The sequence below is a fragment of the Sporichthyaceae bacterium genome (genome assembly GCA_036269075.1).
Taxonomy (GTDB): domain Bacteria; phylum Actinomycetota; class Actinomycetes; order Sporichthyales; family Sporichthyaceae; genus DASQPJ01.
Map to the genome: position 1 here is coordinate 1 of DATASX010000036.1, position 56,875 is coordinate 56,875.

Here is a 56,875-nt window from a genome sequence, read left to right on the forward strand (position 1 = left end):
TTGGCGGGCCACGGACCAGGCCCGTACTACCCCCGCCGTGGTCGGCTCAGGTGGGCTCCGCTGCGCCGTTATTTCGTTGCGCGTCCGATGGGGTTCCCGCTGTCGTTGCGGTGCTTATCCTCAGAAGGCTCAGGCCGAGGATGAATCCCCAGTCCCGGTTGATCTTCGCGCAATCGCACTGTTCCACCCCTCGGCTCCAGCGCCCCCTCAAACAGCATTGCCTCAATCCGCCGATGGTCGTGGAACCACTCGACGTGTCGAGCGTTCGGAAGGGCCGCCAGCAGCGGCGCATGCAGATTCGGCGCACAATGCCCGGACACGTCGAGTCCGTGCGCAGCGGCCACGGCCGCGGCGCGCAGGAACTCGGTGATCCCGCCGCACCGCGTCACGTCGATCTGCAAACACCCGACCGCCTGTGTGGTGCACAACCGCGCCAGGTCCGCCAGGCTGTGCCCGTACTCGCCGGCGGCCACCTCCGCCCGACTGCGTTCCCGTACGGCGCGCAGACCGTCGGTGTCCTCGCTGGAGACCGGCTCCTCGAACCACCGCACGTCATACCGTTCCATGGCCCTGGCCAGCCGGATCGCCTGCGCGGCCGAGTAGGCCCCGTTCGCGTCGACGAAAAGCTCGACGTCCGGCCCGATCCACTCCCGCACCTGCTCGACGCGGCGCAGGTCGCGCTCCTCGGCGGTCCCCCAGTTCTCCCCGATCTTGATCTTCACCCGGGTCATGCCCTCGTCCTGCCAGGACCGCACCTGCTCGCGCAATCGGGCGTCGTCGTAGGTGATGAACCCGCCGCTGCCGTAGACCGCGACGTCGCCGCGCACGGCGCCGAGCAGTCGGTGCAATGGGATCTCCAGCAGTCGGGCCTTCAGATCCCACAACGCGTAGTCCACGGCCGACAGCGCCATGCCGCCGATGCCCGGACGGCCGAGGTTGCGCAGCGCCCGGACCATCGCCGTCCACGCCGCCGTGGTGGCCATCGGGTCGTGGTCGACCAGCACCGGAGCCAGCGTCTGCTCGATCACCGCGGCGCAGGCAGGTGAGCCGTAGGTCCAGCCCAGGCCGACCTCGCTCCCGGCGATCACCTGGGCCAGCACCAGAGTTGTGCCGTCCCAGTCCGCCGTGCCATCGGCCTCCGGGAAGTCGGTCGGGACCGTCCAGACCGAGGTCATCACCCCGGCGATCGATGGGAACTGACGCACCGTCACCCGTGCTCATCCTGGTGTTTGTGCCCAGGACCGGGCAGGAAGTCCTGCACCTTGGTCTTGATCCCTTCCTTGACGACATCGAAGCGGTCGGAGTCGCCGCGGACCAGGGCCTCGACGGCGTTCTCGATCTGGGCCCAGGTGGCGTGCGGCGGGATCGGCGGCACGGCGGGGTCGGTCCGGAACTCGATCAGCGCGGGTCGATCGGCGGCCAGGACCGAGTCCCAGGCGTCGGCCACCTCGCTCGGCTTCTCCACCGAGATCCCGACCAGGCCGAGGCTGCGGGCGTAGCCGGCGTAGGGGAAGTCGGGCAACTGCTGCGAGGGCAGGAACTGCGGCGAGCCGCCCATCCCGCGAAGCTCCCAGGTGACCTGGTTCAGGTCGTCATTGTGCAGAACGGCGATCACCAGGCGCGGGTCGGCCCAGTTCCGCCAGTACTTCGCGATGGTGATCATCTCGTTGATGCCGTTCATCTGCATCGCGCCATCGCCGACCAAGGCGTAAACCGGTCGGTCCGGCATCGCGTACTTGGCACCGATCGCGTACGGCACGCCGCAGCCCATCGTGGCCAACGTGCCAGAGAGCGTGGCACGCATCGTGCCTCGCATCTTGACGTGGCGGGCGTACCAGTTCGTCGACGAACCGGAGTCGGCGGTGATCACGGCGTCGTCGGGCAGCCGCGGTGAGAGTTCGTGGAAGACGTACTCCGGGTTGATGGGGTCGGCCTCGACGTGGGCGCGACGGGCCATCACGTCCCACCACCGCGCGGTGTTGCTCTCGATCTGCTTGCGCCACGACCGGTCGGAGTTCGCGACCAGCCGGGGCAGCAGCGCGCGCAGCGTCGCCGCGGCGTCGCCGACCAGGTTGACCTCGAACGGGTAACGCAGCCCGATCATGGTCGGGTCGATGTCGATCTGGATGCCCCGGGCCTGCCCGTAGTCCGGCAGGAACTGGCTGTACGGGAAGTTCGACCCGACCACCAGCAGCGCATCGCACTTCGACATCAACTCGTACGACGGCCGGGTACCCAGCAGCCCGATCGAGCCGGTCACCCAGGCCGGCTCATCGGGCAGGACATCCTTGCCCAGCAGGGCTTTCGCGACCCCGGCGCCGAGCAGTTCGGCCAACTGCGTGACCTCGGCCGCGGCACCGCGGGCGCCCTGGCCGACCAGGATCGCGGGCCGCTTCGCCTGGTTGAGAATGGCCGCGGCTCGCTCCAGGTCGGCGTCCGAGGGCACCGGGACGGACCAGGTCAGGTCACGGCTGGAGGGCACCATCTTGAACTCGTGGCCCGGCGCGCTGTACCTCAGCTCCTGCACGTCCGACGGGATGATCACGGCTGTGACGGTGCGACGGGTGGCCGCGATGCGCATCGCGCGGTCCAGCACATTTGGCAACTGCTCGGGGACCGTGACCATCTGGCAGTAGGCGCCGGCGACGTCCTTGAACAAGGAGACCAGATCCACCTCCTGCTGGTAGGACCCGCCCATGGCCGAGCGGCTGGTCTGCCCGACGATCGCCACGACCGGCACGTGGTCGAGCAGCGCGTCGTAGAGCCCGTTGAGCAGGTGGATCGCGCCCGGGCCGCTGGTTGCTGTGCAGACCCCGACCTGGCCGGAGAACTTCGCGTAGGCACAGGCCGAGAACGCGGCCATCTCCTCGTGCCGGGCCTGGATGAACGTGGGCTTGTTGTCCGCCCGTTGCCACGCGGCGAGCAGCCCGTTGATGCCGTCGCCGGCGTAGCCGAACACCTGGTCGACGCCCCACTCGCGCAGGCGCTCCAGCACGTGATCGGCAACGGTCTGACTGCTCATCAGGTGATCCTCTCCTCGACGCCGGCCTCCGGCGTGCTGGTGGTGAGCTTCCGGCGGGACAGTCCGCGCGCCAGTAGTTGGGCCAGATGCATCGGCTCGTGCCCGGTGTCGGCCTGTTCGATCTGCGTCCGACAACTGAAGCCGTCGGCCAGGACCGCGGTGGCGAAACCTGCCGCGCGGACGCGCGGCAGCAGAACTCGCTCGGCCGCGGCCATCGAGACCTCGTGGTGGCCGGCCTCGAACCCGAAGTTCCCGGCCAGCCCGCAGCATCCGGAACCGAGCCGCTCGGCATCCACGCCTGCGGCTCTCAGCAGTTGGTCGTCGGCCTCGCTGCCGAGCACGGCGTGCTGGTGGCAGTGGGTCTGGACCAGCGCGTCGCCACCCACCTGTGGTGGTTCCCAGTCCGGGGCACGCTTGGTGAGCACCTCGGCGAGCGTGAACGTCTGCCGGGACAGCCGACGCATGTCCTCCCGGTGCGGCAACAGGTCCGGGCCGTCCGAGCGGAACACCGCGGCGCAGGACGGTTCCAGCACCACCATCGGGACCCCGGCACGGATCGGGCCGCGGAGCAGACCCAGCGTGCGCTCCAGGACCTGCTTGGCGATCCCCAGTTGGCCGGTGGAGATCCAGGTCAGTCCGCAGCACACGCTGCGAGTGGGCAGCCGGACGGTGAAGCCCGCGTCCTGGAGTACCTCGACCGCCGAGTGCATCACCTGCGGGTGGAAGGAATTGCTGAACGTATCCGGCCACAACAACACGGTCCCGCGCGCCCCGGTACGGACCGGCCGCGCTGCCCAGTCGTCGGTGAATCGACGAGGGGCGAACTTCGGCAGTTCGCGCTCCGGCGCGATTCCGCCGAGTCGTTTCAGGACGTCCTTCAGACCGGGAGCCTGGGTCGCGGCGTTGACGACACCCGCCGCGGGCGCGGCCAGCCGAGCCCACAGCGGGAGCCAGCCCATCGACAGGTGCGCCCGGGGCCGCGGCCGGTGCTTGTAGTGGTGGGAGAGGAACTCGGCCTTGTAGGTGGCCATGTCCACCCCGACCGGGCAGTCGGACTTGCAGCCCTTGCAGGCCAGGCAGAGGTCGAGAGCGTCGCGGACCTCGGTCGAGCGCCAGCCGTCGCTGATCGTCTCGCCGCGGACCATCTCGTACAGCAGCCGCGCCCGGCCCCGGGTGGAGTGCACTTCGTCGCGAGTCACCATGTACGACGGGCACATGACCTGGTCGCTGCTGTCGGAGTTGCGGCACGAGCCGATCCCGACGCACCGGCGGGCGACCTTGCTGAACTGATTGTCGTCGCCGGGGTAGGCGAAGACGGTCAGGAACTTCTTCGGCGCGAAGTCAGTGCCCAGTCGCAGGTGGGAGTCCAGCGGGTTCGCCGCCACCACCTTGCCGGGGTTCATCCGGTTGTCCGGGTCGAACAGGTTCTTGACCTGCCCGAAGGCGTGCACCAGGCGGCGGCCGAACATCTTGCCCAGCAACTCGCCGCGCGACTGCCCGTCGCCGTGCTCACCGGACAGTGATCCGCCGTAGGACACCACAAGATCCGCGGCGCGCTCGACGAAGCTGCGGTAGTGCTTGATGCCGTCGGCCGTACGCAACTCGAACGGGATCCGGGTGTGCACGCAGCCCTGGCCGAAATGGCCGTAGAGCGCAGTCTCCTCCCGGTCGAAGCCGAACTCGTCGAGCAACGAACGCAGGTCGCGCAGGTAGTCGCCCAGCTTGTCCGGCGGCACCGCCGAGTCCTCCCAGCCCTCCCAGGTCTCGTGCTTGCCAAGGGGATGGGCGGTCGCGCCGAGACCGGCCTCCCGGGCCTCTTGGAGACGCTCCTCCTTGGCTGGGTCGTCGATCTCCACCGTATGCGGGGCCTTTTCACCGGACAACGAACGCATCCGTTCCAGCAGCCCGTGCGCTTTCTGCTCGGCCGCTTCGGGATCGTTGCCGGTGAACTGCACGGTGAGCCAACCGCCGCCGGCCGGCAGGCCACGGATCGCACTCTCGGCCAGGCCCTGCTCCCGGTCGAGGTTGATCAGGACCTCGTCCATCCCCTCCAACTGCCACGGATCGTGCTCGAGCACCGTCGGCACCGCGTCCGCGGCGGCGGCGATGTCCGGGAATCCCAGCACCACAAGAGCTTTCGCCTTGGGCACCGGCACCAGCAGCAGTTCGGCCTGCAGCACGATCGCCAGCGTGCCTTCCGAGCCGACCAAGGCACGGCCCAAGTCGAAGTTGTTCTCCGGCAGCAACGAGTCGAGGTTGTAGCCGGAGACCCGCCGCGGGATCTGCGGGTAACGCTTCCGGATCTCGTCCGCCTCGTCCGTGGCCAGTTCCCGCAATGCGCGATGTATCTGCGCGATCCGGCCACCCTCGGTCAACACCTTCTGGTAGGCCTCGTCGTCGGTCGGGCCGGCCCAGAACCGCGCGCCGTCGTAGGTGAGCACTTCGAGGCGCGCGATGTTGTCGACGGTCTTTCCGTAGGCCTGGGCGGTCGCCCCACAGGAGTTGTTGCCGATCATCCCGCCGATCGTGCAACTGCGGTGGGTGGAGGGACGGGGACCGAACATCAGGCCGTGCTCGGCGAGTTGCCGGTTCAGGTCGTCCAGCGCGATGCCCGGTTCGACCACGCACGTGGCCGCCGCCGGGTCGACCGAGATCAACTTGTTCAAGTGGCGGGTGAAGTCGAGCACGACAGCGGTGTTGGTCGTCTGCCCGGCCAGGCTGGTCCCGCCGCCACGGGCCAGCAGCGGTGCGCCGTGCGAACGGCAGATCCCCACCACGACGACCACGGCTTCGACGGTTCGGGGTTCGACGACCGCCGTCGGGGTCTGGCGGTAGTTCGAGGAGTCCGTGCTGTAGGCCGCGCGTGCACCGGCGTCGGAGCGGACATCCTCGCCGAGGACGTCGCACAGGTCCCGTACCAGCGAATCCGCCTGTGCCGCGCGGGTTTTCATCGAACCCTCATCCCCCCGCGGCCGTGTCCGATGTCATCTACGACCTGCCCAGAGGCGGGACCGGCGAAACGGTGGGCCGGACGCCCCGTCGTGAGTTCGCTTCCGATTCGGGTATTCAGCAAAAAACCGGTCGTTCGATGGCAGAGGAGCAGCGCCGTGGGCTCGTGCACCGAGTCAGGCAGGACTGCGCGTCGCGACTCGGCGGCGGTGACCGAAGCGGCGGCCGAGCGCCATGAGAGTCCCGTCGGACAGCTGGACCGCAACTGGACCGAGCTGCTCCAGGAGGTCCGCGTCACCCAGACCGGCGTCCAACTGTTGACGGGATTCCTGCTCACCCTTCCGTTCCAACAGCGCTTCGCGCTTCTGGACGACGTCCAGCAGCGGGTCTACCTTGCCGATGTCGCGCTGGCGGTCTCGGCCACGACACTGCTGGTGGCGCCGGTGCTGACCCACCGTCTTCTCTTCCGGGAGCACCGGCGGGCCTGGATCGTGCGTTGGGCGCACCGGTGCGCGCTGGCCGGGGCCGGACTGTTCGGGACCGCGCTGGTGGGCGTGACCTTTCTGATCTTCGACATCGTCGCGGGCCCGGTGCCGGGTCTGGTGATCGGCATCTGCACCGCGCTGTGGGTCCTGTGCACCTGGGCGGTAGCGCCCTGGCGGATCCACCACAGTCCCCGTCGGGAAACGGACGGCTGAGGCACGGGCGGACGTCGAGATGCCCGCCCGAAACTGCTTTCCGGACGGGCATGCTCGAACTTCAGTCAGTGAATCACCGGTGACGCATCACTGGTGGCTGCGCTGCTGGGCCTCGTGGGCCTCGGCGCGGGACCGCGCCTGCTCGGCCTCGGCCTCCTTGCCGGCGACCTCACGCTCGGCCTTGGCCTTGTCCTGCTGAGCCTGACCCTCGCGCTTGAGGTCGTCGTTCCCGCTGACGCTGCCGAAGGCTTCCTTGGCCTTGCCCTTCAGGTCCTCCATGACACCGCCGGCCGCTGCCTCCGGGCCGCTCTTCTCCTGAACCATTTTTCCTCCCTGATGTCCTGTCGTGCTGGTCTCGTCGTCTCCCCCGCCGTCGGGCTCCGTAGGTTCGGTCTACCCGGGCACGACGAGGCGAAAATGTTTGCTGACCGGGTTTCAGGCAGCTTGCGCCTCGGCGGGCCCCGGCCAGGTGCCCGTGACCTTCTCGACGCCGGTCGCCCCGCCCCGTTTGACCGCCGCGCGAACGGTCGCGTAGATGACGCCCTCCAACGCCGCGCCCAGCAGCACCGTTCCCCAACCCACGTACTTCTCCTCCGGGTCCGGGGCGCTGTCACCCTCGCCGAGGCGCCTCCACAGCAGGTCGAACAGTCGACCGGCCAACACGCCCGCCAGGGCACCAGAAACCGCGGACAGCGGCTTGTACATGACCTTTCCCATGCCGGTGCTCCATTTCTGCCAGTCAGGCCCGGGCCGACAGGTCCGCGACCCGCTCCTCGATCGCGCTGATCACCGTGGAGCGTGCCTTGTTGTTGCGCTCATGGCGGGAGACCGCCTGAACATGCGCCAAGTCGGAAAGGGTGCGCACCGCGGTGACCGCGTCGCCGGCGGAGAGTTCGTCGTAGCGCGGGATCGGGAACACGCCCTCACCCGGTTGGTGCAGCTGCGACCCGGCCGCCGTCGCGGTGTCCTGCGGGGGCAGGACGACGTCCCGCGTCGCGCCGTCCCCCGAGGGCGTCCCGGCCTCGCCCCTAGCTGTGATCCACCGGAACCCGGCCCCGGCAAGGTGCACGACACCGCCGAGAACCCCGCGCAGAGATCGAGCCGCCACCTGCAGGAGCGAACCCTTCCGCGACTGCATCCGGGCCTCGTTCGGGAGCATCGAGGTGGCCTGCGCACCCTTCGGGGCCGTGGTCGTCGGTGCGTCGTTCGTCGTGCTCTCAGACACATTTCTCCCTTCGTTCATCGTCTCCTCCTGGCCTACCCGGGCGGGCCGGCCGAATCAGACCTCAGCGGTTCTGATGGCTGCGCCGACCACCTTCAGCCTTCGCCTCGGTGGGTTGCGCCTGGTTGCCCTTGCGCCCGGCCTCGCGGGCGCGCTGCGGGTCGTTGGCGAAGTTGCCGCCGCTGGCCTTGCCGCCCTGGCTGGCGATCCGGCGTTGCCGCTCGGCGTCCATGCTTGCGAATCCACGAGTTCCGTCGGCCATTGCCAAGTCCTCCCTTGTCGACTCCGAGCTGGTTCACACCCAGCCCTCGAGTGCGGGATACCCAGCTGGGGGGTCCGAATCGGAGGCCGAAAATCGTCGGCAACGGCAAAATCCCGAACTGCACCAGATCGAGGCGCCGCGGGCGGTTTGCCATCCCACGCGGCCGAACAAGCCGAATCAAGGGGGTGGCACCGACAACCTCGGTCGCCCGCCCGGTGGGTCACACAATCGGCCTGCAACAGTAAGGAAGACGGATGTTTGATGAAGCTCGCCAACCGCATCGGTCACTGGTCCGCCCACTCCGCTGCGGCGCAGCGTCTGAACGCGGACCTGCCCGCCCGCTCGGATGAGGAGTTGTTCCAGGACCTGCGGGAAGCGTCCGGGGCGCAGGCCGAAGCGATCCGCGAGGCGTTGGTGACCCGACACAGCGGCTTGGTCCGCTGGCTCGCCGGACAGTACGCCAACAACCCGGTCGACGTGGAGGATCTGCGGCAGGTCGGGTACCTGGGCCTGGTCACGGCCATCGACCGGTTCGACGTCGACCGCGGGTACGAATTCGTCTCGTTCGCCCGGCCGACCGTGCAGGGCGAGATCCGCCGATACTTCCGCGACGAGCGTCGGTGGGTACGGATGCCCCGGCGCATCCAGGAGAACAAGGCAGCGATTCGCGTCGCGGCCGAGACGTTGACGCACGACCTGCACCGCGTGCCGAATGACGCCGAACTGGCCGAGTACCTCGGCCTGCCCGAACCGCTGGTCCGTGAGGCTGCGGCGGCGCAGGACACCTTCGCCCCAGTCTCGTTGGACGCCCCCGCCGGCCACGACGGCGAGGAGACATTCACGATCGCCGACACTGTCGGTTTTCCGGACACTCGACTGGACTTCCTGGTCGACTGCGACGCACTCAAGCCCTTGGTCGAGGAACTGAGCGACCGCGACCGCCTGATCCTGCACCTGCGCTACTACCAGGAACGGACCCAGAGCCAGATCGGGCAGGAGCTCGGCTGTTCGCAGATGCAGATCTCCCGGGTGTTGGCAGGCATCCACGACCGGTTGCGCGCCGGGCTCACCGACGACGCCGCAGCCGCCTGAGCCGGCCCGGTCAGCACGTTGGTTCAGTAGGGCCGCGGCGCGTTCTCCACCGGGACCCGTTCGGCCGGTTCGGGAGGCGCGGGAGCGGTCCCGGAACCGAACGGTCGTCCCCCGAGGGAGTCCCGACCGTGGGGGTCCAGCCAGCCCGACAGTTGCGGCCCGGCGGGCACGATCCCGGTCGGGTTCACGTTCCGGTGCACCTGGTAGTAGTGCTGCTTGATCTGGACGAAGTCGACCGTGTCACCGATGCCCGGGGTTTGGTACAGGTCGCGTGCGTAGGCCCAAAGCACGGGGTCCTCGGTCAGCTTGTTGCGGTTGCACTTGAAGTGCCCGTGGTAGACCGCGTCGAGGCGGACCAGGGTCGGGAACAACCGGACGTCGGCCTCGGTGATCGTGTCGCCTACCAGGTACCGCTGGGTGCGCAGACGTTCGGACAGCCAGTCCAGGCGCGCGAACAAGCGGTCGTAGGCCTGCTCGTAGGATTTCTGCTCGGTCGCGAAACCGCACCGGTACACGCCGTTGTTCACGTCGGCGTAGACGACCTCGTTGACCTCGTCGATCTCGGCCCGCAGGTCTTGCGGCCACAGGTCCGGCGCGCCGGGGCGGTGCAGGGCGACCCACTCGTGGGCAAGGTCCTCGGTGATCGTGCCGATGTCGTTGGTGACCGCCTTGCCGCTGGGCACGTCGACGATCGTCGGCACTGTGATGCCCTTGGCGTAGCCGGGGTCGCGGGCCAGGAAAGCCTCCCGGAGACGGTGGATGCCGAGCACGGGATCACGGCCGTCGCGGTCCAGCGTGAAGGTCCAACTGCGTTCGTCGTGGGTCGGCCCGGCGATGCCCATCGACAGGGCGTCCTCCAGCCCGAGCAGTCGCCGCACGATCACCGCGCGGTGCGCCCAGGGGCAGGCCCGGGCGACGACCAACCGGTAGCGACCGGCTTCGACCGGCCAACCGTCGCGGCCGTCGGCGGTGACCCGGTCGCTCAGATAGCTGCTGTCGCGCTCGAACGATCCACCCACTGACTCTCCTGTCTCGCTGGCCGGGCCTGCCTCGCTGGTCCGGGCCTGGTGTGGGAACCGTCACAGAGCCTGCGCCCGGTTCCGGACGCTGCGGATTTCGGCCGCGCGATGTCGTTTGCCCTGCCCGCCGGCGACCTAGTGATCGATATGTCGGGGTACGAGATCGGTCTGCCCCGACGGGCCTCGGTCACACAGCCGGCCAAGGTCCGCAGTACGGAGGGAAACGCCCGTGATTACCAGCACCAAGACCGCTACCCGTTCGGCTGCCGCCGCGGAAGCCCGCGCATTCGGTCCGCCCGGTCGAACTCTGGCCGAACTCACCGACGGGGACCTGTTCCGAATGCTCCGCACGGCGCAACCCGCCGACCGCGACCGGATTCGCGAGACCCTGGTCAGTCGACACACCGGACTGGTCCGTTGGTTGGCCGCGCAGTACGCCAACCAGGCCGTCGACGTCGAGGAACTGCGCCAGGTCGGCTACCTGGGCCTGGTCCTCGCGGTCGACCGGTTCGACGTCGACCGGGGCAGCGACTTCGTCTCGTTCGCCCGCCCGACCGTCCAGGGCGAGATCCGCCGCTGGTTCCGCGACAAGCGCCGCTGGGTGCGGCTGCCGCGCCGACTGCAGGAGGCCAAGGCGGTGCTGCGCAGCTCCGCCGAGGAACTCACGCACAAGCTGAACCGGGCGCCCACGATGACCGAGTTGGCCGAGCACTGCGGCCTGCCCGAGTCCCTGGTCGCCGAGGCCGAGGCGGCCGACGACAACTTCACCACCGCGTCGCTGGACGCGCCGGTGGGGCATGACGGCGACGAGTCCTTCAGCCTGGCCGACATGCTCGGCTCGAAGGACCCCGTGATGGACCTGCTGGTGGACTGCAACGCGCTGCGGCCGCTGCTGGCCGAACTCGACGACCGCGACCGCCGACTGCTCGAGCTGCGCTTCTACCAGGACTGCACGCAGGTCGAGATCGGCCGACAACTCGGTTGCTCGCAGATGCACGTCTCGCGTCTGCTCAACCGGATCCTGACCCAACTGCGCGCCGGCCTGCTGGACGAGCCGACGGCGGGTGCCGCCTGAGTCGCGGAATCCGGCCCCTGGGTCCGCGTCGTTCTCTCCGGGTAGGGGTCGGGTATGGCTGATCGCACCGCTGTTCTGTTCGACGTCGACGGAACTCTCGTCGACACCAACTACCTGCATACCGTTGCCTGGTGGCGGGCGTTTCGAACCGAGGACATCACCATCCCGATGAGCTGGCTCCATGCCACCGTCGGCAAGGGCACGGACCAGTTCCTGCCCGCGATCCTCGGCGACGACCTCGATCCGGAGCTGGCCCGTCGGCTCGACGAGGCGCACACCCACTTCTACGCACCCGATCTGCACGGACTGGTCGCGCTGCCGGGTGCCGCCGACCTGCTGCGCGCGGTCGCGCAGGCCGGTCACCGCGTGGTGCTGGCCTCCAGCTGTTCCTCGGCCGAGGCGGTGCATCTGCGCGCCGCGATCGGCGCCGACGACGTGATCGACGCGATGACCGACTCCGGCGACGTGGACGCGACCAAGCCGAACCCGGACCTGGTGCACGCGGCCCTGGACGCGGCCGGAACCACCGCCGACCGGGCGCTGATGGTCGGAGACACCGTCTGGGACGTCCACGCCGCGAAACGGGCCGGTGTGGCCTGCGTCGCGGTGCTGTGCGGCGGGATCTCGGAGGCGGCTCTGCGGGAAGCGGGCGCATTGGCCATCTACGACGACCCAGCCGATCTGCTCGCGCGGCTGGCGGGTTCACCGATCGCTGAGTTGAGTCGGCTGCGGCGTAAGGACCTCGTTCGCGCAGCCGCTCGATCGGGGTAAGTCCGGCACGGGCAGAATCGGACCGCTCGTCACCCGTCGCGACGCGGAGGTGTGGACAGCTTGGCCGGTTCAGCTGCTGATGCGACTACCGAGGCCGTCCCTGCGCGAGTGCTGGTCCTGATGGGCGTCTCCGGGTCGGGCAAGTCGAGCGTGGCAGCCCTGCTGGCCGGGCGGCTCGGTTGGCCGTTCGCCGAGGGCGACGACCTGCACCCGCCGGCCAACATCGCCAAGATGGCCGCCGGCCACGCGTTGGACGACGCCGACCGGGCACCGTGGCTGGAGCGCATCGCCGCCTGGATCGCCGAACGCCGCGCCGCGGGTGAGCCAGGCATCGTGACCTGCTCAGCGTTGAAACGCCGCTACCGGGATGTGCTGCGCGGCCCCGGCGTCGTGTTCGTCCACCTGGCGGGCAGCAGGGAACGGATCGGCGACCGCCTGGTGGCGCGCACCGGTCACTTCATGCCGGCCGCCCTGCTGGACTCCCAGTTCGCCGACCTGGAGCCGCTCGGCCCCGACGAGGACGCGATCACCGTCGAGGTCACCGGCACCGCCGCGCAGACGGCAGACGAGATCATCGCCAGGCTGCGTCGGGCCGATGCCTGACCACGCTGTTCACTTCGCCGCCGTGATCGGTGGCGCGCCGTGGAACTCCCACGACACGCGCCTGATCGCGGTCACCCTCGGCGGCATCATCGTCATCGTCGCGGCGATCGTCGTGGGCAAGCTGCACCCGTTCCTGGCGCTGCTGGTCGGTTCGATGCTGGTCGGTTTCGCCGCGGGCGTTCCGGCGGACAAGGTCGTGAGCAACTTCGAGTCCGGGGTGGGTTCGACGCTTCAGGAGGTCGGCCTGCTGATCGCCCTGGGGGCGATGCTCGGCCGACTGCTGGCCGACTCCGGCGGTTCGGACCGGGTCGTCGAGACGTTGTTGTCGCGCACGCGGGAGGTCCTGCTGCCGTGGGCGCTGGCGCTGGTCGCGGTGATCATCGGGTTGCCGATGTTCTTCGAGATCGGGCTGGTCCTGCTGCTGCCGGTGATCGTCCTGGTCGCCGACCACTCCGGTGCTCGGCTGATGCGGGTGGCGATCCCGGCGCTGGCTGGGCTCTCGGTTCTGCACGGGCTGATCCCGCCCCACCCCGGGCCATTGATCGCGATCTCCGCAGTGCACGCCCAACTGGGCACGACGCTGGCACTGGGCATCCTGGTCGCGATCCCGACCGTGGTGCTCTGCGGCCCGCTGCTGGGATTCGTGCTGGCGCGCTGGGTACCGGTGATGGCCTCGGCGCCGAAGGTGCCCGGTCCGCGCGGCGGAACGGCCCAGGACACCACCCCGGAACCGCAGCGGCGGCCGAGCTTCCCGGCGACGCTCGGCACGATCCTCTGCCCGGTGGTGCTGATGTTGGGCAAGGCGGCGGCGGACATCGCCTGGGACACCGGCAGCCCGCCGCCGGCCCGAAAGGTCCTGGACTTCATCGGCGAACCGTTGATTGCGCTGACCGTCGGGGTGCTGCTGGCGATGCTGAGCTTCGGTCGGGCGGTCGGCCTGACCGGTTCGGAGATCTCGGCCCGGCTGTCCGCCGGGGTCGCACCGGTCGCCTCCGTGATCCTCATCGTCGGGGCCGGCGGCGGGTTCAAGCAGAGCCTGATCGGGGCCGGGGTGGGCGACTCGGTGGCCAAGTTCGCGCACGGGGCGCATCTGTCGGTGCTGCTGCTCGGCTACCTGATCGCGGTCGCGCTGCGGCTGGCGACCGGGTCCGCAACGGTGGCGACGATCACCGCGGCGGGAATCGTCGCCCCGCTGGCCGGAAACCTGACGGGCACTCACACCGCGCTGCTGGCGTTGGCTATCGGGGCCGGCTCGCTCTTCCTGTCGCACGTCAACGACTCCGGCTTCTGGCTGGTGAAGGAGCTGTTCGGGCTGACGGTGGGTCAGACGTTCAAGACCTGGTCGGTGATGGAGACCGCCGTCTCGGTGGTGGGGTTCGGGGCTGTGATGGCTTTGTCCGCGGTCGTCTGACCGCGCGGATCAGATGCGATTGGTGAAGGGGGGTCCGGCGAGGTGAACGGCGCGCCGTCGGGTCAACAGTTCGAGCTCCAGTACGTCGACCAGCGGGCGACGGTCGTCGAGGTGGGCGCCGGGATCCGGACCTACCGGGTCGGCCAACGCGACGTGCTCGATCCCTATCCGGAGGCTGCCATCTGCGACGGCGGCCATGGGGCCGTGCTGATCCCCTGGCCGAACCGGGTCGCCGACGGCCGGTACCGGTTCGACGGCGTGGACTACCAACTCCCCCTCGAGGACCCGGGAAATCACGCCGCCATTCACGGGCTGTTGCGCTGGCGGCCCTGGAGTTGCCTGGAACGTGATCCGGACCGCGTCCTCCTCGGTGTCCGACTGCACCCGACGCCGGGCTACCCGTTCGCGCTCGACGCGCGGATCGAGTACGCCCTGAGCGTCGAGGGCCTCGCCGTCACCACCACGGCCGTCAACGTGGGATCCACCGACTGCCCGTACGCGACCGGGCAGCACCCGTACCTCTCGCCGGGCACCGGCCCGGTCGACGCCGCCACTCTGACGCTGGACGCGCGCACCTGGATCGACACCGACACCCCGAACCGGGTGCCCGGCGGCTGTCACCCGGTCGCCGGCAGCGAGTTGGATTTCCGAGTCGGCCGAGCGATCGGGCCGCAACGGATCGACACACCCTTCAGCGATCTGAGCCGCGACGCCGAAGGCCGGGCCACGGCCCGACTGACCGGGGCCGACGGCGCCACCGTGGAACTGTGGGCCGATTCCACCTACTCGGTCCTGCAGATCTTCACCGGGGACACACTGCGGCCCGACCGTAGGCGACTCGGGCTGGCCTGCGAGCCGATGACCGCGCCGCCGAATGCGCTGGCCACCGGGGACGGGCTGATCCGCCTGGCGCCGGGTGAGCGCACCGTTGCCCGCTGGGGCGTCCGACTGCACTGAGCCGCAGCTGTCCTGAGGCCACGTCGGGTCAGTTCACATCCGGGATCTACCCCGGGGGCTCGCCGTCCAATTCCGGCGTCGTCCCTGCCTTGGCCTGCCGCAATTGTTCGCCCAGCGCGGCGAGTTGGTCCGGACCGGCGGACTCGAACAGCAGCGGGAACAACGTCTCCTCCTGCCGGGCGATGTGCCGCTCGACGTGGCCGAGCAGGTGCGCCGCGGCCGGCGCGAACGTGTTCTCCATCGGGCCGGCCCCGAGCAGTGTGTCCATGAAGTCCGCCATTTTTTCGCGGTCCGCGGTTTCTCGCTCGATCGACGCTCGTCCGTCGCTGCGCAGTTCTCCGAGCATCGGGTGCAGGCACCGGTCCTCTGCCGCGAGGTGTGCGCGCAGTTCCGCCACCAGCGCGTCGGCAGCGCGCCGACGCCCGTAGACGTTCGCCGAACGGCTGCCGGAGTCCGAACCGAGTTCGGCCAGCAGTTCCTGCAGGCGGCGGTGATCCGCGCACAGCACCTCGAGCCCGTCGTCCACGGCCGGTTCGGTCCCGATGCGGGTCGTGGCTGCCTCTGCTTGTCCTCGCATGTCGCCTCAGCGCTCCCGTTCGTCGTGCACGGCGGCCGCAGTGGCCAGACCGGGCCGGATCACGAATCGCGGGCTCAGCCCAGCAGGGCGTGTACGGCCTTCTTCAGCGCACCGGGTTGGGCCGGGTGCCGGGGGGCGCGTTCGCGGGCCTCGAGCATCTCCTGGCCGATCTCCTGCAACACGTTGCGGCCGAGCGCCTCACGGACCGTGGGGAACCAGTTCCCTTCCTCCTCCTCGATGTGGTGCTCGACGTTCTCCATGAGCACCTTCAACTTGGCGTCGAAATGGTCCGCCTCAGGGGGCATCGCCGCGAGTTCGGTAGCGAGAACATCCGCGACGTGATGCTCCTCATAGGACTCGAGAATCTCCGCGTCGACGTCCGGCACGAGTTTGCGCATCCGCGGGTACATGATCTCGTTCTCGATGTAGGTGTGGACCGTGAGCGCCTCGAGGATCTGCTGCGCCAGGCGGGCCTTGGACGCCGTCGCCTCCGGACCGAGCGCCCGCACGTCGCGGAACAGCCGACGGATCTCCTTGTGGTCCTCACGGAGCATGACAATGGCGTCGGTGGACAAGACGAACCTCCTGGGGCGCTACGGGAAAGATCCAGAAATTCCGACTGCCGTCTGCCGGCGGTCAGAACCGTTGTGAGGGGTCTACCCGTCGCCGGCGAAGACATGAATTCCCGCGTTTCTGACCTGATGTCAGATCGTCGAGCCGGGCCTGGCCCACGGCTCACACCTGGAGGGTTCGCCACCCAGTGCTCGGGAAGGCCATCGGCATGGACGTCTTCATCAGACGCGCCGCGTTCTTCGCCGAAAGCGCCGACGAAGCTCTCGACCTCGTGGACCAGAAGTACGCACGGGTGCTGACACGGCACACCGCAGGGAGCGGCCCAGGCCGACTCCGGGTGGAGGCGGCCGAGGCCGGCGTCCTGGGGCTCGACCGGTTGGCCGTCGCGGGGTTACCTGGCAGCGCCCAGGTCGAGCCGCCGGTGCAGCTGTGCCTCGGCACCTACCTGGACGGCCAGGTGCGCCACCGGATGCCGCATGCGGGCGAGATCTCCGCCACCCGCGGGGACACCGTGCTGTGCCCGCAGCACGAGTCGGTCGCGGCCGAGTGGACCGACACCGACCTGCTGCTTCTCCGACTGCCGTGGTCCGAGGTGGGGCGCAGCGCCGCGGCCTTGTTCGGCCTCGACGGCGGGATGCCACTGCAGTTCACCGGAGCGGCCCCTGTGTCGGCGCGCGGCGCCGAGGTCTACGCGGCCTTGGCGGCAATGGCGTACCACGAACTGCGCGCCACGGACAGCGTGCTGGCCAATCCACTGGTGAACCGGGAGGTCGTGGACACCATCCTCACGGCGATCGTCACGACGTTCCCGAACACCACGATGACCCGCGGATACGTTCCCGGTCCGGGCTCCGTGCACCCCGCCGCCGTTCGCCGAGCCGTAGCCTTCATCGACGCCAACATCTCCTTGCCGATCAACCTGACCGACATCGCGCACTCCGCCGGGACCTCGCCGCGCGCGATCCGCGCGGCGTTCCACCAGCACCTGGAGACAACCCCCATCGCCTACCTGCGCCGGACCCGGCTCGAGGCGGCGCACCGGGAACTCGCGGCCGCCGATCCCGAGACCTCCGACGCGGTGCGCGACATCGCCCTGCGGTGGGGCTTCTCCCGAGCCGACCGGTTCGCCACCGCCTACCGACGCACATACGGCACGTCCCCGGAGCACACCCGGCGGGCCTGAGCCCCACGGCGTTCGGGGACCGGAAACCGGGTGGCCGAGCAGGCGACCAGACGGTAATGAAGGTGAGCGATGACAGGCACGACCGACCGCAAGCGCGTGAACGAACTGCTCGAGGAGCACGGCATCACCTACGCGGCACAGGTCGGGATCCGGCTGCGCGACAAGCCCGCGCCGCTGTATCAGTTGCTGGTGCTGGTCACCTTGCTGAGCAAGCCGATCAGCGCCGATCTGGCGGTGGCCGGGACCCGTGAGTTGCTCGGCGCCGGATACCGGACGCCGCGGCGGATGAACGCCGCGACCTGGCAGCATCGCGTCGACGCGCTGACCCGCGGGCACTACCGCCGTTACGACGAGAGCACCGCGACCAGACTCGGCGAGGCCGCGCAGTGGTTGTTGGACAACCACCGAGGTGACCTGCGCCGATTGGCCCAGGACGCGGGCCAAGAACCCCACCGCGTCGCCGAGGCGCTGCAGCAGATTCCCGGCATCGGCCCGACCGGCGCGCACATCTACCTGCGCGAGGCGCAGGCGGTCTGGCCGTGGCTGCGTCCCTACGTCGACGAGAAGGTGCGCGACGCCGCCCGTGGCCTCGATCTGCCTTCCTCGACCCGCGCGTTGCGCGACTTGGCGGGCACCGACGACCTGTCGAGGTTGGGCGCCGCCCTGATCCGGGCCGCGGCCTGATTGCCTGCCAGATTGCTCAGCCGGTTCGCGGCCAGTTCGCGGGGCCGGTCCGCCCCGCAACCGCTCGGGACAGTTCATCGGACAGCTCGGTCCACGCGGGCCGCGCGGACAGGTCCAGCCAGGATCCGTCCCGCAGCAACAGGTGCAGCGCGGCTCGCGACAGCCGAACCGTCCGACCCAAGGCGTAGCCGACCAACCAGGTCGGCCCGGCGATCAGCGGATTGCGCGCCGAGCACCATGCGGGAGGGCCGCTCGAAACTTCCGTCGGGGCGCTTAAATTAACAGCGGGATCGATTCCGGAACTTGTCATGCCGGGCTACTCCTTCACAACTTCGCCCACTCCGCCCCGTGCCCTACCCAGGCAGTGATCGTCTCGCACCGTTGATCAGCGAAAAATTCAGGTGACCCGGGTCACGTCAGGCCAGTTCGAAGATCGCGGCCAGTCCCTGGCCGCCGCCGATGCACATGGTCTCGAGCCCGTAGCGGGCGCCGCGGCGCTGCATCTCCCGGGAGAGGGTGGCCAGGATGCGTCCGCCCGTGGCCCCGACCGGGTGGCCCATCGAGATGCCCGAGCCGTTGACGTTCATCCGCGCGAAGTCCTCCCGCGTGAAGCCCCACTCCCGGGTGCAGGCCAGCACCTGGGCGGCGAAGGCCTCGTTGAGCTCGATCAGGTCGATGTCCGCGAGCTTCAACCCCGCCGCCGACAGCGCCTTCGCAGTCGCCGGAACCGGCCCGATGCCCATGGTTGCCGGGGGAACACCGGCCACCGCCCAGGACACCAGTCGCACCAGTGGCCGCAGGCCGAGCTCCTCGGCGGTCGCCCGACTGGTCACGACGCAGATCGCCGCGCCGTCGTTCTGACCCGAGGCGTTGCCCGCCGTGACGGTTGCCTCCGGGTCGCTGCGACCGAGCACCGGCTTCAGCTTCGCCAGGGCCTCGAGGTTCGAGTCCGGGCGGATGTGCTCGTCGGCGTCGACGAGGACCGAGCCCTTTCGCCCGGGCACGGTGACCGGGACGATCTCCTCGGCGAACAACCCGCCGTCGCGCGCCGCGGTGGCCCGACGGTGGCTCTCCACCGCGAACTCGTCCTGCTCGACCCGGGCGATGGAGTACTCGCGGCGCAGGTTCTCGGCGGTCTCCAGCATCCCGCCGGGCACCGGGTGGTTGACCCCGCCGGCGGTGACCCGGCCGCGGGCCAGTGCGTCGTGCAGCATCACGCCGCCCGCTCCCTTGGCGCCCCAGCGCATCGACGTCGAGTAGAACGCGGCGTTCGACATCGACTCCGCGCCCCCGGCCAGCACGATCTCGCAGGCACCGGTGCCGACCTGCATCGCCGCGTAGAGCACGGCCTGCAGACCCGATCCGCACCGCCGGTCGAGTTGCAACCCGGTGACCGTGACCGGCAACCCGGCGTCCAGGGCCGCGACCCGACCGATCGCCGGGGCGTCCATCGTCGGGTAGCAGTTGCCGAGCACGACGTCGTCGATGCGGTCGACGGGCAATCCGGTGCGCTCGACCAGCGCGCGGATCACGGTGGCGGCGAGTTCGTGGGCCGCCAGCGGCGCCAACGAACCACCGAAGGCCCCGACGGGCGTGCGCAGCGGCTCGCAGACGACGACATCGGACCCGGCGGGCGCGTTGTTCACCATGCTCCTGAACATCTCACGGCCCGCGATCGGACCGGCCAGTGGGCTGCCTGACTGACCGTCAGGCCGCCGTGGTGGTCAGCAGAACCTCGCCGCTGTCGCCGTCGACGGTGATCTGCTGGCCCTCCCGGATCAGGGTGGTTCCGTGCTTCACGTTGACCACACAGGGGATCCCGATCTCGCGGGCCACGATCGCGGAGTGCGACATCGGGCCACCGACGTCGACGACCACCGCCGCGGCCTGGAAGAACAGCGCAGCCCAGGCCGGATCGGTGCCGCAGGCGACAATCACGTCCCCGTCGTCGAGTTCCACCTCGTCCGGGTCGAACACGATCCGGGCCCGGCCGGTGACCCGGCCGGGGGAGCCGGCCGCGCCGACCAGTCGATCGGTCGCGGTGTTCGTGGCGGCCGGGGGCAGGACGCCCAACGAACGCCACCGCTGCGCGGTGATCACCGACAACGCCCCGGGTCGGGCGTCGATCATCTCCGGCAACGGCAGGTCGGCGGCCAACGCGTGGGTCCGTCGTCGGCGGGCGACCCGGGCGGCCAGGTCCTCGACCGGGGTTCCATCGAGTTCGCCGAGCAGTTCGCACAGGCGCAGGAAGTGCACGTCGGCGGCGGCCGCCAGTCGGCCAGTTTCCGCCAGCCGTCGTCCGGCTTCCCGGACCACCAACCGGATCGAGTGGGTGGCCAGTGCCATCGGCACCTTGCCGTTCTCCCGCCACCGGATGTGGGTCTCCGCCAGGCCGAGCAGCCGACCGAACACGAGCCAGCGCGGCCCAGCGGCCTGCCGCAGCGCGGCGCGCGCCCGCGCCCGGGTCGCCGCGGTCTGTTCGGCTCGGTCAGCCGCCGCCGCGCCGGCGACGAGCCGGTCGACCGTGGCCGGGTCGTCGCGCCACGGGTTGGCCGACAGCTCGAACTCGTTGAACCCGCGGAAGCCGTACTGGTCGAGGAAGTACTCGCGGTCCATCCGGCCGTGGGCGACCTCGCCGAGCGCGGCGGTGGCCTCGCGCATGTGGATGCCGCCCAGGCCGGTGACGGCCGAGGTCACCAGGGACTGGGCGTCCGGACCCGCGAACTTCGCGGCGGCTTCGTTGACCTGCTTGAACAACGGCGCCGAGATCACGCTGGCCAGCACGTGCGGGACGCGGTAGCGCACGGCCTCGTCGTGGTGCGCCCGCAGTCGAGCGGTCAGCTCCGCGGCGGGTGCGGTCGACCAGTCGAGGGACAGATCGCGCCGTAGCCGCGCGTGCGCCTCGGCGCGGTAGGCCTGCGAGCGTTTGGGGTAGGTGCGCAATGCGCGGACGAAGTTGAAGCCGATCCGCGCCAACCTCAGCGGCCCGGCGCTCCTGGCCTGGGCCGTCCGCGGTGCGTCCGGATCCTCGACCACGCCGAAGTAATCGCCGTAGACTCCGGCTCGCGAGTAACCGGGCAGATTGTCGGCCATCGCCGCCGCGGGCTCGACGGTATAGGTGAACCAGCCGTAGAACACGGCGTTCCAGGTCCAGTCACCGTGGTCGGGTGCGACTCCCAGTTCGTCGGCGAACGCAACCCCGAGACCGCGTTCCTGCGGCAGCGCGATGAGTTCCTGGGTCAGCGGGGTGATCGGACGCGGCCACTGGTCGTTGGCGTTGGCCCGGGTGAACAGCGCCGAGTCGCGCGGCCAGGTGCACAGCTCGTCGTCGAGCTGTTCCTGGTAGCTCGCAAGGGCCGCTTCCTGGCTCATCGAGTCGACACCCTTCCCGGCACGATAAATCGCTACCTAATATAGCGGTAAGCCGTGATGGCCACCACAAGCCGCAGGAGGCGCCGTGCAGCTGTCCGGGACGCACGCCCTGATCACTGGCGCCTCGCACGGGATCGGGGTCGAGATCGCCCGGGAGTTCGCCGCGCGGGGCGCGCGGTTGACCTTGCTCGGTCGCGACAAGGACCGCCTGGCCGCGGTCGCCGACGAACTCGGTGCCCGCGCCGTGGTCGCCGACCTGTCCGACCCGGACCGGTTGCGCCGCCTGATCGCCGAGGTCGAGGCCGGGCACGGACCGCTGGACGTGCTGGTCAACAACGCCGCTCTGACCGCGGTCTCCCCCGCCCAGCAAGCGGAATTCGGCGACGCGAGGCTGCTGATGGACGTCAATGCGGTGGCGCCGATGGAACTGTGCCGGGCTGTGTTGCCGGGAATGCTCGCCCGCCGCCGCGGCCATCTGGTCAACATCTCGACGCTGGCCGCGGTGAGCGCGGTCCCGGAGCTCGCCCTCTACGGTGCCAGCAAGGCAGCGCTGCACCACTACACGTCCGTCCTGCAGCGCGATCTGAAGGGCACCGGGGTGCGCACCACGCTGGCCACGTTCGGCGAGGTGGCCGGGACGCACATGATGGAACAGGCGCGGCAGTCGGCGAGGATCGCCGCGGTATCGCGCCGGTTGGCCCGGGTGCTGCCGGTGCTGACCCCGGCCGACGTGGCCCGGCAACTCACCGCCGCCGTGCAACGCGATGCCCGGGTGGTGACCATCCCGCGCCGGCTGAGCGGAGCCATCATGATCCGGAACCTGCCCAGCACGCTGCAGGATCTCGTTTTCCTCGGCATCAAGCCGTCCTGAAAAAAAATCCATGCGCGATGGCGGGATCCGCACGGGTTGCATTCAGAGGAACCCGCTGCCACCGTCGACGTTGAGGTTCGCGCCGGTCACGTAGTTGTTCCGGGGCGAGGCCAGGAACGTCACGACGTCGGCGACATCGTGCGGCAGGCCGATGCGCCCGGTCTGCGCGCGGAAGCCACCCCGGGTGGCGATCCACTCCATCAGTGCGTCCGGGTCGTCGGGCACCCCTGGCGCATCGTGATCCCGTTTGGCACGCAATTGGTCGGTGAACACAGCGCCCGGCGAGACGGTGTTCACCAGGATCTGCTCGGGTGCCAGGTCGATGGAGATCTGCTTGGTCAGCATGGCCAGGGCGGCCTTGGTCGAGGTGTACGCGATACGTTCCGACCCGGGCGCGCGGGTGGACATGGCGCCCAGGACGACCGCTCGGGCCCAGGACGCCCTGCGCAGCAAGGGAAGCGCGGCCCGTAGGCAACGCACCGGCCCCAGCGCCCCGAGGTCGTAGGCGGCGAGCCAGTCCGCGTCGGTGACCTCGTACCAGCGCACCCGCTGAGTCGGCGGTCCGGCGGCCACGACCAGCGTGTTCAACTCGCCCCAGGCGTCGGCGATCGCGACGAAAGCTGCGTCCACCGCGGCGGAATCGACGATGTCGGCGGCCAGGCCGAGGCATTCCGAACCGAGTTCCCGGGCCACCTCGGCGGCAGCCGCACCGTCGCGGGCCAGCACGGCGACCCGGGCGCCCTCACCGGCGAGGCGTTCCGCGCAGGCTCGCCCCATCCCCCGGGTGCCACCGACGACGCAGGCCGCGGCACCGGCCAGACCGAGGTCCACCTCAAGCTCCGCGCAGGAAGTCCGGGGCCCGTTTCTCTCTCAGCGCGGCCAGACCCTCGCGCATGTCCGCGTGCTTCAGCGCCGCATTCATCTCCTCGACCGAGCGGGTGTACGCGCCGTCGAACGAGCCCCAGGCGTCGATCATCAACGCCCGTTTCATCGTGCGCAGCGACTCCCCCGAACTGTGCCGGGCGAGCCGCCGGGCGAACTCCGCCGCCATGGGCAGCACATCGGTGTCGACTTGTTGCACCCAACCGAGCTCGCGGGCCCGCGCCCCATCGCAGACCTCGGCGGTGTAGAGCAACGTAGCGGCGTTCGTCAGTCCGATCTGACGGGGCAACAGCCAGCCGATCCCGTACTCCGCAGGCAGGCCCAGCTTGGCGAACGAGGTCGTGATGCGGCAATCCGTGGCGGCGAACCGGAAGTCGCAGTAGGTGGCCAGCACGAAGCCGGCACCGGCGCAGGCCCCGTGCAACGCGGCCACGACGGGGGTGGAGATCAGCAGCGGGACGAGGTGATTGCGCCGCATCCCCTCCGGCGCACCGTCCGGGTAGGGCGGCAGCGGCAGCTTCTCCGGGGTGTAGGCGCCGTTGGCCGAGTTGATGGCGTCCAGCGCTCCGCTGTCCGCACCGACGCAGAAGTCGCGGCCCGCGCCGGTGAGCACGACAGCGCGGACGCCGGAGTCGATGTCCGCGTGGTGCAGCGCCCAGCGGTACTCGACGGCCATCCGCCCGGACCAGGCGTTGCGGCGGTCCGGCCGGTTCAACGTCACGGTCGCCACGCCGTCGGCCACGGAGTAGGCCAGCTCGGTGAACTCCTCCGGGGGCAGGGTTTCGGTCACGACAACGCCTCCCGCACTGCGCGCAGGTCGTCGAGCTGGTCGGGCAGATCCGGCTTGCGCAGCTCGAGCACGAGTTCGTCGACGCCGGCCGCGACGTAGCGGGCCGCCCGTTCGCGGATGCGGTCGCGGGAGCCGAACAGTCCGACGGCATCGGCGTATCCGGCGTCCACGGCGGCCTTCGCCGCACGCCGGTCGCCGGCCGACCACCGCTCCCGCACTTCGTCGACCATCGCGCCGTGTCCCATCGCCCGGGCCGCGGCGGCGTAGAACTCGCCCATGCCGCCCAGGTACAACGCGGACCAGCCCCGTTCCAAATCCCACAACGCGGGCAGGTCCGGGCCGACCGCAACCGGGCAGGTGGGCGCGACCGCGACGGCGCGACCGGCCGACGCCGTGCGGAATGCAGCAGCGAGCTCTGCGTCGTGGTCGGGTGAGTACGGGGTCGGAACCCAGCCGTCGGCCAGCTCAGCGGTCAGCCGTTGGTTACGGTCGCCGAGCGCGCCCACGTAGACCGGCACCGGCGGCACCTTGTTGGGCAACGCCGTGCGCAGTGCGCGGTGCGTGCCGAGCGGGACCGTGACCGTGGCGCCGGCGTACGCAACCCTCTCGCCGGCCACCACCGCGCGCAGCACCGCGACGGTGTCCCGGATCCGTTCGACGGGTCGTTCGAACGGCACACCGTGCCAACCCTCGACGACGTTCGGTCCGGACGTGCCCAGCCCGAGCCGGAAGCGCCCGTCGGAGAGGCTCGCCATGGTGGCCGCGGCCGCGGCGGTCGCGGCCGGGGTGCGGGCGAACACCGACGCGACGTGCGTGCCGAGCGCGATGCGTCGGGTCCGGGCGGCGCACCAGCCGAGCACGGCGAACGCGTCGACGCCCCACGGCTCGGTGATCCAGAACCCGTCGTAGCCGAGGTTCTCGGCCGCGCGCAGCAACGGTTCCAACGTCGCGGAGTCGGCGTATCGGACACGTACGGACAGGCGCATCGCTCAGCCGCCCGTACGATGACTCGCGTGACCGAACCTGCGGCTCTTCCGGTACCCAAGGCGGCCGAGGTCGTCGCGGCGCAGCTGCGCCGGGAGATTGTGCTGGGTACCCGCGCCGAGGGCGAGATGCTGCCGCCCGAGGCCGAGATGACCGCCGAGCTCGAGGTGTCGCGCCCGACGCTGCGGCAGGCGCTGCGGATCCTGGAGACCGAGCGACTGGTCACCGTGCAGCGCGGGCGCCGCGGCGGCACTCGAGTCAACCGGCCATCGGCCAAGGTCGCCGGTCGCTACCTCGGCAACGTGCTGATGTTCCACGCCACAACGCTGAACGACGTCCACACCGCGCGGCTGATGCTGGAACCGGCCGCGGTCGCCGAGCTCGCGGTGCGCCCACCGAGCAAGGACCAGTTGGACAGCCTGCGCGACCTGCTCGCGCAGACCCGCAACGAGACCGACCCAGCGATCCTCTGCGCGGTCGGCGGCCGGTTCCACACCGCTCTGGTCGCACTGGCCGGCAGCCCGGCGTTGGCCCTGTTCCAGGAGCTGGTCCAGCAACTGATCGACGCGCACAGCGCCCGGTTCGAGAACCAGCGCGCCCGCAACCGGGAGCCGTCGCGATCCGGGGAACTCCTCGACGCGCACGAGCAGGTGATCGTGCTGATCGCGGCGGGCGACACGACCAACGCCGCCCGCTGCTGGCGCGAGCACCTGGAGTCGATCCAGCGTCGGCTGGCCGCCACCGTGGACACGGCCACCGTGCTCGACCTGGAGATCTGACAGCCCGTCAGTCACGCTGGTGTTCCGGCCGCAGCGACGGCGAGTTCCTGCACAGCTCGGCGATCGACCTTGCCGTTGGGCACTTTCGGCAGCTCCGGCACCACGAACACCCGGCGCGGCCGCTTGTACGGGGCCAGCCGCGCCGCGACGTCGGCCAGCACCTCCTCCGCGGTGGCACTCGCCTCGACCAACGCCACCGGGACCTCACCGAGCCGATCGTCGGGCAGCGGCACCACGACGGCCTCCCGCACCCGCGGGTCGGCCTCCAGCGCCGCCTCGACCTCCTCGGGGACGACGTTGAAACCTCCGCAGATGATCGTGTTGCGCAGCCGGCCGGTGATGTACAGGTAGCCGTCCGCGTCGAGGTGGCCGAGGTCGCCGGTGCGCAGCCAACCCTCGGCGTCCAGCGGGCTCTCGCCGGGATCGGCGCCCACATAACCGGCGGTGGCCGAGGAGGTGCGGGCCCGGATCTCACCCTGCTCGCCGGGCGTGGCCTCGTCGCCGGTGGCGGTCACGATGCGCAGTTCGACGCCCGGCAGCGCCCGACCCACCGAGCCGGGGCGTCGCCGCCCGGCCAGAACGTCCTTGACACTCTCCACCGCGATGCCGCCGAAGGCCTCGGTCTGACCGTAGGCCTGCAGGACGGGGACCTTGAAGCGCGCCTCGAACTCCTCCCGCAGCGCGGGTGGCAGCGGCGCGGTCCCGGAGCCCACGTAGCGGACGGCTCCGAGGTCCTCGCCGGGTTCGAGCGCGTCCAGCAGGATCCGCAGCATGGTCGGGTTCAGCGTGAGCGCGTCGATGCCGTGCCGGTCGAGCAGGCGTTTGGCGGTGCGGCCGTCGAACTTGCGCAGCAGCGCGACCCGCCGGCCGACGTAGAGGGCGAAGAGGAGGCGGACGACACCGGCGGTGTGCGACAGCGGATTGGCGATGAGGTTCGGCGGCTTGTCCTCGCCCGCCAGCGGGGTCGGGCTCGTGTCGCTGCGGAACGCCGACACGGTGGCGCGCACGTTGGACCAGGCGGCCTCGTGGGTGAGCACAACCCCCTTCGGCGCACCCGTGCTGCCGGAGGTGAGCAACACCAGCGCCGGCTCAACCCCCGCGCCCACCCCCGCAACGTCAACGAAACCGTGGCCTGTAGCCCTCACTTCCGCTGACGTCAGGCGGGGGAAAGGGGTGACGGGGCCGGTGACCTCGGTGCGGCAGGGGTCGTCGGGATCGGCGATGACGGCGCTGATGCCCAACGCCTCGACCACGCGCGCGACCTCGGCCGCCGGCGCGGCCGGATGCATCGGCACCGCGGCGGCCTCGCGCAGCCAGACCGCGCACAGTGCGGGCAGGAAGCGTTCGTCGTTGCCGATTCGGACGATGACCCGCTCACCGGGTGCGACGCTCAGTTCACCGGCGATGCGGGTGGCCGCCGCGGCCAACTCCCCGTAGGTCCACGGGCCGTCGTCCTCGACGAACACGAAGCCGGCGTCGGGGTTCTCCGCCACGCGCCACGCGAGCAGCTTGGCCAGCGAGCCGCCGGGGATGCGTTCGGTCATCGCGCGGGGTACTTGATCGTCTTGAGCGCGGTGTACTCGGACAGGCCCTCGGGACCGTTCTCCACGCCCAGCCCGGACCGCTTCCTGCCCCCGAACGGCACGTCCGGGTTGGTCCAGCCCGGCCCGCCGTTGAGGTCGACGCTGCCGGCTCGCAACCGGGTGGCGAGTTCGAACACAGCGGCACTGTCGTGGCCCACCACGTGTGCGGCCAGCCCGTACGGCGAGTCGTTGGCGACCGCGACGGCCTCGTCGTCGTCGGCGATCCCGATCACCACGGCGACCGGACCGAAGATCTCCTCGCGGGCCACCGGCCAGGAATTGTCGACGTCGGCCAGCACGGTGGGCAGGTAGTAGGCGCCGCCCGCGAGCCGGTCCGGCAGGCGGTCAGGTCGGGCCGCGCCGTGCACGACGGTGGCACCGCGGTCGAGCGCGCCGGCCACGTAGGCCTCGACGCGCTCCCGCGCCGCGGCGCGAATCAGCGGACCCATCGTGGTCGCCGGGTCGCGCGGGTCGCCGACAACCGCCTTGCTGAGCAGAGTGGCGATCCGGTCGAGGTACTCGCTGCGGACGGTCTCGTGCACGAGGTGACGGGTCGTCAGTACGCAGCCCTGCCCGGCATGGGTGGTGACGCTGTGCGCACCGAGGCGCGCCGCAAGTTCCAGGTCCGCGTCGGCGCGCACGATCAACGGGGACTTCCCGCCGAGTTCCAGCAGCACCTTGGTCAGCCGGGGCGCGGCAGCGGCGAGGATCGACGCACCGACCACGTCGGAGCCGGTGAACGAGATCAGGTCGACGCCGGGGTCGGTGGTGAGCGCGACGCCGACGGCCGCGCCGCCGGCGACCACCTCGAGCACCCCGGGCGGCAGGTCGGCCCGCTGCCACGCCTCGGCGATCAGCAAGGCCGAGAACGGCGTGAACGGCGAGGGCTTGAGCACCACAGCGTTCCCCGCAGCCAATGCCGGGCCGAGCTTCATCACGATCTGGAGGAACGGGAAGTTGTACGGGGTGAGCGCGGCGACCACGCCGTACGGCTCGCGGCGCACCACCCAGTTGCCGACCACGCCCAAGCCGTCCGACCGGGTGGTGACCACCGGCGGCCGCGGGTCGAGTTCAGGTCGTCGGGCGGCGTCGGCCCAGTACGCGAGGTGCTGCAGGGCCAAGCCGACCTGCTGACCGCGGGCCAGAGTGACGGGGCAACCGGTCTCGCCGACAACCACGTCGAGGATTCGCTCGGCGTCGCCGGCCAGCACCTCGAGCAGGCGACGCAGCAGGGCACTGCGGCCGACCGCCGTCTCTCGACCCCACCCCCCATCAATAGCCCGGCGAGCCGCCGCGACCGCAGCCGCAACCTCTACGGGCGAGGCGTGCGGCACCTCCCCGAGGACCTCGCCGGTCGCCGGGTCGAGGACCCGCTCGACGCTCAGCGCGCCCACGGGCCGCTGGTCGGGATCGGCATGCCGGGCAGCAGTCCATGGTCGGCCGGGGCGGCGGGGAACTGCGGCAGCCCGCTCACGCGCGACGGCAGCCGCACCCGGAACGTGCCGTGCGCGGTGCGTTCCTCGAACTGGTTGTGGCAGGCGACACTGACGGCCACCTCGGGCCACCCCCCAGAGGTGTCCACCGAGTCGATGGAACCGGTGATCCGAGTCAGGTCGCCCAGGGTGTTGAAGCCGGTCATGCGGTCGTCACAACTGACCAGGATCGCGTCATCGCCCATCCAGTCGGTGACCACGTGCGCCATCCACGCGTTGCGCAGCATCCCGTAGTCGTACGCACGACGGGCACCTACCGAGCGGGCGAACTCGTCGTCCCAGTGCACCCGCATCGCGGAGTCCCAGGCCCCGTCGGCATTCCGCTCGTAGAAGCCGCCCATCCGCTGCCGGTTGCGATGGTTGAGCTTGTACGGGTAGATCTCGTGGCGGCCGTTGCCCTGCAGCCAGGCGATGATGTCGCCGATCACCATGGGCCCGCGGTAACGGGGCGTCAGTTCCTCGCCCACGACGACGTCCTCGACGAAACGAGGCTCGACACCACGGGTGGTCTCGGCCGCGTAGTGCGCGTCCACGACCGCGAGTTCGTCGTCACTGTAGATGTGCTGCGTCGGCGGCTCGGTCTCGGTCTTGTTCCGTTCGGCCGCGGTGTGCCGCTCGGTGTGCACGAAGTTGGCGTCCCAGATCGCGATCAGCTCACCGGCGTCGTTCCAGTAGACGCGGCGGCGCACCGAGTACGCCGACCGGCCGCCGAACCGCGACTCCTTCTCCTCGATCGACACGTAGAACCGGCGCACCCAGAGCCGGTCGCCCTCGTGCACCTGACGGAAGAAGCGAATGGCGTCGCCGGCCCAGAACATGTGGACGCCGGACAACGCACCCCGGCCGCGCTTCCGGTCGCCCGGCCGTTCCTGGATCTCCGGGGTGAGGCCCGCGCCCTCCAGGAATCCCGGCGGGGCGATCACCGAGCCCCAGCGACTGCCGGCCGCGTGGTCCGGGTCGGTCCACAGCGGGTTGTCGTCGCCGAAACCGTGCGCGTAGTGGCGGATCCCGTCGCGGCTGGCCTGCTCGTTCCAGCTGGTCCACCGGTCGTAGGGCCAGTCCAGGCCGATCTTCTCCCGGAACCGCTCGATGCCCGCGGCGGTGAGCCGACCGAAGGCCTCCTGCTCCGGGGCCTTCGCCTCGAGCGGGGCGGAGATGTCCGTCGTCGTCATGCGCGCTCCCTCGGCGAAATAAATCGCTCTATGTATAGTCGATTTGTCGCCCACTCACCAGCGCACGGCCATACCGGCGTCCACCGGGAGGCTGACACCGGTGACCAACCGGGCCTCGTCCGAGCACAGGAACGCGATCGCGGCGCTGACGTCCGCGGGTTCGGCCCAGGGCTCGGGCAACACGTTGAGGCGCTGTGCGATGCGCGCGAACTGTTGCACCGACTGGTCGTCGCCGGGCTTGGCGCCCCGGCCGGGCAGGAAAAGCTCGTAGGTCGACTCGTTGTGGACCATCTCGCTGTTGACCGTCGTCGGGTGCACGGTGTTGACCCGGATCCGGTGCGGGCCCAGTTCCAGCGCGAGGCCCTTCATCATCCCGACCAGGCCGTGCTTGGCTGCGCAGTAGTGCACGCAGTTGGCGATGCCTCGTAAGCCGGCGGCGGAACTGGTCAATACGATCGACCCGCCGCGCTGCTGGTCGGATCCGGCGCCTGCCAGCAGATGCGGCAGCGCCGCCTTCACCGTGAAGAAGACCCCGGTGAGGTTGATGTCGATCATCGTGGTCCACTGATCAGCCGTCAGATCCACGGCGGGCGCGTACTGCGCGATGCCCGCGTTGGCGATCACGACGTCGAGTCGGCCGAGTTCGCCGACGGCGACCTCGAGCACCTTCTGCAGTCCCGGCAGGTCGCGCACGTCGGCCTGTTCGGCGATGACGCGCCGGCCGGTCGCCTCCACCTGGCGCACGGTCTCGACCAGGTCGGCGGGGGTGGCCATCGGGTAGGGCGCGGTGTCGACATCGGCGCACAGGTCGACCGCAATGATGTCCGCGCCCTCGTTGGCCAAGGTCACCGCGTGGCTGCGCCCCTGACCGCGGGCCGCGCCCGTGATGAACGCGACCTTGCCCGTCAGCCGTCCAGTCATCTGATCTCCGGTTCCGGGCCCTTGCCTGGCTTGAACTCGGTCTGGGACAAGGGATTCGAGAGCTGTGGATAGACCAACAGCACCTCACGGGCCGCCTGCGGCGACATCGAGAGGGAGTCCCACACCGCCTTCACGGTGCCCTGGATCGCCAGCGGCGGCTTGTCCGCCAGTCGCTGAGCGAGCACCTGCGCGCGGTTCCACAGTTCGGCCTCGCCGCCCGCGACGACCTCGCTGACCAGGCCGATGGAGTACGCGCGTGCCGCGCCCATGCGTTCGTCGAGGCCGAACAGCGCGATGCGCATGGCCTCCCCCAGCGGGATGCGGCGGGCCAGGCCGGCGGGCTCCAGCGCGGACAGCATTCCGTAGGTGGTGTGCGGGTCGAAGAACGTCGCGTCGGCCGAGCAGATCACCACGTCGGCCTCGTTGATCCAGTAGAAGGCACCGCCCGCGCACATCCCGTTCACCGCACAGATCAACGGTTTCCAGACCCGGTTCTGCTTGGCGCCGAGGAAGAAGCCCGGGTCGTCGGCACTCCACGGGTTCGGATGCCGGGTCCTCCCGGCCTTGCGGTCGACGCCGGTGGAGAAGGCACGCCCGCCTGCCGCGCGCAGCACGACGACCCGGACCTCGTCGTCGACGCGACAGCGCTTCCAGATGTCGGCGAACTCGTCCAGCATCGGCTGGTTGAACGCGTTCATGACCTCGGGCCGGTTCAGCGTGATCGTCGCGACGCCGTCGGCGAGATCGAACAGGACCGTGTCGTAGTCGCTCACCGTTTGCTCTCCTTCGGATCCCGGGGCAGGCCCAGCACCCGCTCGGCGAGCATGGTCTTCAAGATCTCCTCGGTGCCGCCCGCGATCCGGTAACCCATGCTGCCCATCAGCCAACGGTTCCAGTTGAACGTGCCCCAGGCACCGGTGTCGGCAACGAAGGCCGGGCCGAGCAACTGCGCGGCCAGGTCGCCGATCCGTTTCTGATTGCTTGCCAGCAGCACCTTGTCCATGGCCCGCTCGGCGCCGGACAGCGATTGCTCAGGCAACGCCTGCATCCGCTGCTGCTGGAACCGGGCGACCGCGAGCCGCGTGTGCAGATCGGCCCAGCAGTCGCGCACGGCCGGGTCGGTCGCCTGCCCGGTGCGTTGGGCGAGCGTGCGCAGCAATGCCATCGCGCGGGCATTGGCCTCGTGCGACCGGTCGCCGACGGCACGGCGCTCCCCGGCCAGCGCGGCGGTGGCTACGGCCCAGCCGGCGCCCTCGTCGCCGAGTCGCAATGCGTCGTCGAGGACGACGTCGGTCAGGAACGTCTCGCAGAAACTGGCGCCGCCGGTGAGCTGCCGCAGCGGACGGACCTCCACGCCGGGCGTGGTCATCGGCACCAGGAACATGGTCAGTCCACGGTGTTTCGGTGCCTCCAGGTCGGTGCGCACCAGAGCCAGGCCGAGGTCGGCGAAGGTGCCGTTGGACGTCCACACCTTCTGCCCGTCGACGCGCCAGGTGGTCCCGTCGCGGACGGCGCGGGTGCGCACGCCGGCCAGGTCGGAGCCGGCGTCGGGCTCGGAGAACAGCTGGCAGCCAACGGTCTCCCCGCGGTGCATGGGCACGGCGTGCGCCGCGAGTTGCTCCGCGCTGCCGTTGCTCAGCAGCGCATGGCTCAACGTTCCCAGGCCGATCCGCAACGGGTTCATGTCCGGGATCTCGAACTGCGCCTCGAGCGTGCTGTAGAGCCGGTCGTACGAGGCGGGCAGACCCGCCCCGCCCTGCTCGACGGGGCCGGTGATCCAGCCGAAACCGGCTGCCCATCGTTCGCGCTGCCACGCCAGCGCGGCGTCCGCCTCGGCCCGTTCCTGCGCGTCGGTGGTCTCGTGGAACAGCGCGAGGCCTTCCTCACCGTGGCCCCATTCGGTAGAGACGGGACCGCGCCGAGTGACGTGCGCGGTGAGGAATTCAACCGCGCTGGTCTCGAACTCCTCGGGCGTCATGCCAACCCCACATGGATGTTCTTGACGCGGAGGAACTCGCGCAGGCCTTCGCGACCACCCTCGACCCCGCGTCCACTGGCCTTCCAGCCACCGAACGGCGCGGCCGGCGGCAGCCCGGCCAACCCGTTCACCGAGACGTACCCGGCCTCCAGCCGACCGGCCACCCGGTGCGCGCGGGCGACGTCGTTGGTCCACACGTACCCGGCCAGGCCGTACCGCGTGCTGTTGGCGATCTCGACCACCTCGTCCTCGGTGTCGAACGGTGTGATGGCCAGTACCGGGCCGAAAACCTCCTGCTGTGCAAGGGAACTGGCCGGGTCGACATCGGCGAAGACTGTGGGCTGCACATAGGCCGGCCCCGGCCCGCGCTCGCCTCCCGCAACGAGGCGGCCGTGCTTGTCGGCGACTGCGTCGGAAATGACGCCGAGGATGCGGTCCGCCGCGGCGACGTCGACCACCGGGCCCATCCCGGTGGCCCGGTCGAACGGGTCGCCGAGGCGGACCGACTCCGCCATGGCCACCGCGGCGGCGAGCACGGCGTCGTAAATGCCGCGCTGCACGAGCAATCGGGTCGGCAGAAAACAGCCCTGGCCGCTGTTCTGCACGGCCCCGAGGAGGACCCCGAGCTTGCCGACCCGGGCGGGGTCGGCGTCGTCGAAGACCACAGCGGCGGACTTCCCGCCGAGTTCCAGCACACACGGTATGAACCGCGCCGCGGCGGCGATGGACACCGCGCGGCCGGCGCTTTCCCCGCCGGTGAAGCTCACCATGTCGACCGCGTCGACGAGCGCGGCACCCACGTCGCCGCCGCCGCCGAGCACGCCGAGCACGCCGTCGGGCAGGTCGAGCAGTCGGGCCAGGTGCACCGCGGCGAACGGCGCGAGCTCGGACGATTTCAACAGCACGGCGTTGCCCGCGGCCAGCGCGGGCGCGACCTTGAGCGCCGCGGCGATGACCGGCCCGTTCCACGGGATGATTGCGCCGACCACTCCGTGCGCGGACGGGACGGTGTAGTCGAGAACGCCACCGCCCACCGGGGTGACCGCCCCGCCGAGCTTGTCCGCCCAGCCCGCGTAGTGCGCGAACCACTCCGCGGCCGCCAGCACCCCGGCCTTCGTGGCGCGCAGCGGCGCGCCCATCTCGAGAGTGGTGAGGGCGGCGAGTTCGTCAGAGTTCTGACGGATGGTCAGGGCAACGCCGAACAGTGCGTCGCGGCGGGCGGCGGCGTCGGCCGCCCAGTCCGGCTGGGCCTTGCGCGCGGCGGCGAGGGCGTGCCCAACCTGGTCTGTGCCGGCGAGTCGGAACTCGCCGGTGAGGCTGCCGTCGCCCGGGTGCACGTAGGTCCGGGTCTGCCCGGTGCCCTCGACGAGCGCGCCGCCGATCCAGCAGGTCACGCCCCGCAGCAGCGCTCGGGCGGTGGCCGAGTCCACGGTCAGATCCCGAGCCGGTCGGCCAGCAGCGCTCGGTGGTGCCGTGGATTGCCGAACAGGATCTCCGTGCTCTTCGCGCGTTTGAAGTACAGGTGGGCGGGATGTTCCCAGGTGAACCCGATCCCGCCGTGGATCTGGATGTTCTCGGCCGTGCAGTGCGTGTAGGCCTCCGAGCAGAACGCCTTGGCCAGGCTGGCCAGCACGCCGACCTCGTCGCTGCCTTCGTCGACCGCCCAGCCGACCGCGTACGCCGCGGAAGTCGCGGACTCCACAGCGAGCAGCATGTCGGCGCACTTGTGCTTGATGGCCTGGAAACTGCCGATCGGGCGACCGAACTGCTCCCGCACCTTGGCGTACTCGACGGCCATCTCCAGCACCCGACGGGCACCGCCGGCCTGCTCCGCGGCCAGCCCCGCGGCGGCCAGGTCGAGAGTGTCGGACAGCGGTTGCGCCGCGCCCCCTTCCTCGCCGATGAGCCGCGCCCGGGCGCCGTCGAAGACCAGCCGGGACTGCTTGCGGGTGGCGTCCAACGTGGCCAACGGTTCCCGGAGCACGCCGGCGGTCGCCGGATCCACGGCGAACAGCGACGGTCCGACCGCGGTGCGCGCGACCACGAACAACAGGTCGGCGACGTGCCCGTCGGGCACGAACAACTTCTCCCCGCTCAGTACGTAACCGCCGTCGGCCGCCGTCGCCCCCATGGTGAGGTCGGCGGCCCGCCAACTGCCCGCCGCCTCGGTGACGGCCAGCGCCGCGACGGTGCTGCCCGCCGCGATGCCGGGCAGGTACTGCGCGCAGGCGGCCTCGTCGCCGGAGCGCAGCACTGCGTTCGCGGCCAGGACCACGCTGGACAGGAACGGCGCGCACAGCAGTGCACGGCCCATCTCCTCCAGCACGATCTGCAGGTCGACGAACCCGAACCCGGACCCGCCGAACTTTTCCGGCAGCGCCAGGCCCTGCAGCCCGATCTGACCTGCCATCAGGTTCCAGACCGCTGGGTCGTAACCGGTCTCGGTCTCCATCAACCGGCGCACCTCGGTCTCCGGCGACCGTTCGGCGAGGAACCGTCGCACGGTGGCCCGCAGTGCGTCCTGCTCGTCGGTGAACACGAACATCGGGCTGCGTTCGTCCACCTCTGACACGGCGCTCATCGCCACACCTCCGCAAGTCCCAACACCCTGTCGGCGATCGTGTTTCGTTGGATCTCGGCGGTACCTGCGCCGATCGTGCTGGCCCGGGTCCGCAGGAACCCGCGCAGCCAGGCCCCGTCGTGCTTCCCGCCCGCGGTGAGGTGCTCGTCGGCGGGCGCCAGTGCGCCCTGCGCGCCGAGCAGATCCGTGGCGAGTTCGTGCAGGCCCTGCTCGAAAAGTGCGTGCTGCAGGCGGATCACCGAGGCCAGCGGTCCCGGCTCGCCGCCCTCGAGAACTCGGGCGAGCACACGCTGCCCGCTCCACTCGAGCAACCGGGCACCGGTGACGGCGCGGGCCAGGGCGTCGCGGTCGTAGGCGTCCACGGTGCGGCCCCGGCGCCGGGCCAGTTCCAGCAGGTCGCCGGTCACCCGTCGATACCGCATGCCGGACGAGGCCAGCGAGGTGGACCGCTCGTGACCGAGCGTGGCCCGGGCCACGGCCCAGCCGGTGTTCTCCGCCCCGATCCGGTCGGTGGCAGGGACGACGACGTCGTCGAGTTCCACCTCGGCGAAATGCGCCCCCCCGGTCATGTCGCGCAGCGGCCGCGCGGTCACGCCAGGGGCATGCATGTCCACCACCAGCGCGGTGATACCCGCCGCGCCCGACCCGGCCGGCCCGGTGCGCGCCAAGCAGAGCATCCAGTCCGCGAAGTGCGCGCCCGAGGTCCACACCTTGCGCCCGGTCAGCCGGTAGTCCGAGCCGTCCGGGACCGCGCGGGTACGCAACGACGCGAGGTCGGATCCGGCGTCCGGCTCGGAGAAGCCTTGGCACCACAGTTCGTCGGCGCGGATCAACGGACCCATGAACCGCTCGAGTTGCGGCGCCGTGCCGTACCCGAGCAGCGCCGGGCCGACGATGCCACCGATCCGCGACGGCGCTACCGGCGTGCGAGCCACGGCCAACTCCCGGTGGTGCACGGCCTGCAGCCGCAGCGGCAGTCCCATCCCGCCCCAGCGTCGTGGCCAACCCGGCGCAGCCCAACCGTGCTCGGCCAGGGTTGCCTGCCAGGCCTTCTGGAACACCAGCCGTTCCGCGGCCGCCAAAGGGGATGTGCTCCGCGGGGTGCGGCCGGGGTGGTGCTCGGCGAGGAACTCGCGCAGTTGCAGGGCCAATTCGCTCGCGGAAAGGCCGCTGCGGTCGGGGTTCGAACTCATGCCGCCGCCTCGTTCCTCGGCGACGGCATGAGGCACGTCCGGGCTGTGCTCATTGATTCGCTCGCAAGCTCGCTCATGCCTGCCAGACCAGCGGGAGTCGGTCGAGCCCCATCGCGCCGCCGGCGTGCACGGTGATGCAGCCGCCCGGGGCAATCTCGTAGTTGGGGATTCGTGCGTGCCAGAGCCGCAGCGCGGTGGTGATCTCGTCGCGGGCCAGGTGCGACCCCGCGCACCGGTGCGGCCCGGCGCCGAACGCCAGGTGCCGGTTGGCGGTGCGGTCGAAGCGCACCCGTGCCTCGTCCGGGAACTCCGCGGGGTCCTGGGCGGCCAGGGCCGTCGAGAGCAGGATCCGTTCGCCCTTACGCATCAGCACTCCGGCGAACTCGACGTCCTCGGTGAGCGTGCGCGCCGGGTTGATGAACGAGTGCACCCGCAGCAGTTCCTCCACCGCGCCGGGCAGGATCGCCGGGTCGGCCGTCAATTGCCTGCGATGGTCGGGGTTCTGGGCCAGGAACCGGAAGCACCACGCCAAGGCCGCGGTGACGGTGTCCAGCCCGGCGACGAACAACAGGAAGCAGAGGTTCTGCACCTCTTCGGCGGAGACCGGCCGGCCGTCGATCTCGCTGCCCAGCAATGCGGAGACCACATCGTCGCGGGGCTGCTCGCGCCGCGCCGCAATGAGTCCGCGCAGGTAGTCGTTGATCTCGAGGCCGGCCACGCGGCGCGCCTCGGGCTTGTCCTGACTGTGCAGCAGTTTGCTGTTCCAAGCGACGAATCGGGGTGCCTCGGCCGCGGGCAGGCCGAGGATGTTCGTGAAGATCCGGCTCGGGAACGGCTCGGCGAACTCGCGCACGAACTCAGCGCCGCCGCGGTCGGCGAGGCCGTCGATCAGGTCCGCGCAGGTCTCGGAGATCGCCGCGGTGCGTGCGGTGACCGCCTTCGGCGCGAACAGCGGCGCTATCACCCGGCGGTAGGCGGTGTGCTCCGGCGGGTCCAGCTCGAGCGGGGCCAGCTTCTCCTTTCGGGAGACGTGGGCCGGGATGCCGGTGGCGGAGCTGGAGAACAACTCCGGCTGCTGCAGCGCCGTGCGGATGTCCTGCGCCCGGGTCAGGATCCAGTAACCGCCGTGGTTCGGGCTCCACAGCGCCCGTTGGTCGCGCAGCGCCCGGAACGCGGCGAACGGGTCGGCGAGGAACTCGGCGCCGAACACGTGGTCGACGTCGCGAACCAGTTCGGCCGGGACGTGATCGGGGCGCGTGCTCGTCACGTCGGCTCCCCGTAGAGCGGTCGGCGGGCGCCCTGCGCCACGCGTTCCTTCGCCTTGTGCAGCAGGCCGAGCCGGTTCTGCGCCGCGGCCCGCTCCGGGCCGTCGGGCAGCGTGGTCAGCCGGGACGTGGTGGCGACGATCTCCGCGGTCAGGCGTTCGGTGGCCTCCTCGACGGTGAGCAGGTCGAGGTCGGACCAGTCCGAGGTGTTCGGGTCCGGCCGGGGCATCAGACCGCCCGCGGGAAGTTGAACAGCTCGCGACTGTTCCACTCGACCATCCGGTGCACCTCGTCGTCGGGGATCTCGGCGAAGACCTCGATGGCCCGCTTCCGGCTGTTCGGCCAGTTCGAGTCCGAGTGCGGGTAGTCGCACTCCCAGGTGATCCGGTCGACGCCGATCTCGTGACGGCTGCTCAGCCCGTGCACGTCGTCGATGAAGCAACCCCAGATGTTCCGCCGGAACAGCTCCGAGGGCGGGACCTCGCGGTTGACGTTCTGGTACCAGCGGTGTCGCTCCCAGACGTAGTCGGCGCGCTCCAGGATGTACGGGAGCCAGCCGATACCACCCTCAGCCAGCGAGACCTTCAACCGGGGGAACTTGTGGAACACCGGCGAGAACATCAAGTCGGTGGCCGCGAACATCGAATTGCAGCCGAACAGGGTGATCGTGACCGCGAACGGTGCCTCGGGCGCGGTGGTCGGCGCCTGGCCGGAGGTGCCGAAGTGCAGGCACAGCGGTAGCCCCGCCTCCTGCGCGGCGGCGAACACCGGGTCCCAGTGGTCGGTGTGGAACGAGGGCAGGCCGAGTGGCACCGGGTTCTCGGTGAACGAGATCGCCTTGACGCCCTTGGCCGCGGTCCGTCGGATCTCCGCCACGGCGGCCGCCACGTCCCAGAGCGGCAGGATCGCGATCGGGATGAAGCGCTCCGGGGCCGCGGCGCACCACTCGTCGAGCATGAAGTCGTTCCAGGCCTGCACGCACAACAGAGCGAGCGCCTTGTCCTCCGCCTGCAGGAAGACGGTGCCGGCGAACCTTGGGAACGACGGAAAGCACAGCGCTGCCTGCACCCCGTCCAGGTCCATGTCGATGACACGGGCCTCGGGCTCGTAGCAGCCGGGGATCATGTCGGTGTAACGCATCGGCTCGGTGCCGAACTGCTCCGGGGGCCGGCCCGCGACCGCGTTCAGCCCGATCTGCGGGTAGCGGCGGCCCTCGTACAACCAGACGTCGGTGCCGCCCCCGGGCCCGTCCTCGCGGACGATCCGGGGACCGGCCTCACGCAGCGCGGCGGGCAGGCGGTCCTGCCAGACACGCGGCGGCTCGACCAGATGGTCGTCGACCGAGATCAGCTGCATGTCGTCCCGCAGCGGCATTCGGCTCACCTCGCGATTGCTCTGGTCGCTCTGGTCGCTTTATCTTATAACGAATTCTTCGTCCGGCAAGACGGGAACAGGCATGGACGACCCAGTTGCGGGCCCTCGGGTGGCGTTGGTAACCGGCGGCGCGTCCGGTCTGGGCCGCGCCGCCGCGACCGCGCTGGCCGATCGTGGCCGACACGTGGTGATCGTGGACCGCACCGAATCGGGTGCGGCGGTGGCCGTGGAGCTGAAGGGCACGTTCGTTCACGCAGACGTGACCGACCCGGCCGAGATGACCGCGGCGGTGGATGCGGCGCTGGCGCACGGCGAACTGCGCGAGGCGGTGCACTGCGCGGGCGGCGGGTCGAGTCGGCGCACGATCGGCCGCGACGGCTCGTACTCCTCCGCCCATCCGCTCGACGAGTTCGCGCGGATCGTCGCGTTGAACATCGTTGGCACGTTCAACTGCGTGCGCCTGGCCGCGACCGCGATGTCGCGCAACGCGCCCGACGCCGACGGTTGCCGCGGCGCGGTCGTCACCACGGCCAGCGTGGCCGCGTTCGACGGGCAGATCGGGCAGGCGGCCTACGCGGCCGGGAAGGCAGGCATCGTCGGAATGACGCTGCCGTTGGCCCGTGACCTGGCCGCGGCCGGGATCCGCGTCAACACCATCGCGCCCGGCACGTTCGAGACCCCACCGATGCTCGCCGTACCCGCGGAACTGCGGGACTCGTTGGGTGCGAGCGTCCCGTTCCCGAAGCGGTTGGGGAACCCTGCCGAGTTCGCGTCGCTGGCGTTGGAGATGCTCACCAACGCCTACCTGAACGGCGAGACCGTCCGCCTCGACGGCGCGATCCGGATGGCCCCGAAGTGAGGAGTCTGCCGTGCGGGTGAAGGTGAACCGGGCGGCCTGCCAGGGGAACGCGCGTTGCTTCTCGGTGGCGCCGGAGGTTTACACCCTGGACGACGACGGCTACAACGTCGGCGGCGAGTTCGAGGTCCCCGAGGAGTTGGCCGAGGCGGCGTTCCGCGGCGCCGGCGAGTGTCCCGAACGCGCGATCACGGTGTTCTTCGACTGAACCCCCTCGCCGATCATCGATGATCGGCGAGGGCTCTCTCATACGCGCAGCGGGCTCTCTCATACGCGGGGCAGGCCCAGGACGCGTTCTGCGACCAAGTCCTTCAGCACCTCGGTGGTGCCTGCCGCGATAGTCGAGCACCGGGTGAACAGCCAGCGCCAGGCGAGGTCCTCGCGCAGCCCGGCGACCGCGGCCGGTCCGCCGAGGTCCAGCGCGGTCTCGGCCAACGCGCGGTCGGTGATGCCCCAGGACAGCTTGATCAACGCCTGCAGTCCGGCCGTGTCCTCCCCCGCCTCGCCGCGGGCCAGCGTTGCCCGGCCCAACTGACCGAGCACCCGCGCCTCGACATAGCGACGCACCACCTCGTCGCGGTCCAACGGGGCCACTGTGCTTGTCTGATTTGGGCCCGTGGCAGCGGCGATCCGCCGGGCCCGGTCCTCCAACGCCGCGGCCCTGGACAGCACGCCGGTCCGCTCGTGCACCAGCGTGCGCACCGTGACGCCCCAACCGCCGTGCAGCGGGCCCATCAGCGCCGAGCGCGGGACCCGCACGTCGGTCAGGAAGACCTCGGCGAACTCCGAGTCGCCGGAGATCATCCGGATCGGCCGCCGCTCGATGCCCGGGGTGTCCATCGGCATCAGCAGCACCGAGATCCCCTTGTGCTTGGGGACGTTCGGGTCGGTACGGGCCAGCAGCATGCAGTGCGTGGCGTGCATGCCGTGCGAGGTCCAGACCTTCTGCCCGTCGATCACGAAGCCGTCGGCGAATGCGTCCTCGTCCACCGCGTCCCCGCCGCGCGCCGGGCGGGCCCGCGTGCGCAGGCCGGCCAGGTCACTGCCGGCCTCCGGTTCGCTGAAGCCCTGGCACCAGATCTCGCTGCCGTCGAGGATCCGCGGCAGGCACGCCCGCTGCTCCGGGGTCCCGAACTCCATCAGTGCCGGGCCCACGTTGGCCAGCCCGAGCACACCCGCGGGCAGCGGCACCCCGGCCCCGGTGAACTCGACGTCGCAGGCGATCCGGTCGCCCACACCCAGGCCGCGCCCGCCGTGCTCGACCGGCCAACCGGGCGCGGCCCAGCCGACGGAGGCCAGCCAACGCTGGGCCTCCAATGCCTCCTCGAAGGTGGCGTCGTGACCGCGGCGCAGGTCGGCCGGCATGGTCGTCAGGGTGGTGCGCAGGTCCTCGGCAGGGGTCGGCACGGAAATAGCCTAATCCTGTTACGATTTATTTGGTCAATCCCCGAGGAGCGGCTGTGGCGACCCCCAAGCTCGAGGCCATCCGGCTGCCCAAGGCGGCCGAGATCGTGGCCCGGACGCTGCGCCGCAAGATCGTCACCGGGGAGCTCGAGGCCGACGACCCGTTGCCGCCCGAGGACCAGCTGATGGCCGAGATGGGCGTCGCGCGCACCACGGTCCGGGAGGCGCTGCGCATCCTGGAGTCCGAGGGTCTCCTGGTCGTGCGCCGCGGGGCCGGTGGCGGAGCACGGATCCGGACGCCCGCCGTACCGATGGTCTCCCGCTACATCGGTCTCCTGCTGCAGTACGAGGGCGCGACGCTGGCCGACGTCCACCATGCGCGGGTGATGCTCGAGGCGCCGGCCGCCGGGCTGCTCGCCGAGCGTGGCACCCCGGAGATCGTCGCGGTCCTGCGCGGCGCGCTGGCCGAGGAGTCCGCCGCGACGGACGACCCTGCGCAGGCCAGCCGTGCGCACGGCCGCTTCCATCACCTGGTGGTGCAGCTGACCGGCTGCCTCACCTACGACGTGCTGACCTCGGTCGCCAACCGGATCATCCAGATTCAGGCCGACCGTTTCCTGGCCGCGCACGGCACCGAGGCCAGCACCCGGGAGGGCCTCGAGGTCGCGCACCGCGCGCATCGGAAACTCATCGACCTGATTGCCGCCCGCGACGTGGCCGGCGCCGAGGCGCTGTGGCGGCGGCACCTGGAGGCCGGCGACGCGCATCTGCTCTCGGCTCCCGGTGCCCGCTCCGTGCTCGACCTGATGGACTGACAAGTGACGCAGTGTCAGGCCGGCCGGGTCGCGGGCAAGGTGGTGCTGATCACCGGTGGGGCCCGCGGCCAGGGCCGGGCCCACGCGGTCGCATTGGCCGCGGAGGGCGCCGATGTCGTCGTCACCGACCTGTGCGCCGACATCGCCTCCGCGCCCTACCCGATGGGCACTGCGGCTGAGTTGGCCGAGACCGCCGAGCAGGTGGCCAAGCACGGCCACCGGGTGTTGACCCGGACCGCCGACGTGCGCGATCCCGCGGCCATGCGTGCGGTGACGGCCGAGGTTATCGCGGAGTTCGGCCGCCTGGACGTCCTGGTGGCCCAGGCCGGGATCGCCCCGCTGGGTTCCGACCGCGGCGTGCAGGCGATGCTCGACGCGGTCGACGTCGACCTGGTCGGTGCGATCAACACGATCAATGCCGCGGTGCCCCACCTCGCCGAGGGAGCCTCGATCATCGCCACCGGGTCCCTCGCGGCGCTACGCCCCCGCAGCGGCGGCGGCGCCGGTGGGCCGGGCGCCGTCGGCTACAAGTACGCGAAGCTCGCGCTGGCCCAGTACGTCCACGAACTCGCGACCGTGCTGGCCCCGCAGCGGATCCGCGTGAACTGCGTGCACCCCACCAACGTCGACACCCCGATGCTGCAGAACTCCGGGATGTACAAGCTGTTCCGACCCGATCTCGACGACCCGAGCCGCGAGGACGCGGAGCAGGCCTTCCCGGTCATGCAGGCGATGCCGGTGCCTTACGTCGCGGTCGAGGACGTCAGCGCCGCGGTGCTCTACCTCGCCTCCGACGAGTCGCGCTACGTGACCGGCATGCAGTTGCGCATCGACGCCGGCGGCTACCTCAACGTCGCGGACTTCCGGCCCTGATGCGGGATCCCCTGCTGCACCGGCCCGCACCGTCGGACGACCCGTCGGGTCGCTTCTTCTGGCAGTCCGGGGAGGACGGCGTGCTGCGGTTTCTGCGCTGCACGGACTGCGGGTACTGGCTGCACCCACCGTCGTCGCGTTGCCCACGATGCCTGTCCGCCGACGTTGCGCCGCAACCGGTGTCCGGCCAGGCCACCGTGCACACCTTCACCGTCAACGTGCAGTCGTGGACGCCGGGCCAGGAGCCGTACGTCTACGCCGTCGTCGAGTTTCCGGAGCAGGACGGCCTTCGGCTGAGCACCAACGTGATCGGCTGCCCCGTCGACGAGGTGCACATCGGGCAGGCGGTACGGGTCACCTTCATCCACCGCAACGACGCCTACTACCCGGTGTTCGTGCCGGAGGTGTCGTGAGCGACAAGTTCGAACAGGACGCAGTGATCTCCGGTGTGGCCCGGTCCGCGATCGGGCGACGGCTCGGTCGCTCCGCGTTGGATCTGACCATCGACGCGGCGGTCGCGGCCATCGCCGACGCGGGCCTGACTCGCGAGGACATCGACGGCATCTGCACCTACCCGGGCGGATCGGCTGACGTCACATTCGGCTACGCCGGACCGCCGCCCCAGGAGGTGCAGGATGCGCTGCGGCTGAATCTGACGTGGTTTCAGGGCAGCGCGGAGTTGCCCGGCCAGCTCGGGGCGGTGGTCGCGGCGATGATGGCCGTGTCCACCGGCCTGTGTCGGCACGTGCTCGTCTACCGGACGGTGACCGAGTCCTCGGCGCAGGGCGGCGGGGGGCGCGCGGCCGTGCTGGGATCCGAACGCGCGCACAGCTACGGGGTATGGAGCGCGCCCTTCGGCGGGACGTCGCCGGTGAACTGGCTGGCCCCGGTCGCCATGCGGCACATGCACGAGTTCGGCACGACTCGCGAGCAGCTGGGCCAGTTGGCGGTGACCTTTCGCCGTCATGCTGCCCTCGACCCGGACGGGGCGGTCTTCACCACTCCGCTGACGCTGGACGACTACCTGGCCGCGCGGATGATCTCTACCCCGCTGTGCCTGTTGGACTGCGACGTCCCGGTCGACGGCTCCACCGCACTGATCGTGTCCACCGCCGCGCACGCCCCGAACACCCCGACCGGCGCCGTGCGCATCGAGGCCGTCGGCACCGCCGCACGCGGCCGACTGTCTTGGGACCAGTACGAGAACCTGACCTCGATGGCTGCGCAGGGTGCCGCCGCGCACCTGTGGAGCCGTACGGATCTGCGGCCGGCCGACGTCGACCTGGCCCAGCTCTACGACGGGTTCTCGATCCTGGCGCTGGTCTGGCTGGAGGCGTTGGGATTCTGCGGCCACGGCGAGGGCGGTGCTTTCCTCGAGGGTGGCGCGAACATCGCGCTGTCCGGACGGCTGCCGTTGAACACCAACGGCGGGCAGCTGTCCGGCGGGCGGCTGCACGGGTACGGCCTCATTCAGGAAGCGGTCGTGCAGTTGCGCCACGCCGCCGGCCCGCGTCAAGTACGCGATGCCGAGGTGGCGCTGGTGTCCAACGGCGGTGGCCCGATCGCCGGGGCCCTACTGCTCACCCGCGACCGCTGAGGCAAGGAGGATAAGCACCTCGCGGCGCAGGAGTTTGCCCGTCGGGGTGCGCGGCAGTTCGTCGTGGAAGACGATGCGCTCGGGCGTCTTCGAGCCACGCAGTGCGGAACGCACGTGGCCGCGCAACACCTCGGCGTCCGGGGCGACACCCGGCGCAGGGACGACAACCGCTTCGAGTCGCTGACCCCATTCCTCGTCCGGCACGCCGACCACCGCGGCGTCGGCGACGGCAGGGTGGCGCAGCAGGACGTCCTCGATCTCGGCCGGCGCGATGTTCTCCCCGCCGCGGATGATGGTGTCGTCGACGCGACCCGTCACGAACAGGTAGCCATCCGCGTCCAGCCGCCCGGAGTCGCGGGTGTCGAAGAAGCCGCGAGCGTCTACGGCCGGCCCGGTGCCGGCGTACTCCCCCGAGACCTGCTCACCGCGAATCCAGATCCGGCCGTCGCGGACCTCCACCTCGACGCCGGGCACCGCACGACCCGCGGAATGCAGGCGGGCGCGGACCTCCGGGTCGCCGGACGCCAGCGCGGCGCGGTGGTCGGCGGGGCTGAGAACGGACACCGTGGAACTGGTCTCAGTCAGTCCGTACGCGTTGACGAATCCGACGCGCGGCCATTCGCGCAGCGCCGTCTCGATGACCCGCGGGGGCATTGCCGCGCCGCCGTAGGCCAACGCGCGCAACGACGGTGCGGACCGATCGCCCTCTGCCGTCATGATGCGCGCGAGCATGGTCGGCACGACCATCGCGTTGGTGATGTCCTCGGCCCGCACGGTCGCCAACCACTCCGCCGGGTCGAACGCGGGCAGCGAGACCACCCGACGGCCGGCGAACAGATTGCTCAGCACGTTGGAGATTCCGGCGATGTGGTACGGCGGAACGCTCACCAATGCGGCCTCGTCGGCCCCTGCACCGGCGAACTCCACCGTGCCGAAGACGTAGGAGACCAGATTGGCGTGGCGCAGCAGCACGCCCTTCGGGGCCGAGGTCGTGCCCGAGGTGTAGATGATGACAGCGGGTGAGTCGCTGTCGGCAGCTGCCTCGACCGGATCGGCGCCGGCGGCCGCAGCGAGGAAGGACTCGTCGGAGACGACCCGCGCGCTCGGGTGACGGGCCATCAGGTCGTCGAGTTGCTCGGCGCCGAGCCGGTAGTTCAGTGGCACGAGCGGCACACCGGCGTACGCCGCCGCAAACAGCGCGACGGGGAACGCGGGTCCGTTCACCGCGAGGAAAACTATCGCGTCGGCATCGGCGGCCAGAGTCGCCCCGCCGCGAGCCAGACGCTCGAGCTGACGGGGCGTCAGTCCATCGGTGCGACTGCCGATCACGACTCGGTCGCCGAAGCCGTCGACCGCCATGCTCAGCAGGGTCGTCAGATGCACGGTCGCGGCCTCAGTCCGAGGCGGGCAACGGTTGGGCGGCCTTGACCACCAACGGATTCCCGTTCACCGCAAGGGTTCCGGCGCCCGCCTTGGTGCACAGCAGTTCGACGGCGTTGGCCGGATCGACGTAGCGCTTGCCCAGCTGGGTCCCGGCGGACTGCGTCGGGTCCGGGGTGCCGGTAGCTGCTGCCGGGTCCTTGGCATCCACCATCGCCGCGCCGCCGCAGGTCAGTTCCAGGTCGGCGTCCGGCCAGCGCACGACAACCACCGCCGTCGCGTCGACCGCGCTGGCCAGGGATTGACCGATGCCGGCCTTCACGTTGCCGCCCCGGCGATCTTCAAGGCGATCAGCTCCTCCTCGGCCAGGCCGAGCTCGCGCAGCAGTTCATCGGTGTGCTCGGCGAACTGTGGGGCCCGGGTCAGGGTCGGTGGGGTCTGGTCGAACTGCACCGGATTCGCCACCAGTTCGCGGGGTACCCCCTCGGCATCGGTCACCGTTGCGATGCCGCCGTTGGCCCGCAGCGCCTCGTCCTGCGCGACTTCCCAGGAGTTCTGCACCACCGCCCATTGGCCCGAGACGTTGCCGAGGACCTCGATCCACTCGGCCAGCGGCCGGGCGGCGAGGATCCCCGCGACCAGTTCAGCGGCCGCGGCGGCGTTAGCCATCAGCGCGGCGGTGTCGGCGAATCGCGCGTCCGTTGCCAGGTCCGGCCGGCCGACGGCGTCGCAGAACTCCGGCCAGTACCGGCCCGGCTGAAGCATCGTCAGTTCCAACCACCGGTCATCCGCGGTGCGATACGAGCCGGACAGCGGATTGGCCGCCGATCCGTGGCGTGGCCGGGCGTTCTGCGGCAGCGGGCCACCGTTCATCAGCGCCAGGTTCACGGTGAACTGGGTGCTCCACGCCCCGACACCGAGCAACGACACGTCGACCACGGAGGTCTCGCCGGTCATGGCACGTTTGAAAAGCGCCGCCGCGATCCCGCCGGCGATCGTCATCCCGCCTGTGCAGTCGCCGTAGGCGCCCGACGGCATCCGGGTCAGTCGGTCCGCGCCGGGTGCGGTGGAACCGGCCGCGCTGCCGCCGCGGGCCCAGAACGCCGTGCTGTCGTAGCCGCCCTTGTCGGCCTCCGGCCCGCGCTGGCCGAAGCCGCTGCCCCGGACGTACACGATGTCCGGGTTGATCGCCCGGACGTCGTCGAGGTCGATGCCGAGCTTTGCCCGCGCGGTCGGCAGGTAGTTGGTGAGGAACACGTCGCTGCGGCGGATCAACTCGGCCAGCACCGGACGGGAGGCCGGGTTGTCCAATGCCAGGCCGATGCTCCGCTTGCCTCGGTTCGGGCCCTCCATCACCGGGAAGAACGACGACCCCCGGCTGTAGACATCGTGCCCGAGCAGCTTGACGATGCCGCGCTGGGCGTCCCCCCGCTCGGCGTGCTCGACCTTGACGACCTGCGCACCCCAGTCGGCCAGTATCGCCCCGGCCGCGGGCACGAACGTGTACTGGGCGACCTCCAGCACGCGCACGCCCGACATCGGACCGGCCACCACGACCCTCCGTCCTACGAAGTCGCTAAATACTGTACCGAATTATTCAGGCGGACGCGAGCAGCCCGCAGAGCCGCCCCCGGACGACCTGCGCGGCGTCGGTGACGATCCGGGCGACCAGCTCGGCCACGGTCGGGACGTCGTGCACCAGGCCCTGCACCATCCCCACCGACCACACGCCGGCCTCCACGTCGCCGGTCTCGTAGACCGTGCGGCCACGCGCCCCGGCCACCAGGTCGCGGACGTCCTCGAACGACCCACCCGCCCGGAGAACCTCCACCGACTTGCGGCTGACCGAGTTGCGCGCAACCCGGTGGGTGTTCCGCATCTGACGCAGGATCAGGTCGGTGTCCAGCTCGCTCGCCTCGACGAGGCGTTGCTTCACCGAGGCATGCACCGGCGCCTCCGCGGTGGCCAGGAACCGGGTGCCCATGCTGATCGCATCCGCGCCCAACGCGAGCGCGGCAGCCAGCCCGCGACCGTCCGCGAAGCCACCGGAAGCCACCAACGGAACGGTGATCACCTCGGCCGCCGCGGGGATCAGCACCAGTCCCGGGATGTCGTCCTCGCCGGGGTGGCCGGCGCACTCGAAGCCGTCGATGCTGACCCCGTCGACGCCCAGGCTCTGCGCCTTGAGCGCGTGCCGCACGCTCGTGCACTTGTGCAGCACCTTCACCCCGGCCGCGTGGAACACCGGGACGTGCTCGGCAGGGTTGGCGCCCGCGGTCTCGACCACCTTGACGCCGGACTCTATGATCGCCGCCCGGTACTCCGCGTACGGCGGCGGCGAGATCGACGGCAGGATGGTCAGGTTGACCCCGAACGGGCGGTCGGTGAGCTCCCGGCAGCGGGCGATCTCGGCCGCCAGGGCCTCCGGGGTCGGCTGGGTGAGCGCGGTCAGGAAACCCAGCGCCCCGGCCTGCGCGACCGCCGCGACCAGTTCGGCGCGCGCCACCCACTGCATGCCGCCCTGGACGACGGGGTGGTCGACCCCGAACTCCTGGGTGAAACGGGTCGAGAACACCGAGCCTCCGCGAATAAATCGGTAGATGTTTTGACGGTACCGGGCCCGGCGCCCTACCGTCGAGCGTCATGACGGTTACCGCGGTGGCTTTCGACTTCGGCGGCGTGCTTACGTACTCCTCCTTCGGCGGGCTGGCGAGCTACGGGACCGAGCTCGGCCTGCCCGAGGCGGCTTTGGTCGGGTACTTCCGCGACGACCCGCAGATGGCCCGGCTGGAGATCGGCGAGATCACCTCCCGGGAGTTCTTCAAGTACGTCTGCCTCGACGCCGAACGCCGGCACGGGCGGCGCATCGACATCCGCCGGCTGGCCGCGGCCGCCGGCGAGGGTGAGCGACTCGACCCGCTGATGCTCGACCTGGTCGCCGAGGTCCGGGCCCGGTGTCCGGTGGCACTGGTGACCAACAACGTGGCCGGCGCGGCCTGGCGCGCGACGTTCCGCTTCGACGCGTTCGACGTGGTGCTCGACTCCAGCGAGATCGGCGTCCGCAAGCCGGACCCGCGGATCTACCTCGCGCTGTGCGCGAAGCTGGTCCGGGACCCGGCGCAGGTCGCGTTCGTCGACGACCTGCCGCGCAACACCGATGCCGCGGCTGCGCGGGGCCTGCACCCGATCCTGTTCACCGATCGTGCGTCCTGCCGGGCCGAACTGGTCCGACTCGGCGTGCTCACCGGCCATGCCGTCAGCGTGGACTGATCTCGTCGACCAGGCCCCAGGCCAGGGCGGTCCCGACGTCGAGCGCGCCGCCGGTCAGTGCGAGGTAGAGCGTGCGCGGGACGCCGATCCGGCGCGGCAGGCTGACCGTCCCACCCGCGCCGGGGATCAACCCCATGCCGACCTCCGGCAGGCGGAACGTCGTGTCCGGCGCGGCGACGACCCGTCCGGCGAACGCGGCCAGCTCGATGCCGGCGCCGATGCAGGGCCCGTGCAACCGGACCTCGGTGCGGTCGGCGATCGCCTGCAACGGACCGGCGGCACCATGCCTGGTGCGGATGACGTGCGCGGTCTCGAGATCCGGAGTGGTGCCGAACTCCGCGAGGTCGCCACCGGAGCAGAAGCTCGGCCCGGCGCCGTCGAGCAACACGCGCACGGCGGGGTCGTGCAGGGCCACATCGAGGCCGGCCACCAGCGCGTCCCGCAGTTGCGCCCCGTAGGCATTGCGCCGCTCCGGCCGGTTCAACGTGACGTGCAGGACGTCGCCGTCGCGGCGCAGGAGCACCGGGTCCTCGACCACCGGGGGCAGCGGCGCCGGGCCCCGCTTGTCCAGCCAGCGCGCGAATTCGGGCCCGGCGAGCAGCTCCGAGTACGTGCGCGACTCGAGTTCGAGCGCAGCCGCGAACTCGAGGGTCGGCGTCCGGCCCAGCACATCCACCAAGGCCGAGACAGCCTGCGGATGGGCCCGATGGATGGCGAAAATATGCCGCTCGACGTGGCGCCATTGGTCGATGCCGATCTCGTCGGGCGAGGTCTCCGCGCCCCGCTCGACGAACTTCATCGGGAGCGGGCCCATCATCACGACCACGGAAGCGCTCACGGCCGCCGAGTGTATGTTCGCGAGGTGGCCGGCGGGGATCGAATTTCCGATTGGGCCGCCTGCGGGGTCGTCCCTCTGACGGGGCATCAGGACGGGCCGCCGCTGATCCCGCCCGGGCACGCCGCGACCCGCGCGCGCGAACTCGCCGAGTACCTCGGCCTCGACGTGGACGGTGCCGCGCTGCTGGCCGAGCGAGCCGCGTTCACCGGCCGCCGCCGCAATGGTCCGGTCTCCGTGGGGGGCAGCTGCCGGCTCCTGCCGACGGCCGACGGATGGGCCGCGGTCTCCTGCGCCCGACCCGATGACCCCGCCCTGCTCGCCGCGCTGATCGGACGCGAACTGGACGGCGACGTCTGGCCCGCCGTCGCCGAGTGGCTGCGCGCACACCCCGGCGCCGAGCTTGCGGAGCGCTCCACACTGCTCGGCGCCGCCGCGACCTCCGTTGCGTCAGCGAAACCGTGCGCTGCAGTGCACGGTTTCGCTGACGCAACAAGGTTTCTGGGGGCGCCGCGGTCGCCGGACGGGCTGTTGGTGGTGGACTTCAGCGCGTTGTGGGCCGGACCCCTGTGCGCGCACCTGCTCGGCCTGGCCGGGGCCCGTGTCGTGAAGGTCGAGACTCCGGACCGCCCGGACGGCGCACGGCGCGGGACCGCGGAGTTCTATCGCTTGCTGCACGCCGGCCACCGCTCGGTGGTAGCCGATCCGACCGAACCCGACGGGCGCCGATTCCTGCACGCTTTGGTCGCGGCCGCCGACGTGGTCATCGAAGGTTCGCGGCCCCGGGCGCTGGCCGCCTGGGGGCTGAGTCCAGCGGCCACCGACGCAACCTGGATCTCGATCACCGCGGCCGGCCGGTCCTGCAACCGGATCGGGTTCGGCGACGACGTCGCGGCCGGCGCCGGACTGGTCGCGCTCGACCCGGACCGCGCCGGGCCGGTATTCGTCGGCGACGCGATCGCCGACCCGTTGGCCGGGCTCACCGCGGCGGCAGCCGCGCTCGGTGCCCTGCCGGGCAGCCTGGTCGAGGTGTCCATGCACGACGTGGTCGCGGCCACCCTCGATGTCGCCGAGCCGAGCCTGGTCGCACGGTCCGGCCTCGCGATGCCCCGCGCCCGGGAGCCGCACGGTGCGGCGCCGAACTCGGGCGCGGACACTGCCGCGGTGCGCCGGGAACTCCGATGCTGATCCGCAACGCGGTGCTCAACGGCCGGACCGTCGACCTGCGACTGCACGGCGATCGCGTGCACCAGATCGGGGTCGACCTGCGCGGTGCGGAACTTCTCGACGCCGCCGGCGCGGCCGTGCTGCCCGGCCTGGTCGACCACCACCTGCACCTGCACGCGATCGCCGCTGCACTGACGTCGGTCTCGGTGGCAGGCCTCGACCCGGCCGCGACGGCCCGCGTGCTGGCCGCGGCGCCCGCCGACGCGCTCGGCTGGGTCCGGGCCGTGGGCGGCGAGACCGCGCTGGACAGCGCCGCCCTCGACGCCCTGCACCCGCAGCGCCCGATCCGGGTGCAGCACCGCAGCGGCGCGCTGTGGACCGTGAACACCCGGGGCGCGCACCTGCTCGACCTGGCCGGTGCCGCGCACCCCGGCGTCGAACACGACCCCGCGGGCACACCCACCGGACGGCTCTGGCGAGCCGACGCGTGGCTGCGCGAGCGACTGCCGGCGAGCGGCCCGCCGGACCTGGGCCCGGTCGGCGCACTGCTCGCCGGGTACGGGATAACCGCGGTCACCGACGCGACACCGGACCTCGACCGACTCGATGCCACCGCGCTCCCCCAGCACGTGACGGCACTGGGTGTCGGCCTCGAGTGCGCCCCACCGCCGGGCGTCGCCGTCGGGCCGTACAAGATCGTCATCGCGGACTCGGGCCCGATGGACTTCGACGACCTGGTCGCGAGGATCGTGGCCGCGCACCGCACCGGCCGGGCGGTCGCCGTGCACTGCGTCAGCCGGGACGCATTGGCCCTGCTGCTCGCGGCCTTCGACACGGTCGGCACCGCCCCCGGCGACCGTCTGGAGCATGCCGCTCTCGTGCCCGCCGAGGCTATCGGCGCACTGGCCGCCCGCGGCCTGCGGGTGGTCACCCAACCGGGCTTCCTGGCCGACCGGGGCGACGCCTACCGCCGTGACGTCCCGCTCGTCGACCACCAGGACCTCTACCGCTGCGCCTCGCTGCGGGCCGGCGGGGTACCTGTCGCACTGTCCAGCGACGCCCCGCACGGGCCGCTGGACCCGTGGGCGGTCATCGACGCCGCGGTGACCCGGCGCACGCCGGACGGCACGGTGCTCGGCCCGACCGAATGCATCGACCGGGAATCCGCACTCACCGCTTACCTGGCCCCGCCGGACGACCCCGGCGGTCCACCGCGCCGGGTGGCCCCGGGCTGCCCGGCCGACCTCGTGCTGCGCGCGGACGGCGTCACCCGGGCCACGTTCGTCGCGGGCCACCGCGTGGCCTGAACCGGTTTCGCCGGCGAACCTGTCGACCGGTCGGCCGTTCCGCCGGCGATTACGCGCCGGTACACGGGATTCCGACCTCCCCGACGCGTGAAAATCAGGCATCGAATTACATTGACAGAGAGGGGTCCGTGGACGCTGAATAGCGGTGTGAGCCACACCTCGGGGCGCCGCGGCCGCCGACTGGCCCAGTCCTGGCCGGTCGTGTTGCTGGTGCCCGTCGCCGCGCTGGCACTGGGCGTGGTCGGCCCGGCCGACCCCATGGCTCGGGCCGACTCGACCTACAGCGGCCTGGCCGACGCCCGACTGGTGGCGGTCAACTTCACCGCGGAGCCCGCGGTCGTGTTCGGCCAACTGATCGACGGCGGCGCTTCGGTGGTCCAGGCGCAGCTGACCTCGCTGGGCACGTCGACCGCGTTCGCGTCCGACCCGTACCCGAGCCAGTCCGCGGTGCTCGCCCCCGGTCTGATCGCCGGGTTGTCCAACGGCCAGACCTCCAAGGTCCTCCCGCCCTACCCGCTGATCGCCACCAGCAGCAACCCGACCCAACCCGAGCAGCGAGTCGAAGCCGGGCCCGTGGTGCTGGAGGCCGACTCGGCCGCGACCTCCAGCCGCGGGCGCACCGGCAACGGCGCCAACACCGGACTGGCCGACGTGCACTACGAGACGTCCTCCGGGCAACTCGTCGCTCGCGCCGAGGGAATCGCGACCGACATCGCGATCTCCGACCAACTCGTCGTCAACGGCGTGCGTAGCGTCGCCACCGCGACCCGTGCCCCGTCGGGCGATCTGGCGCTGCAGTCGGACTTCTCCGTGGCGGCACTGACCGTCGCGGGCACCCGGGTCCCGCTCACCCAGAGCGTCGCCGGCCCGGGTGGGGCGCTGACCGCGACCACGGCCGCCGGCCAGTCGATCCTCGCCGCACTGCAGGCCTCCGGGACCACGCTCGCCTACCTGCCCGAGACCCGGACCGCCGAGGGCATCACCAGCGCGGGGCTGCGGATCCGCAGCCTCCAGCACCCACCGCCGCAGTTCGCCTCCGGCATCGAGCAGGTCGTCGCCGAAGTGACGATCGGTCAGACCGCAGCCCGGGTTGAGAACCGGGCACTGCCGCAGCTGATCGGAACCGCCGCGACGAACACTCCGGCAGGCATCAATACCGCCGCCGAGCCGAACGACATCCCCGCCGCACAGGTCGCGACCGCGGCCGCACCGGCGAGCCTCGCGGTCGGCGCAGCGCCCGGCGCAACTGCCGAGGACCCGACGCAATCGCGGACCCCGCCCACCGTGGCGATCGCGCCCGTGGCCGCGCCCAGCGCGTTGGTGACCCGGCTCGACCTCACCCGTTTCTACCTGCTGCTGCCGATGGCCGCCCTGCTGCTGATCGGCTTGCTCCGCGGAATTCGGAAGTCGGGGGGCGCGCCATGAACCTGCTGCGCTGGATCCGCGTGCAATGGGACCGCGCCACCGCCTGGACCTGTGTGCTCGCCGGCGCGGTCGCGCTGATCCTCGGTTGGCACGGCGTCGCCACCGAGAAACTGACGGCCCAACAGATGCCGTACCTGGTCTCCGGCGGGATTGGCGGCCTGTTCCTGCTCGGCCTCGGTGGGATTTTCTGGCTGTCGGCCGACCTGCGCGACGAATGGCGCAAGCTCGACGACCTCGAGGAGCCCGACGCCGACCGGCCCGCCATCGACCGGGTACCCGTGATGCCCGTGGTCCACACCGTCGAGCCCCCTGCGCACCGAGCGGAAGCGAGAACCGGGTGACCTCGTCCCCGGCCTTGTGGTCGCGGACCCAGGCCTGGTTCGTGGTCCTGGTCGCCTGCCTCGGCGGTGCGCTGCTCAGCGCGTCCTGGCTGGGCGTCGCACGCACCACCGACGTGCACATCCAACTCGGTTGGGTGGCCCTGGCCGTGCTCTCGTTGGTGCTTCCGGTCGCCTCCGGCGGAGCGCTGGTCCTGTGGGCGCACCGGGCAATTGCGGTCCGGCGCCGCAGGCTGCTGGGGGCCCGCCGGGTCCGCACGCGGGTCGCGCCGACCGGGTTCGTCGACTTCGCCTGGTACGCCGTGCACAACGCCGTCCGGGCGCATCGCCGCGGCTGCCAACTGACCGCGGGCAAGGACGTCGAACGACTGCCCGGAGCGCCGGAGGAATCCGGACGACTGCCGTGCGAGGTCTGCGCATGAGCGATCTGCTTCCGTTCGTCGTCATCGGGCTGGTTGCCGGCTCGCTCTACGGGCTGGCTGCGGCCGGACTGGTGCTCACCTACAAGACCTCGGGCATCTTCAACTTCGCCCACGGCGCCGTCGGTGCCGCGACCGCCTACATCTTCTACGACCTGCGCAACTGGCAGGGGCTGCCCGCCTGGCTGGCCGTCGTGCTCTCGGTCGGGGTCGCCGCACCGCTCGGCGGTCTGGTGCTGGCACTGATCGCGGCGCGCCTGGCCGACGCGGGCACGGCTCGGCGGGTGGTCGCCACGATCGGCGTGGTGCTGGCGATCCAAGGCGGCCTGCAGTTGCGGTACGGCATCGCGCCGTTCCCGCTCGACACCCCGCTGCCGACCGACACCTTCACGGTCGCCGACGTCCGCGTCGGGTACGACCAGGCGATCACGTTCGCGGTCGCGGTGGTCGCGGTGCTCGCCCTCGGCGCGCTGTTCCGCTACAGCGTGCTGGGCCTGCACATGCGTTCGGTCGTCGACAACAGTGAACTGCTCGGCCTGGCCGGCACCGACCAGACCGGGGTGCAGGTCAAGTCCTGGGCGATCGGGTCGGCGTTCGCCGGGCTGTCCGGTCTGCTGATCGCGCCGGCGATCGGGCTCGACGCCGTCCTGCTGACCCTCGTCGTCGTGCAGGCGTTCGGCGCGGCCGCTGTGGGCCGGTTCACCCACCTGGGCCGGACTTTCCTCGGTGGGCTCGGGATCGGCGTGGCCGCCGCGTTGCTGCACGCGCCGGAGGTCACCCGCAACGTGCACGTCCTGAAGGACCTGCCCAACCTCGACACCAGCCTGCCGTTCCTGGTGCTGTTCGGCGTGCTGGTGTTCACCCGGGGCGGTTCGTTCACCCAACGCGCCGTCCGCCGCGACGTGCGCGAGCCGTTCCGCCTGCCGGCGCCGGTGAACCTGGCCCTGCTGACCGCGGCGACGGCCGGCGCGATCGCAGTCCCGCACGTGTTCAGCACCCGGGTGCCGGTCTACACCCTCGGCGCGGTGTTCATCGTCATCTACGCCTCGCTGTACCTGCTGGTCGAGCTGTCCAACCAGGTGACGCTGTGTCAGGTCGCGTTCGTGGCGATCGGTGCGACGACATTCAGCCACGTCACCTCCGGCTGGGGCCTGCCCTGGGGGTTCGGCGTGCTGGCGTCGGCCGCGGTCGCCATCCCGATCGGCGCGTTCGTGGCGATCCCCGCGATCCGCTTGTCCGGCCTGTTCCTGGCGTTGGCCACGCTCGGGTTCGGGATCCTGGTCGAGCAGTTGGTCTACAACCGCGACGTTATGTTCGGCCGGTACGGCCAACGCGAGGGCACCCGTCCGGGCCTGTTCGGTCTGGACTCCGACACCGGGTATTTCTATCTGTGCCTGGGTTTCGGGGTTGCCGCGATCGCCCTGGTCGTGCTGATCCGCGGCTCGCGACTCGGCCGACTGCTGAACGCGCTGGCCGATTCGCCGGTCGCGTTGGCCACGCACGGCGCGTCGGTGAACATCACCCGAGTCGGGGTGTTCTGCATCTCGGCCGCACTCGCCGGGGTCGGCGGGGCCCTGCTGGTCGGCGTCACCGGGTCGGTGTCGAGCTCCGGCACCAGCGCGGCGGCCCTGGCCTCGTTCAACAGCCTGTTGTGGCTGGCTGTGCTCTCGTTCGTGGGACGCAGCCCGGTGTTGGCGCCGGTGCTCGCCGCGTTCGTGCTGGTCGTGCTGCCCAGCTACTTCACCGACCCGAACACGGTGCAGTTGCAGACCATCGCGTTCGGGGGGCTGGCGGTGTTCGCCTCGACGTTCGGACCGACGGTGTCTCGTTGGCTGGCCGCCGACGCGATCCGG

Annotated in this window: 57 protein-coding genes (1 of these 57 cut by a window edge); 24 read left to right on the top strand and 33 right to left on the bottom strand. The window is 70.9% G+C overall.

Translation table 11 applies throughout. The features are described from left to right. Positions 1–68 precede the first annotated feature (68 nt). From VHU88_06965 to VHU88_06975, 3 genes are read right to left on the bottom strand one after another with little or no spacing between them, the layout of a single operon-like run. Complete coding sequence (locus tag VHU88_06965; protein ID HEX3611412.1) at positions 69–1,211, bottom strand: enolase C-terminal domain-like protein; 1,143 nt, start codon at positions 1,209–1,211, stop codon at positions 69–71. After that, the gene (locus tag VHU88_06970; protein HEX3611413.1) at positions 1,208–3,022 is read right to left on the bottom strand and encodes a thiamine pyrophosphate-requiring protein; all 1,815 of its coding nucleotides are present in this window, start codon (positions 3,020–3,022) and stop codon (positions 1,208–1,210) included. Before VHU88_06970 ends, VHU88_06965 begins: the two co-directional genes overlap by 4 nt. Continuing rightward, positions 3,022–5,973, bottom strand: coding sequence for an FAD-binding and (Fe-S)-binding domain-containing protein (locus VHU88_06975; protein HEX3611414.1), 2,952 nt, complete (start codon positions 5,971–5,973; stop codon positions 3,022–3,024). The genes VHU88_06970 and VHU88_06975 overlap by 1 nt, the downstream gene beginning before the upstream one ends. A gap of 207 nt (positions 5,974–6,180) precedes the next feature. Here VHU88_06975 and VHU88_06980 point away from each other — a divergent pair, with 207 nt between their 5' ends. Further along, on the top strand, positions 6,181–6,669 hold the full coding sequence (locus VHU88_06980) for a DUF6328 family protein (GenBank protein ID HEX3611415.1): 489 nt from the start codon (positions 6,181–6,183) through the stop codon (positions 6,667–6,669). Positions 6,670–6,756: 87 nt separating this feature from the next. On the opposite strand, the gene VHU88_06985 is transcribed toward VHU88_06980, so the two are convergent. From VHU88_06985 to VHU88_07000, 4 genes are all read right to left on the bottom strand, one after another. Further along, on the bottom strand, positions 6,757–6,993 hold the full coding sequence (locus tag VHU88_06985; GenBank protein HEX3611416.1) for a hypothetical protein: 237 nt from the start codon (positions 6,991–6,993) through the stop codon (positions 6,757–6,759). A gap of 111 nt (positions 6,994–7,104) precedes the next feature. Continuing rightward, positions 7,105–7,386: a DUF4235 domain-containing protein gene (locus VHU88_06990; GenBank protein HEX3611417.1), complete on the bottom strand. Its 282-nt coding sequence runs from the start codon at positions 7,384–7,386 to the stop codon at positions 7,105–7,107. A 22-nt stretch (positions 7,387–7,408) separates the two neighbouring features. After that, on the bottom strand, positions 7,409–7,894 hold the full coding sequence (locus tag VHU88_06995) for a hypothetical protein (protein HEX3611418.1): 486 nt from the start codon (positions 7,892–7,894) through the stop codon (positions 7,409–7,411). A 61-nt stretch (positions 7,895–7,955) separates the two neighbouring features. Beyond that, positions 7,956–8,153, bottom strand: a complete 198-nt coding sequence (locus tag VHU88_07000) for a general stress protein (GenBank protein ID HEX3611419.1) — start codon at positions 8,151–8,153, stop codon at positions 7,956–7,958. Between the two features lie 261 nt (positions 8,154–8,414). Here VHU88_07000 and VHU88_07005 point away from each other — a divergent pair, with 261 nt between their 5' ends. After that, positions 8,415–9,245, top strand: coding sequence for a sigma-70 family RNA polymerase sigma factor (locus VHU88_07005; protein HEX3611420.1), 831 nt, complete (start codon positions 8,415–8,417; stop codon positions 9,243–9,245). Positions 9,246–9,268: 23 nt separating this feature from the next. Here the strand turns inward: VHU88_07005 and VHU88_07010 are convergent, their stop codons facing one another. Further along, entirely contained in the window at positions 9,269–10,264 is a 996-nt protein-coding gene (locus tag VHU88_07010) for a glutathione S-transferase C-terminal domain-containing protein (GenBank protein ID HEX3611421.1), read from the bottom strand. Between the two features lie 229 nt (positions 10,265–10,493). Between VHU88_07010 and VHU88_07015 the strand changes: the two genes are divergently transcribed. The 5 genes from VHU88_07015 to VHU88_07035 are packed head-to-tail and all read left to right on the top strand — an operon-like array spanning position 10,494 to position 15,081. Further along, complete coding sequence (locus VHU88_07015; protein HEX3611422.1) at positions 10,494–11,339, top strand: SigB/SigF/SigG family RNA polymerase sigma factor; 846 nt, start codon at positions 10,494–10,496, stop codon at positions 11,337–11,339. Between the two features lie 54 nt (positions 11,340–11,393). Beyond that, the gene (locus tag VHU88_07020; GenBank protein ID HEX3611423.1) at positions 11,394–12,110 is read left to right on the top strand and encodes an HAD family hydrolase; all 717 of its coding nucleotides are present in this window, start codon (positions 11,394–11,396) and stop codon (positions 12,108–12,110) included. A gap of 60 nt (positions 12,111–12,170) precedes the next feature. Beyond that, on the top strand, positions 12,171–12,713 hold the full coding sequence (locus tag VHU88_07025) for a gluconokinase (GenBank protein HEX3611424.1): 543 nt from the start codon (positions 12,171–12,173) through the stop codon (positions 12,711–12,713). Then, a complete protein-coding gene (locus VHU88_07030) occupies positions 12,706–14,124 on the top strand; it encodes a gluconate:H+ symporter (protein HEX3611425.1) in 1,419 nt (472 codons plus the stop codon). The genes VHU88_07025 and VHU88_07030 overlap by 8 nt, the downstream gene beginning before the upstream one ends. A 42-nt stretch (positions 14,125–14,166) precedes the next feature. Further along, positions 14,167–15,081: an aldose 1-epimerase family protein gene (locus tag VHU88_07035; protein ID HEX3611426.1), complete on the top strand. Its 915-nt coding sequence runs from the start codon at positions 14,167–14,169 to the stop codon at positions 15,079–15,081. A 46-nt stretch (positions 15,082–15,127) separates the two neighbouring features. Here the strand turns inward: VHU88_07035 and VHU88_07040 are convergent, their stop codons facing one another. Together VHU88_07040 and VHU88_07045 are read right to left on the bottom strand one after the other, a co-directional pair. Then, complete coding sequence (locus VHU88_07040; GenBank protein ID HEX3611427.1) at positions 15,128–15,658, bottom strand: hemerythrin domain-containing protein; 531 nt, start codon at positions 15,656–15,658, stop codon at positions 15,128–15,130. A gap of 74 nt (positions 15,659–15,732) precedes the next feature. Further along, positions 15,733–16,233 carry a hemerythrin domain-containing protein gene (locus tag VHU88_07045; GenBank protein HEX3611428.1) on the bottom strand — a complete coding sequence of 167 codons (501 nt, stop codon included), beginning with the start codon at positions 16,231–16,233 and terminating at the stop codon, positions 15,733–15,735. A 185-nt stretch (positions 16,234–16,418) separates the two neighbouring features. On the opposite strand from VHU88_07045, the gene VHU88_07050 reads away from it, so the two are divergent. Both VHU88_07050 and VHU88_07055 read left to right on the top strand, forming a co-directional pair. After that, positions 16,419–17,414 (top strand): helix-turn-helix transcriptional regulator, encoded by a 996-nt coding sequence (locus VHU88_07050; GenBank protein HEX3611429.1) that lies wholly within the window; start codon positions 16,419–16,421, stop codon positions 17,412–17,414. 69 nt (positions 17,415–17,483) lie between these two features. Then, the gene (locus VHU88_07055) at positions 17,484–18,098 is read left to right on the top strand and encodes an endonuclease (GenBank protein HEX3611430.1); all 615 of its coding nucleotides are present in this window, start codon (positions 17,484–17,486) and stop codon (positions 18,096–18,098) included. 416 nt (positions 18,099–18,514) lie between these two features. On the opposite strand, the gene VHU88_07060 is transcribed toward VHU88_07055, so the two are convergent. Beyond that, a complete protein-coding gene (locus VHU88_07060; GenBank protein ID HEX3611431.1) occupies positions 18,515–19,744 on the bottom strand; it encodes an acetyl-CoA C-acetyltransferase in 1,230 nt (409 codons plus the stop codon). 61 nt (positions 19,745–19,805) lie between these two features. Beyond that, the gene (locus VHU88_07065) at positions 19,806–21,470 is read right to left on the bottom strand and encodes a PEP-utilizing enzyme (GenBank protein ID HEX3611432.1); all 1,665 of its coding nucleotides are present in this window, start codon (positions 21,468–21,470) and stop codon (positions 19,806–19,808) included. A gap of 85 nt (positions 21,471–21,555) precedes the next feature. Between VHU88_07065 and VHU88_07070 the strand changes: the two genes are divergently transcribed. Continuing rightward, positions 21,556–22,341 (top strand): SDR family NAD(P)-dependent oxidoreductase, encoded by a 786-nt coding sequence (locus tag VHU88_07070; protein HEX3611433.1) that lies wholly within the window; start codon positions 21,556–21,558, stop codon positions 22,339–22,341. A gap of 42 nt (positions 22,342–22,383) precedes the next feature. On the opposite strand, the gene VHU88_07075 is transcribed toward VHU88_07070, so the two are convergent. The 3 genes from VHU88_07075 to VHU88_07085 are packed head-to-tail and all read right to left on the bottom strand — an operon-like array spanning position 22,384 to position 24,999. After that, a complete protein-coding gene (locus VHU88_07075) occupies positions 22,384–23,172 on the bottom strand; it encodes an SDR family oxidoreductase (GenBank protein ID HEX3611434.1) in 789 nt (262 codons plus the stop codon). 1 nt (position 23,173) lies between these two features. Next, positions 23,174–24,013, bottom strand: a complete 840-nt coding sequence (locus tag VHU88_07080; GenBank protein ID HEX3611435.1) for an enoyl-CoA hydratase-related protein — start codon at positions 24,011–24,013, stop codon at positions 23,174–23,176. Further along, the gene (locus VHU88_07085) at positions 24,010–24,999 is read right to left on the bottom strand and encodes an LLM class flavin-dependent oxidoreductase (protein ID HEX3611436.1); all 990 of its coding nucleotides are present in this window, start codon (positions 24,997–24,999) and stop codon (positions 24,010–24,012) included. Before VHU88_07085 ends, VHU88_07080 begins: the two co-directional genes overlap by 4 nt. Before the next feature lie 27 nt (positions 25,000–25,026). Here VHU88_07085 and VHU88_07090 point away from each other — a divergent pair, with 27 nt between their 5' ends. After that, entirely contained in the window at positions 25,027–25,776 is a 750-nt protein-coding gene (locus VHU88_07090; GenBank protein ID HEX3611437.1) for an FCD domain-containing protein, read from the top strand. An 11-nt stretch (positions 25,777–25,787) separates the two neighbouring features. On the opposite strand, the gene VHU88_07095 is transcribed toward VHU88_07090, so the two are convergent. The 12 genes from VHU88_07095 to VHU88_07150 all read right to left on the bottom strand — a co-directional run bounded on the left by VHU88_07095 (position 25,788) and on the right by VHU88_07150 (position 39,336). Continuing rightward, positions 25,788–27,320, bottom strand: coding sequence for a class I adenylate-forming enzyme family protein (locus VHU88_07095; protein HEX3611438.1), 1,533 nt, complete (start codon positions 27,318–27,320; stop codon positions 25,788–25,790). Beyond that, complete coding sequence (locus VHU88_07100; protein HEX3611439.1) at positions 27,317–28,753, bottom strand: aldehyde dehydrogenase family protein; 1,437 nt, start codon at positions 28,751–28,753, stop codon at positions 27,317–27,319. The genes VHU88_07095 and VHU88_07100 overlap by 4 nt, the downstream gene beginning before the upstream one ends. Then, positions 28,741–30,024, bottom strand: coding sequence for a MaoC family dehydratase N-terminal domain-containing protein (locus tag VHU88_07105; protein HEX3611440.1), 1,284 nt, complete (start codon positions 30,022–30,024; stop codon positions 28,741–28,743). The genes VHU88_07100 and VHU88_07105 overlap by 13 nt, the downstream gene beginning before the upstream one ends. A gap of 54 nt (positions 30,025–30,078) precedes the next feature. Then, positions 30,079–30,945, bottom strand: a complete 867-nt coding sequence (locus tag VHU88_07110; protein ID HEX3611441.1) for a mycofactocin-coupled SDR family oxidoreductase — start codon at positions 30,943–30,945, stop codon at positions 30,079–30,081. Continuing rightward, positions 30,942–31,718, bottom strand: coding sequence for an enoyl-CoA hydratase/isomerase family protein (locus VHU88_07115; protein HEX3611442.1), 777 nt, complete (start codon positions 31,716–31,718; stop codon positions 30,942–30,944). Before VHU88_07115 ends, VHU88_07110 begins: the two co-directional genes overlap by 4 nt. Beyond that, positions 31,715–32,923 carry an acyl-CoA dehydrogenase family protein gene (locus tag VHU88_07120; GenBank protein HEX3611443.1) on the bottom strand — a complete coding sequence of 403 codons (1,209 nt, stop codon included), beginning with the start codon at positions 32,921–32,923 and terminating at the stop codon, positions 31,715–31,717. The genes VHU88_07115 and VHU88_07120 overlap by 4 nt, the downstream gene beginning before the upstream one ends. Beyond that, entirely contained in the window at positions 32,920–34,353 is a 1,434-nt protein-coding gene (locus VHU88_07125; protein ID HEX3611444.1) for an aldehyde dehydrogenase family protein, read from the bottom strand. Before VHU88_07125 ends, VHU88_07120 begins: the two co-directional genes overlap by 4 nt. Before the next feature lie 2 nt (positions 34,354–34,355). Beyond that, positions 34,356–35,504 carry an acyl-CoA dehydrogenase family protein gene (locus VHU88_07130; GenBank protein HEX3611445.1) on the bottom strand — a complete coding sequence of 383 codons (1,149 nt, stop codon included), beginning with the start codon at positions 35,502–35,504 and terminating at the stop codon, positions 34,356–34,358. Further along, positions 35,501–36,697: an acyl-CoA dehydrogenase family protein gene (locus VHU88_07135; protein HEX3611446.1), complete on the bottom strand. Its 1,197-nt coding sequence runs from the start codon at positions 36,695–36,697 to the stop codon at positions 35,501–35,503. The genes VHU88_07130 and VHU88_07135 overlap by 4 nt, the downstream gene beginning before the upstream one ends. A gap of 73 nt (positions 36,698–36,770) precedes the next feature. After that, on the bottom strand, positions 36,771–37,964 hold the full coding sequence (locus tag VHU88_07140) for a cytochrome P450 (protein HEX3611447.1): 1,194 nt from the start codon (positions 37,962–37,964) through the stop codon (positions 36,771–36,773). Next, positions 37,961–38,191: a hypothetical protein gene (locus tag VHU88_07145; GenBank protein HEX3611448.1), complete on the bottom strand. Its 231-nt coding sequence runs from the start codon at positions 38,189–38,191 to the stop codon at positions 37,961–37,963. The genes VHU88_07140 and VHU88_07145 overlap by 4 nt, the downstream gene beginning before the upstream one ends. After that, positions 38,191–39,336 carry an amidohydrolase family protein gene (locus VHU88_07150; GenBank protein ID HEX3611449.1) on the bottom strand — a complete coding sequence of 382 codons (1,146 nt, stop codon included), beginning with the start codon at positions 39,334–39,336 and terminating at the stop codon, positions 38,191–38,193. The genes VHU88_07145 and VHU88_07150 overlap by 1 nt, the downstream gene beginning before the upstream one ends. Before the next feature lie 82 nt (positions 39,337–39,418). Here VHU88_07150 and VHU88_07155 point away from each other — a divergent pair, with 82 nt between their 5' ends. Together VHU88_07155 and VHU88_07160 are read left to right on the top strand one after the other, a co-directional pair. Further along, on the top strand, positions 39,419–40,195 hold the full coding sequence (locus VHU88_07155) for an SDR family NAD(P)-dependent oxidoreductase (GenBank protein ID HEX3611450.1): 777 nt from the start codon (positions 39,419–39,421) through the stop codon (positions 40,193–40,195). Between the two features lie 10 nt (positions 40,196–40,205). Further along, the gene (locus VHU88_07160; GenBank protein ID HEX3611451.1) at positions 40,206–40,400 is read left to right on the top strand and encodes a ferredoxin; all 195 of its coding nucleotides are present in this window, start codon (positions 40,206–40,208) and stop codon (positions 40,398–40,400) included. A gap of 59 nt (positions 40,401–40,459) precedes the next feature. Here the strand turns inward: VHU88_07160 and VHU88_07165 are convergent, their stop codons facing one another. Beyond that, positions 40,460–41,599, bottom strand: a complete 1,140-nt coding sequence (locus VHU88_07165) for an acyl-CoA dehydrogenase family protein (GenBank protein ID HEX3611452.1) — start codon at positions 41,597–41,599, stop codon at positions 40,460–40,462. Positions 41,600–41,652: 53 nt separating this feature from the next. Here VHU88_07165 and VHU88_07170 point away from each other — a divergent pair, with 53 nt between their 5' ends. From VHU88_07170 to VHU88_07185, 4 genes are read left to right on the top strand one after another with little or no spacing between them, the layout of a single operon-like run. Beyond that, a complete protein-coding gene (locus tag VHU88_07170; protein ID HEX3611453.1) occupies positions 41,653–42,411 on the top strand; it encodes a GntR family transcriptional regulator in 759 nt (252 codons plus the stop codon). A 3-nt stretch (positions 42,412–42,414) separates the two neighbouring features. Then, positions 42,415–43,284 (top strand): mycofactocin-coupled SDR family oxidoreductase, encoded by an 870-nt coding sequence (locus VHU88_07175; protein HEX3611454.1) that lies wholly within the window; start codon positions 42,415–42,417, stop codon positions 43,282–43,284. Further along, entirely contained in the window at positions 43,284–43,697 is a 414-nt protein-coding gene (locus VHU88_07180; protein HEX3611455.1) for an OB-fold domain-containing protein, read from the top strand. Before VHU88_07175 ends, VHU88_07180 begins: the two co-directional genes overlap by 1 nt. Continuing rightward, positions 43,694–44,881, top strand: a complete 1,188-nt coding sequence (locus VHU88_07185; GenBank protein ID HEX3611456.1) for a thiolase family protein — start codon at positions 43,694–43,696, stop codon at positions 44,879–44,881. The genes VHU88_07180 and VHU88_07185 overlap by 4 nt, the downstream gene beginning before the upstream one ends. Here the strand turns inward: VHU88_07185 and VHU88_07190 are convergent. The 4 genes from VHU88_07190 to VHU88_07205 are packed head-to-tail and all read right to left on the bottom strand — an operon-like array spanning position 44,858 to position 48,836. Beyond that, entirely contained in the window at positions 44,858–46,264 is a 1,407-nt protein-coding gene (locus tag VHU88_07190) for an AMP-binding protein (protein HEX3611457.1), read from the bottom strand. The genes VHU88_07185 and VHU88_07190 overlap by 24 nt on opposite strands. Before the next feature lie 10 nt (positions 46,265–46,274). Next, complete coding sequence (locus tag VHU88_07195) at positions 46,275–46,583, bottom strand: hypothetical protein (GenBank protein HEX3611458.1); 309 nt, start codon at positions 46,581–46,583, stop codon at positions 46,275–46,277. Then, entirely contained in the window at positions 46,580–47,812 is a 1,233-nt protein-coding gene (locus tag VHU88_07200; protein HEX3611459.1) for a CoA transferase, read from the bottom strand. The genes VHU88_07195 and VHU88_07200 overlap by 4 nt, the downstream gene beginning before the upstream one ends. 46 nt (positions 47,813–47,858) lie before the next feature. After that, complete coding sequence (locus VHU88_07205) at positions 47,859–48,836, bottom strand: nitronate monooxygenase family protein (GenBank protein ID HEX3611460.1); 978 nt, start codon at positions 48,834–48,836, stop codon at positions 47,859–47,861. Between the two features lie 68 nt (positions 48,837–48,904). On the opposite strand from VHU88_07205, the gene VHU88_07210 reads away from it, so the two are divergent. Continuing rightward, positions 48,905–49,531, top strand: a complete 627-nt coding sequence (locus VHU88_07210) for an HAD family phosphatase (protein HEX3611461.1) — start codon at positions 48,905–48,907, stop codon at positions 49,529–49,531. Here VHU88_07210 and VHU88_07215 read toward each other — a convergent pair. Continuing rightward, on the bottom strand, positions 49,518–50,369 hold the full coding sequence (locus VHU88_07215) for an enoyl-CoA hydratase/isomerase family protein (protein HEX3611462.1): 852 nt from the start codon (positions 50,367–50,369) through the stop codon (positions 49,518–49,520). The genes VHU88_07210 and VHU88_07215 overlap by 14 nt on opposite strands. Positions 50,370–50,393: 24 nt before the next feature. On the opposite strand from VHU88_07215, the gene VHU88_07220 reads away from it, so the two are divergent. The 6 genes from VHU88_07220 to VHU88_07245 all read left to right on the top strand — a co-directional run. Then, complete coding sequence (locus tag VHU88_07220; GenBank protein HEX3611463.1) at positions 50,394–51,554, top strand: CoA transferase; 1,161 nt, start codon at positions 50,394–50,396, stop codon at positions 51,552–51,554. Beyond that, the gene (locus VHU88_07225; GenBank protein HEX3611464.1) at positions 51,548–52,840 is read left to right on the top strand and encodes an amidohydrolase family protein; all 1,293 of its coding nucleotides are present in this window, start codon (positions 51,548–51,550) and stop codon (positions 52,838–52,840) included. Before VHU88_07220 ends, VHU88_07225 begins: the two co-directional genes overlap by 7 nt. A 147-nt stretch (positions 52,841–52,987) precedes the next feature. After that, positions 52,988–54,265: a hypothetical protein gene (locus VHU88_07230; GenBank protein ID HEX3611465.1), complete on the top strand. Its 1,278-nt coding sequence runs from the start codon at positions 52,988–52,990 to the stop codon at positions 54,263–54,265. Further along, a complete protein-coding gene (locus VHU88_07235) occupies positions 54,262–54,606 on the top strand; it encodes a hypothetical protein (protein ID HEX3611466.1) in 345 nt (114 codons plus the stop codon). The genes VHU88_07230 and VHU88_07235 overlap by 4 nt, the downstream gene beginning before the upstream one ends. After that, the gene (locus VHU88_07240) at positions 54,603–55,025 is read left to right on the top strand and encodes a hypothetical protein (GenBank protein ID HEX3611467.1); all 423 of its coding nucleotides are present in this window, start codon (positions 54,603–54,605) and stop codon (positions 55,023–55,025) included. Before VHU88_07235 ends, VHU88_07240 begins: the two co-directional genes overlap by 4 nt. Beyond that, positions 55,022–56,875, top strand: partial view of an ABC transporter permease gene (locus VHU88_07245; GenBank protein HEX3611468.1) — the 5' portion only. The gene runs 90 nt beyond the window's last position; 1,854 of the gene's 1,944 nt are visible here — the first part of the coding sequence; its start codon is at positions 55,022–55,024; its stop codon lies beyond the right edge, outside the window. Before VHU88_07240 ends, VHU88_07245 begins: the two co-directional genes overlap by 4 nt.

What these genes read in the sequence shown, in the direction of transcription:
- VHU88_06970 (HEX3611413.1), bottom strand. Translation starts at nt 3,022, where the DNA reads ATGAGCAGTCAGACCGTTGCCGATCACGTGCTGGAGCGCCTGCGCGAG.
- VHU88_06975 (HEX3611414.1), bottom strand. Translation starts at nt 5,973, where the DNA reads ATGAAAACCCGCGCGGCACAGGCGGATTCGCTGGTACGGGACCTGTGC.
- VHU88_06985 (HEX3611416.1), bottom strand. Translation starts at nt 6,993, where the DNA reads ATGGTTCAGGAGAAGAGCGGCCCGGAGGCAGCGGCCGGCGGTGTCATG.
- VHU88_06990 (HEX3611417.1), bottom strand. Translation starts at nt 7,386, where the DNA reads ATGGGAAAGGTCATGTACAAGCCGCTGTCCGCGGTTTCTGGTGCCCTG.
- VHU88_07000 (HEX3611419.1), bottom strand. Translation starts at nt 8,153, where the DNA reads ATGGCCGACGGAACTCGTGGATTCGCAAGCATGGACGCCGAGCGGCAA.
- VHU88_07005 (HEX3611420.1), top strand. Translation starts at nt 8,415, where the DNA reads ATGAAGCTCGCCAACCGCATCGGTCACTGGTCCGCCCACTCCGCTGCG.
- VHU88_07020 (HEX3611423.1), top strand. Translation starts at nt 11,394, where the DNA reads ATGGCTGATCGCACCGCTGTTCTGTTCGACGTCGACGGAACTCTCGTC.
- VHU88_07030 (HEX3611425.1), top strand. Translation starts at nt 12,706, where the DNA reads ATGCCTGACCACGCTGTTCACTTCGCCGCCGTGATCGGTGGCGCGCCG.
- VHU88_07040 (HEX3611427.1), bottom strand. Translation starts at nt 15,658, where the DNA reads ATGCGAGGACAAGCAGAGGCAGCCACGACCCGCATCGGGACCGAACCG.
- VHU88_07055 (HEX3611430.1), top strand. Translation starts at nt 17,484, where the DNA reads ATGACAGGCACGACCGACCGCAAGCGCGTGAACGAACTGCTCGAGGAG.
- VHU88_07065 (HEX3611432.1), bottom strand. Translation starts at nt 21,470, where the DNA reads ATGAGCCAGGAAGCGGCCCTTGCGAGCTACCAGGAACAGCTCGACGAC.
- VHU88_07085 (HEX3611436.1), bottom strand. Translation starts at nt 24,999, where the DNA reads ATGCGCCTGTCCGTACGTGTCCGATACGCCGACTCCGCGACGTTGGAA.
- VHU88_07095 (HEX3611438.1), bottom strand. Translation starts at nt 27,320, where the DNA reads ATGACCGAACGCATCCCCGGCGGCTCGCTGGCCAAGCTGCTCGCGTGG.
- VHU88_07105 (HEX3611440.1), bottom strand. Translation starts at nt 30,024, where the DNA reads ATGACGACGACGGACATCTCCGCCCCGCTCGAGGCGAAGGCCCCGGAG.
- VHU88_07110 (HEX3611441.1), bottom strand. Translation starts at nt 30,945, where the DNA reads ATGACTGGACGGCTGACGGGCAAGGTCGCGTTCATCACGGGCGCGGCC.
- VHU88_07120 (HEX3611443.1), bottom strand. Translation starts at nt 32,923, where the DNA reads ATGACGCCCGAGGAGTTCGAGACCAGCGCGGTTGAATTCCTCACCGCG.
- VHU88_07130 (HEX3611445.1), bottom strand. Translation starts at nt 35,504, where the DNA reads ATGAGCGCCGTGTCAGAGGTGGACGAACGCAGCCCGATGTTCGTGTTC.
- VHU88_07135 (HEX3611446.1), bottom strand. Translation starts at nt 36,697, where the DNA reads ATGAGTTCGAACCCCGACCGCAGCGGCCTTTCCGCGAGCGAATTGGCC.
- VHU88_07145 (HEX3611448.1), bottom strand. Translation starts at nt 38,191, where the DNA reads ATGCCCCGGCCGGACCCGAACACCTCGGACTGGTCCGACCTCGACCTG.
- VHU88_07150 (HEX3611449.1), bottom strand. Translation starts at nt 39,336, where the DNA reads ATGCCGCTGCGGGACGACATGCAGCTGATCTCGGTCGACGACCATCTG.
- VHU88_07155 (HEX3611450.1), top strand. Translation starts at nt 39,419, where the DNA reads ATGGACGACCCAGTTGCGGGCCCTCGGGTGGCGTTGGTAACCGGCGGC.
- VHU88_07180 (HEX3611455.1), top strand. Translation starts at nt 43,284, where the DNA reads ATGCGGGATCCCCTGCTGCACCGGCCCGCACCGTCGGACGACCCGTCG.
- VHU88_07210 (HEX3611461.1), top strand. Translation starts at nt 48,905, where the DNA reads ATGACGGTTACCGCGGTGGCTTTCGACTTCGGCGGCGTGCTTACGTAC.
- VHU88_07225 (HEX3611464.1), top strand. Translation starts at nt 51,548, where the DNA reads ATGCTGATCCGCAACGCGGTGCTCAACGGCCGGACCGTCGACCTGCGA.
- VHU88_07235 (HEX3611466.1), top strand. Translation starts at nt 54,262, where the DNA reads ATGAACCTGCTGCGCTGGATCCGCGTGCAATGGGACCGCGCCACCGCC.